This is a genomic window from Curtobacterium sp. Curtsp57, assembly GCF_047324335.1.
Taxonomy (GTDB): Bacteria; Actinomycetota; Actinomycetes; order Actinomycetales; family Microbacteriaceae; genus Curtobacterium.
In genome coordinates this window covers 288,358-346,028 of sequence record NZ_CP168511.1, presented here as the reverse complement: position 1 = coordinate 346,028, position 57,671 = coordinate 288,358, and the positions used below count along the sequence as shown (strand labels likewise).

The 57,671-nt window shown below is 70.1% G+C and carries 48 protein-coding genes, 1 tRNA gene and 1 pseudogene (2 of these 50 only partly in view); 9 read left to right on the top strand and 41 right to left on the bottom strand.

The annotated features are described in order from the left end of the window. The 4 genes from ACEN9V_RS01525 to pgl all read left to right on the top strand — a co-directional run. Nucleotides 1–923, top strand: the 3' portion of a protein-coding gene (locus tag ACEN9V_RS01525; RefSeq protein ID WP_413601848.1) for a glucose-6-phosphate isomerase. Its footprint begins 685 nt before the window's first position; only the last 923 of its 1,608 coding nucleotides appear in the window; its start codon lies beyond the left edge, outside the window; it ends in the stop codon at nucleotides 921–923. Between the two features lie 23 nt (nucleotides 924–946). Continuing rightward, entirely contained in the window at nucleotides 947–2,485 is a 1,539-nt protein-coding gene (gene zwf, locus ACEN9V_RS01520) for a glucose-6-phosphate dehydrogenase (protein ID WP_281264648.1), read from the top strand. After that, entirely contained in the window at nucleotides 2,482–3,426 is a 945-nt protein-coding gene (locus tag ACEN9V_RS01515; protein ID WP_281264649.1) for a glucose-6-phosphate dehydrogenase assembly protein OpcA, read from the top strand. The genes zwf and ACEN9V_RS01515 overlap by 4 nt, the downstream gene beginning before the upstream one ends. 83 nt (nucleotides 3,427–3,509) lie before the next feature. Beyond that, nucleotides 3,510–4,280 (top strand): 6-phosphogluconolactonase, encoded by a 771-nt coding sequence (pgl, locus tag ACEN9V_RS01510; RefSeq protein WP_281264650.1) that lies wholly within the window; start codon nucleotides 3,510–3,512, stop codon nucleotides 4,278–4,280. A 385-nt stretch (nucleotides 4,281–4,665) separates the two neighbouring features. Here the strand turns inward: pgl and ACEN9V_RS01505 are convergent, their stop codons facing one another. The 11 genes from ACEN9V_RS01505 to uvrB all read right to left on the bottom strand — a co-directional run bounded on the left by ACEN9V_RS01505 (nucleotide 4,666) and on the right by uvrB (nucleotide 18,825). Then, the gene (locus tag ACEN9V_RS01505; protein WP_281264651.1) at nucleotides 4,666–5,025 is read right to left on the bottom strand and encodes an RNA polymerase-binding protein RbpA; all 360 of its coding nucleotides are present in this window, start codon (nucleotides 5,023–5,025) and stop codon (nucleotides 4,666–4,668) included. Nucleotides 5,026–5,028: 3 nt separating this feature from the next. Further along, nucleotides 5,029–5,280 carry a preprotein translocase subunit SecG gene (gene secG, locus ACEN9V_RS01500; RefSeq protein WP_056124375.1) on the bottom strand — a complete coding sequence of 84 codons (252 nt, stop codon included), beginning with the start codon at nucleotides 5,278–5,280 and terminating at the stop codon, nucleotides 5,029–5,031. Nucleotides 5,281–5,360: 80 nt separating this feature from the next. Continuing rightward, nucleotides 5,361–6,140, bottom strand: a complete 780-nt coding sequence (gene tpiA / locus ACEN9V_RS01495; RefSeq protein WP_413601847.1) for a triose-phosphate isomerase — start codon at nucleotides 6,138–6,140, stop codon at nucleotides 5,361–5,363. A 40-nt stretch (nucleotides 6,141–6,180) separates the two neighbouring features. After that, the gene (locus tag ACEN9V_RS01490) at nucleotides 6,181–7,398 is read right to left on the bottom strand and encodes a phosphoglycerate kinase (protein WP_413601846.1); all 1,218 of its coding nucleotides are present in this window, start codon (nucleotides 7,396–7,398) and stop codon (nucleotides 6,181–6,183) included. Between the two features lie 2 nt (nucleotides 7,399–7,400). Next, entirely contained in the window at nucleotides 7,401–8,405 is a 1,005-nt protein-coding gene (gene gap, locus ACEN9V_RS01485) for a type I glyceraldehyde-3-phosphate dehydrogenase (protein WP_413601845.1), read from the bottom strand. Between the two features lie 188 nt (nucleotides 8,406–8,593). Continuing rightward, nucleotides 8,594–9,574, bottom strand: a complete 981-nt coding sequence (gene whiA / locus ACEN9V_RS01480) for a DNA-binding protein WhiA (RefSeq protein ID WP_281264655.1) — start codon at nucleotides 9,572–9,574, stop codon at nucleotides 8,594–8,596. Between the two features lie 78 nt (nucleotides 9,575–9,652). Next, a complete protein-coding gene (gene rapZ, locus ACEN9V_RS01475) occupies nucleotides 9,653–10,540 on the bottom strand; it encodes an RNase adapter RapZ (protein ID WP_413601844.1) in 888 nt (295 codons plus the stop codon). A gap of 151 nt (nucleotides 10,541–10,691) precedes the next feature. Beyond that, entirely contained in the window at nucleotides 10,692–12,734 is a 2,043-nt protein-coding gene (gene uvrC / locus ACEN9V_RS01470; RefSeq protein WP_413601843.1) for an excinuclease ABC subunit UvrC, read from the bottom strand. After that, entirely contained in the window at nucleotides 12,735–15,794 is a 3,060-nt protein-coding gene (gene uvrA, locus ACEN9V_RS01465) for an excinuclease ABC subunit UvrA (protein WP_413601842.1), read from the bottom strand. 48 nt (nucleotides 15,795–15,842) lie between these two features. Continuing rightward, complete coding sequence (locus tag ACEN9V_RS01460) at nucleotides 15,843–16,757, bottom strand: SDR family NAD(P)-dependent oxidoreductase (RefSeq protein WP_413601841.1); 915 nt, start codon at nucleotides 16,755–16,757, stop codon at nucleotides 15,843–15,845. Next, the gene (gene uvrB / locus ACEN9V_RS01455) at nucleotides 16,747–18,825 is read right to left on the bottom strand and encodes an excinuclease ABC subunit UvrB (protein WP_281267583.1); all 2,079 of its coding nucleotides are present in this window, start codon (nucleotides 18,823–18,825) and stop codon (nucleotides 16,747–16,749) included. Before uvrB ends, ACEN9V_RS01460 begins: the two co-directional genes overlap by 11 nt. A gap of 215 nt (nucleotides 18,826–19,040) precedes the next feature. Here uvrB and ACEN9V_RS01450 point away from each other — a divergent pair, with 215 nt between their 5' ends. Beyond that, on the top strand, nucleotides 19,041–20,369 hold the full coding sequence (locus ACEN9V_RS01450; protein ID WP_281264660.1) for an MFS transporter: 1,329 nt from the start codon (nucleotides 19,041–19,043) through the stop codon (nucleotides 20,367–20,369). A 78-nt stretch (nucleotides 20,370–20,447) separates the two neighbouring features. On the opposite strand, the gene ACEN9V_RS01445 is transcribed toward ACEN9V_RS01450, so the two are convergent. The 7 genes from ACEN9V_RS01445 to polA form a co-directional block, all read right to left on the bottom strand. After that, nucleotides 20,448–21,674, bottom strand: a complete 1,227-nt coding sequence (locus ACEN9V_RS01445) for an acyltransferase (protein ID WP_413601840.1) — start codon at nucleotides 21,672–21,674, stop codon at nucleotides 20,448–20,450. After that, a complete protein-coding gene (locus ACEN9V_RS01440; RefSeq protein ID WP_413601839.1) occupies nucleotides 21,671–23,182 on the bottom strand; it encodes a class I adenylate-forming enzyme family protein in 1,512 nt (503 codons plus the stop codon). The genes ACEN9V_RS01445 and ACEN9V_RS01440 overlap by 4 nt, the downstream gene beginning before the upstream one ends. Nucleotides 23,183–23,204: 22 nt before the next feature. After that, nucleotides 23,205–24,317 (bottom strand): BPSS1187 family protein, encoded by a 1,113-nt coding sequence (locus tag ACEN9V_RS01435; protein WP_413601838.1) that lies wholly within the window; start codon nucleotides 24,315–24,317, stop codon nucleotides 23,205–23,207. Beyond that, the gene (gene coaE / locus ACEN9V_RS01430) at nucleotides 24,314–24,916 is read right to left on the bottom strand and encodes a dephospho-CoA kinase (RefSeq protein ID WP_413601837.1); all 603 of its coding nucleotides are present in this window, start codon (nucleotides 24,914–24,916) and stop codon (nucleotides 24,314–24,316) included. Before coaE ends, ACEN9V_RS01435 begins: the two co-directional genes overlap by 4 nt. Nucleotides 24,917–25,024: 108 nt before the next feature. Then, entirely contained in the window at nucleotides 25,025–26,482 is a 1,458-nt protein-coding gene (gene rpsA, locus ACEN9V_RS01425; protein WP_402728815.1) for a 30S ribosomal protein S1, read from the bottom strand. 186 nt (nucleotides 26,483–26,668) lie between these two features. Then, complete coding sequence (locus tag ACEN9V_RS01420; protein ID WP_413601836.1) at nucleotides 26,669–28,348, bottom strand: DUF885 domain-containing protein; 1,680 nt, start codon at nucleotides 28,346–28,348, stop codon at nucleotides 26,669–26,671. Between the two features lie 460 nt (nucleotides 28,349–28,808). Beyond that, nucleotides 28,809–31,454: a DNA polymerase I gene (polA, locus tag ACEN9V_RS01415; protein WP_413601835.1), complete on the bottom strand. Its 2,646-nt coding sequence runs from the start codon at nucleotides 31,452–31,454 to the stop codon at nucleotides 28,809–28,811. A 127-nt stretch (nucleotides 31,455–31,581) separates the two neighbouring features. Here polA and ACEN9V_RS01410 point away from each other — a divergent pair, with 127 nt between their 5' ends. Together ACEN9V_RS01410 and ACEN9V_RS01405 are read left to right on the top strand one after the other, a co-directional pair. Next, the gene (locus ACEN9V_RS01410; protein WP_402728986.1) at nucleotides 31,582–31,950 is read left to right on the top strand and encodes a PaaI family thioesterase; all 369 of its coding nucleotides are present in this window, start codon (nucleotides 31,582–31,584) and stop codon (nucleotides 31,948–31,950) included. Between the two features lie 28 nt (nucleotides 31,951–31,978). After that, the gene (locus tag ACEN9V_RS01405) at nucleotides 31,979–32,353 is read left to right on the top strand and encodes a VOC family protein (protein WP_413601834.1); all 375 of its coding nucleotides are present in this window, start codon (nucleotides 31,979–31,981) and stop codon (nucleotides 32,351–32,353) included. 14 nt (nucleotides 32,354–32,367) lie between these two features. On the opposite strand, the gene ACEN9V_RS01400 is transcribed toward ACEN9V_RS01405, so the two are convergent. The 6 genes and pseudogenes from ACEN9V_RS01400 to ACEN9V_RS01375 form a co-directional block, all read right to left on the bottom strand. Next, a complete protein-coding gene (locus ACEN9V_RS01400; RefSeq protein ID WP_413601833.1) occupies nucleotides 32,368–32,838 on the bottom strand; it encodes an N-acetyltransferase family protein in 471 nt (156 codons plus the stop codon). A 105-nt stretch (nucleotides 32,839–32,943) separates the two neighbouring features. Beyond that, a complete protein-coding gene (locus tag ACEN9V_RS01395; RefSeq protein ID WP_144758275.1) occupies nucleotides 32,944–33,549 on the bottom strand; it encodes an ANTAR domain-containing response regulator in 606 nt (201 codons plus the stop codon). A gap of 63 nt (nucleotides 33,550–33,612) precedes the next feature. After that, nucleotides 33,613–33,694: transfer RNA gene (locus ACEN9V_RS01390), tRNA-Leu, on the bottom strand. A gap of 52 nt (nucleotides 33,695–33,746) precedes the next feature. Then, nucleotides 33,747–34,925: a GAF domain-containing protein gene (locus ACEN9V_RS01385; RefSeq protein WP_413601832.1), complete on the bottom strand. Its 1,179-nt coding sequence runs from the start codon at nucleotides 34,923–34,925 to the stop codon at nucleotides 33,747–33,749. Nucleotides 34,926–34,979: 54 nt separating this feature from the next. Continuing rightward, nucleotides 34,980–35,375, bottom strand: coding sequence for a DUF779 domain-containing protein (locus ACEN9V_RS01380; RefSeq protein WP_402728821.1), 396 nt, complete (start codon nucleotides 35,373–35,375; stop codon nucleotides 34,980–34,982). Then, nucleotides 35,375–36,915 (bottom strand): annotated as a pseudogene (locus tag ACEN9V_RS01375) (aldehyde dehydrogenase family protein). The gene ACEN9V_RS01380 and the pseudogene ACEN9V_RS01375 overlap by 1 nt, the downstream one beginning before the upstream one ends. A gap of 157 nt (nucleotides 36,916–37,072) precedes the next feature. Here ACEN9V_RS01375 and ACEN9V_RS01370 point away from each other — a divergent pair. Next, nucleotides 37,073–37,612: an HdeD family acid-resistance protein gene (locus ACEN9V_RS01370; protein WP_413601831.1), complete on the top strand. Its 540-nt coding sequence runs from the start codon at nucleotides 37,073–37,075 to the stop codon at nucleotides 37,610–37,612. 10 nt (nucleotides 37,613–37,622) lie between these two features. Here the strand turns inward: ACEN9V_RS01370 and ACEN9V_RS01365 are convergent, their stop codons facing one another. The 16 genes from ACEN9V_RS01365 to rpe form a co-directional block, all read right to left on the bottom strand. Continuing rightward, on the bottom strand, nucleotides 37,623–38,717 hold the full coding sequence (locus ACEN9V_RS01365; RefSeq protein WP_413601830.1) for a VIT1/CCC1 transporter family protein: 1,095 nt from the start codon (nucleotides 38,715–38,717) through the stop codon (nucleotides 37,623–37,625). Nucleotides 38,718–38,832: 115 nt separating this feature from the next. Further along, entirely contained in the window at nucleotides 38,833–40,278 is a 1,446-nt protein-coding gene (gene pyk / locus ACEN9V_RS01360) for a pyruvate kinase (RefSeq protein ID WP_402728824.1), read from the bottom strand. A gap of 135 nt (nucleotides 40,279–40,413) precedes the next feature. Next, nucleotides 40,414–41,871, bottom strand: a complete 1,458-nt coding sequence (locus tag ACEN9V_RS01355) for a glutamate synthase subunit beta (protein WP_413601829.1) — start codon at nucleotides 41,869–41,871, stop codon at nucleotides 40,414–40,416. Nucleotides 41,872–41,924: 53 nt separating this feature from the next. After that, nucleotides 41,925–46,442 (bottom strand): glutamate synthase large subunit, encoded by a 4,518-nt coding sequence (gene gltB, locus ACEN9V_RS01350; RefSeq protein WP_413601828.1) that lies wholly within the window; start codon nucleotides 46,440–46,442, stop codon nucleotides 41,925–41,927. 316 nt (nucleotides 46,443–46,758) lie between these two features. Continuing rightward, a complete protein-coding gene (lgt, locus tag ACEN9V_RS01345; RefSeq protein WP_413601827.1) occupies nucleotides 46,759–47,751 on the bottom strand; it encodes a prolipoprotein diacylglyceryl transferase in 993 nt (330 codons plus the stop codon). A 191-nt stretch (nucleotides 47,752–47,942) separates the two neighbouring features. After that, nucleotides 47,943–48,743 (bottom strand): tryptophan synthase subunit alpha, encoded by an 801-nt coding sequence (gene trpA / locus ACEN9V_RS01340; protein WP_413601826.1) that lies wholly within the window; start codon nucleotides 48,741–48,743, stop codon nucleotides 47,943–47,945. Further along, the gene (gene trpB, locus ACEN9V_RS01335) at nucleotides 48,740–49,954 is read right to left on the bottom strand and encodes a tryptophan synthase subunit beta (protein WP_413601825.1); all 1,215 of its coding nucleotides are present in this window, start codon (nucleotides 49,952–49,954) and stop codon (nucleotides 48,740–48,742) included. The genes trpA and trpB overlap by 4 nt, the downstream gene beginning before the upstream one ends. A 44-nt stretch (nucleotides 49,955–49,998) precedes the next feature. Then, on the bottom strand, nucleotides 49,999–50,772 hold the full coding sequence (gene trpC / locus ACEN9V_RS01330) for an indole-3-glycerol phosphate synthase TrpC (RefSeq protein ID WP_413603024.1): 774 nt from the start codon (nucleotides 50,770–50,772) through the stop codon (nucleotides 49,999–50,001). Between the two features lie 16 nt (nucleotides 50,773–50,788). Then, nucleotides 50,789–51,028 carry a DUF6704 family protein gene (locus tag ACEN9V_RS01325; RefSeq protein ID WP_413601824.1) on the bottom strand — a complete coding sequence of 80 codons (240 nt, stop codon included), beginning with the start codon at nucleotides 51,026–51,028 and terminating at the stop codon, nucleotides 50,789–50,791. Then, nucleotides 51,015–51,725, bottom strand: coding sequence for a Trp biosynthesis-associated membrane protein (locus tag ACEN9V_RS01320; RefSeq protein WP_413601823.1), 711 nt, complete (start codon nucleotides 51,723–51,725; stop codon nucleotides 51,015–51,017). The genes ACEN9V_RS01325 and ACEN9V_RS01320 overlap by 14 nt, the downstream gene beginning before the upstream one ends. Then, on the bottom strand, nucleotides 51,722–53,269 hold the full coding sequence (locus ACEN9V_RS01315; RefSeq protein WP_413601822.1) for an anthranilate synthase component I: 1,548 nt from the start codon (nucleotides 53,267–53,269) through the stop codon (nucleotides 51,722–51,724). Before ACEN9V_RS01315 ends, ACEN9V_RS01320 begins: the two co-directional genes overlap by 4 nt. Then, nucleotides 53,266–53,664, bottom strand: a complete 399-nt coding sequence (hisI, locus tag ACEN9V_RS01310) for a phosphoribosyl-AMP cyclohydrolase (RefSeq protein WP_281264683.1) — start codon at nucleotides 53,662–53,664, stop codon at nucleotides 53,266–53,268. Before hisI ends, ACEN9V_RS01315 begins: the two co-directional genes overlap by 4 nt. 7 nt (nucleotides 53,665–53,671) lie before the next feature. Then, the gene (gene hisF, locus ACEN9V_RS01305) at nucleotides 53,672–54,469 is read right to left on the bottom strand and encodes an imidazole glycerol phosphate synthase subunit HisF (protein WP_413601821.1); all 798 of its coding nucleotides are present in this window, start codon (nucleotides 54,467–54,469) and stop codon (nucleotides 53,672–53,674) included. Then, nucleotides 54,466–55,305 (bottom strand): ATP phosphoribosyltransferase, encoded by an 840-nt coding sequence (gene hisG, locus ACEN9V_RS01300; protein ID WP_413601820.1) that lies wholly within the window; start codon nucleotides 55,303–55,305, stop codon nucleotides 54,466–54,468. Before hisG ends, hisF begins: the two co-directional genes overlap by 4 nt. Nucleotides 55,306–55,357: 52 nt before the next feature. Then, a complete protein-coding gene (locus ACEN9V_RS01295; protein ID WP_281264686.1) occupies nucleotides 55,358–55,621 on the bottom strand; it encodes a phosphoribosyl-ATP diphosphatase in 264 nt (87 codons plus the stop codon). Nucleotides 55,622–55,630: 9 nt separating this feature from the next. Then, nucleotides 55,631–56,296, bottom strand: coding sequence for a ribulose-phosphate 3-epimerase (rpe, locus tag ACEN9V_RS01290; protein ID WP_413601819.1), 666 nt, complete (start codon nucleotides 56,294–56,296; stop codon nucleotides 55,631–55,633). Nucleotides 56,297–56,331: 35 nt separating this feature from the next. On the opposite strand from rpe, the gene ACEN9V_RS01285 reads away from it, so the two are divergent. Further along, the gene (locus tag ACEN9V_RS01285) at nucleotides 56,332–56,895 is read left to right on the top strand and encodes a hypothetical protein (RefSeq protein WP_413601818.1); all 564 of its coding nucleotides are present in this window, start codon (nucleotides 56,332–56,334) and stop codon (nucleotides 56,893–56,895) included. An 8-nt stretch (nucleotides 56,896–56,903) separates the two neighbouring features. Here ACEN9V_RS01285 and ACEN9V_RS01280 read toward each other — a convergent pair whose 3' ends face one another. Beyond that, a protein-coding gene (locus tag ACEN9V_RS01280) for an RsmB/NOP family class I SAM-dependent RNA methyltransferase (RefSeq protein ID WP_413601817.1) crosses the window boundary here: on the bottom strand, nucleotides 56,904–57,671 show its 3' portion. The gene runs 732 nt beyond the window's last position; only the last 768 of its 1,500 coding nucleotides appear in the window; its start codon lies beyond the right edge, outside the window — the gene reads right to left on this strand; its stop codon occupies nucleotides 56,904–56,906.

Genomic DNA, 57,671 nt, shown 5'->3' with positions numbered 1-57,671 from the left:
TCGACACCGACGAGAACCCCGGGCTCGTGCTCGGCGCGGTCCTCATGAGCGTCGATCCGACGGTGTCGAAGATCGGCATCGTCCCGGACGGCACCCACATCGTCGGGTTCGGCGACTGGATCGAACAGCTCCTCGCCGAGTCCACCGGCAAGGACGGGCTCGGGCTCCTGCCCGTCGTCCTCACCCCGGACTCCCCCGAGGTCACGAACGTCCCGGCGGACATGCAGATCATCCGCATCGTCGGGTCGCGCGGGGCCGAACGCCACGTGGCTCCGAACGAGGCCGAGATCGACGGCACGCTCGGCGGCCAGATCCTGGTCTGGGAGTACGCGGTCGCAGTGGCCGGTCGCCTCATGGGGATCAACCCCTTCGACCAGCCAGACGTCGAGGCCGCCAAGGCCGCCGCGCGAGCCCTGCTCGACGGCGGAGCCGGCGACGGCTCCCGACGACCGGAACCCGCCTTCGAGGAAGCGGGCACGGCGGTGACGGCGACCGGCTTCGAACCGGGCACCACCATCGCCCAGGCCGTGACGGGCCTCCTGTCCGGTCTCGGCGACCGCGGCTACGTCGCCGTCCAGGCGTACGTCGACCGCACGACGAGCCAGTCCCTCGAGCCGATCCGCGACCTGCTCGCGGCGCGCACCGGCCGTCCCGTCACCTTCGGGTACGGCCCCCGGTTCCTCCACTCGACCGGGCAGTACCACAAGGGCGGACCCGCGAACGGCGTGTTCCTGCAGATCGTCTCCGACGACCAGGCAGACCTCGACGTCCCCGGCCGCCCCTTCACCTTCGGCCAGCTCATCCGGGCGCAGGCAGCGGGGGACGCCAGCGTCCTCGCGCAGCACGGGCGCCCGGTCCTGACCCTGTCCACGCGGGACGTTCCCGCGCTCGCGCAGGCGCTCACGGCCGCAGTACGTTCCTGACACCAAAAGGAGTTCACCGACACATGTCACCGGTGGCGATCACCCCGGAGCACAACCCGCTCCGGCTGCCCACGGATCGTCGACTGAACCGCATCGCGGGTCCCAGTACCCTCATCATCTTCGGCGTGACGGGCGACCTGTCCCGCAAGAAGCTGATGCCCGCGGTGTACGACCTCGCGAACCGGGGGCTCCTGCCTCCTGGATTCGCGCTGGTCGGGTTCGCTCGACGTGACTGGGAGGACCAAGACTTCTCCCAGCTCGTCCACGACGCGGTCAAGGAGCACTCGCGTACTCCATTCGACGAGGACGTCTGGCGGCAGCTCGAACAGGGCATCCGCTTCGTCCAGGGGTCTTTCGACGACCCCGACGCGTTCGTCCAGCTCAAGGAGACGGTCGACGCACTCGACGCCGAACGCGGGACGCTCGGCAACCACGCGTTCTACCTCTCGATCCCCCCGAAGATGTTCCCGGTCGTCACCGAGCAGCTGAAGCTGTCCGGCCTGACCGAGAAGCGGGACGGTTCCTGGAGTCGCGTCGTGGTGGAGAAGCCGTTCGGCTCCGACCTCCGCACCGCGCGCGAGCTGAACGCGATCGTCGAGAGCGTCTTCGCTCCCGATGACGTGTTCCGCATCGACCACTACCTCGGCAAGGAGACGGTCCAGAACCTCCTGACGCTGCGGTTCGCGAACCAGATGTACGAACCCATCTGGAACTCGAACTACGTCGACCACGTGCAGATCACGATGGCCGAGGACATCGGCGTCGCCGGACGTGCCGCGTACTACGACGGCATCGGCGCGGCGCGCGACGTCATCCAGAACCACCTGCTCCAGCTCCTCGCGCTCACCGCGATGGAAGAGCCCGTCTCGTTCAAGGCCGGTCACCTCCGTGCCGAGAAGGAGAAGGTGCTGTCCGCGGTGGAGCTCCCGGACGACCTGTCGACCGCCACCGCACGCGGGCAGTACGCCGGCGGCTGGCAGGGCGGCGAGAAGGTCCTCGGCTTCCTCGAAGAAGCGGGGATGAACCCGGAGTCCGGCACGGAGACGTTCGCGGCCATCAAGCTGAACATCGCCACGCGACGGTGGCAGGGCGTCCCGTTCTACCTGCGCGCCGGCAAGCGCCTCGGCCGCCGTGTCACGGAGATCGCGATCGTGTTCAAGCGCGTCCCCGAGGACGTGTTCGGCATCCCGCAGTCCCCGCTCGGCCAGAACGCACTCGTCATCCGCGTCCAGCCCGACGAGGGCGTGACGCTGCGCTTCGGGTCGAAGGTCCCCGGCGTCGGCACCCAGGTGCGCGACGTGACGATGGACTTCGGCTACGGCCACGCGTTCACCGAGGCATCGCCAGAGGCGTACGAGCGACTCATCCTCGACGTGCTCCTCGGTGACCCGCCGCTCTTCCCGCGGCACCAGGAGGTCGAGCTGTCCTGGAAGATCCTCGACCCGATCGAGGAGTTCTGGGCCACGCAGGGCCAGCCCGAGCAGTACCGTCCCGGCACGTGGGGTCCGGCTTCGGCCGACGACCTGCTCGCCCGCGACGGCCGGACCTGGAGGCGTCCATGAAGATCGATCTGCCGAACACCACGGTCTCGAAGATCCAGAAGACCCTGGTCCACATCCGCGAAGAGGGCGGCGCCGTCGCACTCGGTCGTGTCCTGACCCTGATCATCTCGACGGCCCTCGGCCACGAGGAAGAGGCGATCGCGGCCGCGAACGAGGCATCGCGCGAGCACCCGATGCGCGTGATCATCGTGTCGAAGAACGACGGCGACATCCACTCGCCCGGTCGCCTCGACGCCCAGATCCGTGTGGGGAGCGACGCCGGCGCGAGCGAGGTCATCGTGCTCCGCGCCTACGGCGAGACGGCCACCGACGAGGAGAGCCTGGTCACGGGGCTCCTGCTGCCGGACGCGCCCGTCGTCGCCTGGTGGCCCGGCATCGCGCCGTCGAAGCCGTCCGAGTCCTCGCTCGGTCGCATCGCGCAGCGCCGGATCACGGACGCGGCTGCCCAGAAGGACCCGAGCATCGCGATCGCGGCGCTCGGAGCGTCCTACGTGCCGGGTGACACCGACTTCGCGTGGACCCGCCTGACCCTGTGGCGGAACCAGCTCGCCGCGGCGCTCGACCAGCCGCCGTACGAGCCGATCACCGGCGTCGAGGTCTCGGGGGCGAGCGACAGCCCGTCGACGATCCTCCTCGCCGCCTGGCTGCGGCTGCAGCTCCAGGTGCCCGTGTCCGTCGTCACGTCGCCGCGCGCGACCGGGTCGAGCGGCATCCACGGCGTCTCGCTGGTGCGCGAGAGCGGGACGATCGAGCTCGAGCGCTCCCTGGTCGACGTCGCGACCCTGTCGATGCCCGGCCAGCCGACGCACGATCTGTCGCTGCCACGCCGCAACCTGCGCGACTGCCTGGCCGAGGAACTCCGTAGACTCGACCCAGACGTCCTCTTCGGGGACGTCGTCAAGCACGGGGTGGCCCAGCTCCGCGATTCCGTCGCGGGCTGATCAAGCTCCACAGCGGTCCGGCCGGTCCCCGTCGTGACGACGGCGGTCACATCGGGTGGCCGCACCACGAACACGGGAGTCACGTGACCAACGAACGGCGGGTGCTGGTGCACCCGGACAAGCAGGCCCTCGGCGCCTCCGTCGCCGCACGGTTCATCACGAAGATCATCGACGTGCTCGACGAGCAGGAGCGTGCCGACATCGCGATCAGCGGTGGTTCGGTGTCGTCCCTGGTCCTCGCGGCCATCGGGCAGTCCCCGGCGCGCGAGAGCGTCGACTGGTCGAAGGTGCACGTGTGGTGGGTCGACGAGCGGTGGGTGCCGGAGGGTGACGCGGACCGCAACATCACCGGCACGCAGACGGACTTCTTCGACCACGTCGCGATCCCGGCGGAGAACATCCACCCGATGGCAGCGTCGGACGCCGGCCTGACCATCGACGAAGCGGCGACGCAGTACGAGCGCGAGCTCCAGGCTGCTGCGCCCGACTCGGCCGTCGCGCCGAAGTTCGACATCACGCTGCTCGGTGTCGGCCCGGACGGGCACACGGCGTCGCTCTTCCCGGAGTTCCCACAGCTCACCGTCACCGACCGCGTCGTGCTGTCGGTCGACGACTCCCCCAAGCCGCCGCCGCAGCGGCTCACCCTGACCTACCCGGCGATCAACGCGTCGCAGCGGGTCTGGGTGATCCTCTCCGGTGCCGAGAAGGCGTCCGTGCTCGGACTCGCCCTCGCCGGGGCCTCGGTGGACGAGGTCCCCGTCGGCGGCGTACAGGGCCGCAAGCGCACGGTGTTCTTCGTGGACCAGGACGCCGCGCGTGACGTCCCGGAGAACCTGATCGCGTCGACGTACTGACGCGCGCACTTCCGGACGGGAGGCACGGTGCCAGCTGGCACCGTGCCTCCCGTCTTCCGTGTGGTGCGGGTGCCGCGACGGGGGACGTGGCGGGTCGCACGCCCTGCCGGCGCGCGGGACGTGCCGGGTGCTACGCCCGCCGACCGGTCACAACACCCCGCTCACGTCCGCCGAGCGGTCACGAACAGTCGCTCGACGAAGCCTGGAGCGACAGGTTCCGACCGGTCGGTGGCGCGCGGGCGGGGTGTTGTGGCCACTCGCGGAGCCTCGCGGAGCCTCGCTGAGCCTCGCTGAGCCTCGCAGCGCCTCGCAGCGCCTCGCGAGTGTGCTGCGACACGACGAAGGCCCCCGCACCGGAGTGCGGGGGCCTTCGTGACGTCTGGTGCTACTTCGCGGTACCGCGACGCTGCCGGAGCTGCTGGAGCGCGTCCTCGAGGAGCTGCTCGGCTTCCTCTTCGGTGCGGCGTTCCTTCACGTACGCGAGGTGGGTCTTGTACGGCTCGGTCTTCGTGACCTGCGGCGGGTTCTCCTTGTCACGACCAGCCGGGAGCCCGGTGGACGGCGAGTCGACCGTCTCGGGGATCTCCTCGTCCGGCAGGGTGGCGGAGAAGTACCGCACGACCTCGTTGCCGAGGGCGTCCCAGTACGAGATCGCCACACGCTCTGCCTGGACCCCGCGGTCCTGCTCCCCCATGGGGCCCGCGCCGACGCGCGAACCTCGGATTGCACTGCCTCCGGTTGCCATGGATCAGCTCCCCGCCGTGAACTTGTTGATGAGCCCGAGCACGATGATCGACACGATCCAGAGGAGACCGAGGATCACCGTGATCCGGTTGAGGTTGCGCTCGGCCACGCCGGACGCCCCGAGGTTGCTCGTCACACCACCGCCGAACATGTCGGAGAGACCGCCACCGCGGCCCTTGTGCAGGAGGATGAGGAGCGTGAGCAGGAGACTCGTGATAGCGAGGAGCACCTGCAGCACGACGGAGAGAATCGCCACGACGTACCTTTCGTGTCAGTCAGCCGTACGAGTATACCGGCCGAGCAGGGCTCGGCCGGTACCCCGGACGGAACGGTGTGTCAGAGGCCGACGTGCTGGCGGAAGCGCGCGATGGCCGCGAACTCCTGGACGTCGAGCGACGCCCCACCGACGAGCGCGCCGTCGACGTCGGGCTCGCGCAGGAAGCCCGCGATGTTGCCCGACTTCACGGAGCCGCCGTAGAGCACGCGGGTCTCGGCAGCAGCCTCGTCGCCCCACGCCGCAGCGATCCCGCGACGGAGTGCTGCGCATTCGTCCTGCGCCTGCTCAGCCGTGGCCGCCTGGCCGGAGCCGATCGCCCAGACCGGCTCGTACGCGACGACGATCTCGGACGGCTTGACCGCGTCGAGCACGACCTGGAGCTGCTCGACCGGCACGACACCGGCTCCGCGGCTCTCGCGCTGCTCGCCGGTCTCCCCGACGCAGACGACCGGCACGAGTCCGTGCTTGACGGCGGCGGCGGTCTTCGCGGCGACGATCTCGTCGGTCTCACCGTGGACGGTGCGACGCTCGGAGTGCCCCACGATCACGTACGCCGCGTCGAGGGCAGCGAGGAACGCGCCCGAGACGTCGCCCGTGTGTGCCCCGGAGTCGTGCTGGGAGAGGTCCTGCGCACCGAACCGGATCGGGAGCTTGTCGGCGGAGATGAGCGTCTGCACGCTGCGGAGGTCCGTGAAGGGCGGGAACACCGCGACCTCGACGTCGTCGAAGTCGTGGCGCGCGTCCTTGAGGGTCCACGCGAGCTTCTGCACGGTGGCGATGGCCTGGAGATGATCGAGATTCATCTTCCAGTTGCCGGCGATGAGCGGAACGCGATTCATGCTGCGTCCTCCAGGATTCCGAAACGGAACGGAGTCCGCGTCATCGTGACCACCCCAGTGCTTCGAGACCGGGGAGCGACTTGCCCTCGAGGAACTCGAGGCTCGCGCCGCCACCGGTCGAGATGTGCCCGAACTGGTCGTCCGAGAACCCGAGGGACCGGACGGCAGCAGCGGAGTCGCCACCGCCGACGACCCCGAGCCCGTCGACCTCGGTGAGCGCCTGTGCGACGGTCTTCGTGCCCGCGGCGAAGGCCGGGAACTCGAACACGCCCATCGGGCCGTTCCAGAACACGGTCTTCGAACCGGACACGGCCGAGGCGAACCGCGCCGCCGTCTCCGGGCCGATGTCGAGACCGATGCCGTCGGCGCCGAACGAGGAGGACTCGATGGCGTCGGCGGCGACCGTCTCGTGGTCGGCGTCTGCGGAGAAGCCGGACGCCACGACGACGTCGGTCGGCAGGTCGATCGTCACGCCCAGCTCGTCGGCCTTGCTCAGGTAGGAGCGCACGACGTCGAGCTGGTCCTGCTCGAGCAGGGACTTGGCGACACCGTGGCCCTGCGCCGCGAGGAAGGTGAAGAGCATGCCGCCACCGATGCACAGCGTGTCCACCTGCGGGAGCAGGTGGTCGATCACGCCGAGCTTGTCGCTGACCTTCGAGCCGCCGAGCACCACCGTGTAGGGGCGCTCCGGGTTCGTGGTCAGACGCTCGAGCACGCGGAGCTCGGTCTCGATGAGCTCACCGGCTGCCGAGGGCAGCGCGGAGGCGAGCTCGTACACGGAGGCCTGCTTGCGGTGCACGACGCCGAAGCCGTCCGACACGAAGGCGTCGGCCAGAGCGGCGATGCGGTCCGCGAAGCCACCGCGCACGGCGGCGTCCTTCGAGGTCTCCTCCGGGTTGAAGCGGAGGTTCTCGAGCAGCAGGACGTCGCCGTCCCCGAGGGCCTCGGCGGCCGCGGTGGCGTCGTCGCCGACGGTCTCGCCGACGAACGTCACCTCTTTCCCGAGCAGCTCGGAGAGGCGCTGGGCCACCGGGGCCAGCGAGTACTCCGGCGCCGGCGACCCGTCGGGACGGCCGAGGTGGGAGATGACGATGACACGCGCGCCGGCGTTGATGAGCGTGTTGAGCGTCGCGAGCGACGCCCGCACGCGGCCGTCGTCCGTGATCACGCCGTCCTTGAGCGGGACGTTCAGGTCACAGCGGACGACGACACGCTTGCCGGCGAGGTCGCCGAGGTCCTCGAGGGTGCGGAGGGTCATGCTCAGAGTCGCTCGCCCACGAACTCGGTCAGGTCGACGAGGCGGTTCGAGTAGCCCCACTCGTTGTCGTACCACGACGTGATCTTCACGAGACCGCCGATGACCTTGGTCAGGCCGGAGTCGTAGATCGACGAGTGCGGGTCCGTGGTGATGTCGGTCGACACCAGCGGGTCCTCGCTGTAGAGCAGGATGCCCTTGAGGGGGCCCTCAGCGGCCTCCTTGTAGGCCGCGTTGATCTCGTCGACGGTGACCTCGGCCTTGGTCTCGAGCGTCAGGTCGGTGATCGACCCGGTCGGGACCGGCACGCGGAGGGCGAAACCGTCGAGCTTGCCGGCGAGCTCCGGCATGACCTGACCGATGGCCTTGGCGGCACCGGTCGAGGTCGGGACGATGTTGAGGGCAGCGGCGCGGGCGCGACGCGGGTCCTTGTGCGGGCCGTCCTGCAGGTTCTGGTCGGCGGTGTACGCGTGGACCGTGGTCATGAGACCGCGCTCGATGCCGAACTTGTCGTTGAACACCTTGGCGAGCGGCGCGAGGCTGTTCGTGGTGCACGAGGCGTTCGAGATGATGTTGTGGTTCGCCGGGTCGTACTGGTCCTCGTTCACACCGAGCACGATGGTGACGTCGTCACCCGTGGCCGGGGCGGAGATGATGACCTTCTTGGCGCCGGCGTCGATGTGCTTCTGCGCGTCGGCGGCCTTGGTGAAGAACCCGGTCGACTCGATGACGATGTCGACGCCCAGCTCGCCCCACGGGAGGTTGGCGGGGTCGCGCTCCGCGAGGACCTTGATCGGCTTGCCGTCGACGACGATGTTGTCGCCGTCGAGCTCGACGGAGACGCCGAGACGGCCCGTGATGGAGTCGAACTTCAGCAGGTTCGCCAGCGCGGCGTTGTCGGTGAGGTCGTTCACCGCCACGATCTCGAGGTCGCTGCCCTTGGCGAGGGCGGCCCGGAAGAAGTTACGGCCGATGCGGCCGAAGCCGTTGATGCCGATCTTGACGGTCAATGGATCTCCTGTTGGGTGTGGAGCGCCCAGGGGGCGCTGCTTTCGGAGTCGCGAGCCCTCGTCGGGCCCGCGTGTGGTGACGATACGCCCCGTAACGTCGCCGTAACGACCCTAGCAGTCGGAGCATCAGCGCCCGCCCGTGTGACGTCCAGGAAGCGCCACGCAGGGACGGGTCGGACGAGGGGGCCTCAGGCGCCCTCGAGCTCCTCGGGGACGCTGGCCTCGGTGCCCGGGATGTCGAGTTCCGCGGCACGCTTGTCGGCCATCGCGAGGAGGCGGCGGATGCGGCCGGCGATGGCGTCCTTGGTCATGGGCGGGTCGGCGTGCTGGCCGAGTTCGTCGAGCGACGCGTCCCGGTGTGCGAGCCGCAGGGACCCGGCGTACTGCAGGTGGTCGGGGACCTCGTCGCCGAGGATCTCGAGCGCGCGCTCGACCCGTGCGCACGCTGCGACCGCGGCCTGGGCCGAGCGGCGGAGGTTCGCGTCGTCGAAGTTCACCAGGCGGTTGGCGGTCGCGCGGACCTCCCGGCGCTGGCGCATCTCCTCCCACTCGGCGGTGGTGCGCGCTGCACCCATCACCGTGAGCATCTGCCCGATGGCCTCGCCGTCGCGGATGACGACGCGGTGCACCCCGCGGACCTCACGGCCCTTCGCGGCGATCCCGAGACGCGACGCGGCTCCCACCAGGGCCATCGCCGCCTCGTTGCCGGGGCAGGTCACCTCGAGCGCTGCGGCGCGACCCGGGTCGGTCAGGGTGCCGGCTGCGAGGAACGCACCGCGCCAGATCGCGGCGAGGTCCTCGCGGTTCCCGGTGGTCAGCCGGTTCGGCAGCCCGCGGACCGGACGACGGCGGGCGTCCATGAGCCCGGTCTGGCGTGCGAGGGTCTCCCCGGCCTCGAGCACGCGGACCAGGTAGCGGGTGCCACGCCGAGCGGACGCCGAGGAGCCGACAGAGGCCTCGCTGCGGACGCCGTAGAGCTCGGCGAGGTCCTTGCGGACACGGTGCACGATGATCCGGGTGTCGAGCTCGACCTCGACGGCGATGCGGCCGGAGATCACGTGCAGCCCGCCCGCGAAGCGCAGCACGGTCGCGAGCTCGGCGGCACGGACCGTGTTGCGGCCCACGACGACCCTGGCCAGTTCGTCCTTGACCTCGGCAGTCAACGGCACAGCATCATTCCTAACGTTTCTGGTGGTGGGGCTCGTCGGTCCCGGTGGCGCAGCCGTGTGGAGCGGCCGGTGGGACGGTCACTCCCGGCCGAGATCTCGGTTCTTCACACGCACGGCGACGTTGGGCATCCCACGGAGGAGACTCGCCAACTCGGCGACGATGGCGACCGAGCGGTGCTTCCCGCCGGTACAGCCGATGGCGATCGTAGCGTGTCTTTTGTTCTCGCGCTGGTAGCCGTCCAGCACGGGCTCCAGCACCGCGGCGTACCGGTCCACGAACGGACGGGCACCGGACTGGGCCAGGACGTAGTCCGAGACGGGCTTGTCGAGGCCCGTGTGCGGCCGGAGTTCCGGCACCCAGTACGGGTTCGGGAGGAACCGCACGTCGGCGACCATGTCCGCGTCCGGCGGCAGCCCGTACTTGAACCCGAAGCTCATCAGCGTCACCTGAACACCTGTGAAGCGGTCCTCGGCGAACTTCTCGATGACGGTGTTCGCGAGCTGGTGGATGTTGAGGTCCGAGGTGTCGATGATCACGTCCGACGCCTCTCGGAGACCGAGGAGTCGCTGGCGCTCACGGGCGATGCCGTCCAGCAGCGTGTCCTCGCCCTGCAGGGGGTGCGGTCGGCGGACCTGCTCGAACCGTCGGACGAGCACCTGGTCCGTCGCCTCGAGGAACAGCACGCGCACCCGTGCGGAGGTGCTCGCACGCAGCTGCTCGACGGCGGCTTCGGGGTCGGTGAAGTGCCGCCCACCACGCACGTCGACCACCGCGGCGAGCTTCGGGATCTTCTCCCCCGCCCGGTCGGCGAGATCGGTCAGCGGACCGAGCATCTGGGTCGGCAGGTTGTCGACGACGTACCAGTCGAGGTCCTCGAGGGCCTTGCCGACCGTCGACCTGCCCGCACCGGACATCCCGGTGACGATGAGGACGTCGTGCTGCGGCTTCGGTTCGGTGTCGGTCATCTGGGAGATATGCTCCGTCGTCGCTGCCCGGGCGCGTCGCCAGGGGTCTCCGGGACGGCCCGGCCGGGTGGTCTCGGGTCGGTTGGGCTCGCGGACAAGGCTATCCCCCGACACGCGCGGTCCGCAGGCCGGCCTGGAGGCTCGTCACGCGTCATGCAGGCAGGTGCGGACCGTCGGCTGTCGTCTCCGGGACCTGCACCGGGCCTCCTGAGCGGGTCGCGTCTGTGTCCTGTGCACCCGGCTCCGCCGGCTGGGGCGCGCTCGTCGGCGACTCGCCGGTCGGCGTGCTCGTCGGCACCGTCGTCAGCTTCCTGACCACCGCAGCGGCGGTCGCCGGACCCACCCCGTTGACCTCGGCGATCTCCTCCGCCGTGGCGGACCGCAGTCGCGCCACCGAACCGAAGTGCTTCAACAGCGCACTCACCCGGCTCGGCCCGAGACCCGGGATCTCCGAGAGCTGCGTGCGGACGTCGCGCTTGCGCCGTCCCCGCTGGTGGGTGATCGCGAACCGGTGCGCCTCGTCGCGGATGCGCTGGATGAGGAAGAGCGCCTCGGAGTTGCGCGGCAGGATCACCGGGAAGTCGTCGTCCGGCAGCCAGAGTTCCTCGAGCCGCTTGGCGATGCCGACCAGCGCGATGTCGGTGACACCGGCTTCGTCCATCGCCCGCTTCGCCGCCTGGACCTGGGGCTGGCCGCCGTCGACGATGAGCAGCTGCGGGCGGTACGCGAACCGCTTCGTGGGCTTCTCCACCGCGACCACGCCGTCGGCGTTCTGGTCCGGCTGCTCGGGCAGCTCGGCGTCCTCGTCGAGGCGCGCGAGCCGACGGGTCAGCACCTGGTGCATGCTGTCGGTGTCGTCGCGGGTCTCCGCGATCGAGTACCGCCGGTACTGGTCCTTGCGGGGCAGCCCGTCCTCGAACACCACCATCGACGCCACGACGTTCGTGCCCTGCAGGTGCGAGATGTCGTAGCACTCCATCCGCAACGGCGCCTCGGTCATGCCGAGCGCTTCCTGGATGTCGGCCAGGGCCGCGGCACGCGTCGTGTAGTCGGCCGAGCGCTTGGTCTTGTAGAGCATCAGCGCCTGCTGCGCGTTCTGCGACGCCGTCCGTGCGAGGCCGGCCCGGTCACCGCGCTGCGCGGTGCTGAGCTTCGTCCCCCGCCCGCCGCGACGGTCGCTGAGCCACTGCTGCAGCGCGTCAGCGTCGTCGGGGAGCTCCGGGACGACGACCTCTCGGGGCGGCTCGGACTCGGCCGTGCCGTCGGCGTAGTTGCCCTGAACGATCTGTTCGACCAGGTCGCCCGTCGAGATGTCGAGCTCCTTGTCCACGACCCAGCCGCGGACACCGCGGATGCGACCGCCGCGGACCGAGAACAGCTGCACGGCGGCGGCGAGCTCGTCCTCGGCGATGCCGAACAGGTCGAGGTCCACCGAGTCGCGGAGCACGACGGCCGACTTCTCGAGGACGGCCTCGAGCGCCTCGACCTGGTCGCGGTACTTCGCGGCCTGCTCGTACTGCATCGCGTCGGCGGAAGCGCCCATGCGCTGCCGGAGCTCGGTGATCACCCGGCGGTCGTAGCTCGCCATGAACCGGACGAACTCCTCGACCAGGGCACGGTGCTCCGCGATCGTGACCCGCTGCGAACACGGTCCGCCGCACTTGCCGATCTGCCCGGGGAAGCACGGCTTGCCGGTCTGCATCGCTCGCTTGTACGAGGAGTCGGAGCAGGTGCGGATCGGGAACACCTTGATCATCAGGTCGATCGTGTCGTGCACGGCCCAGATCTTCGGGTACGGCCCGAAGTACTTCGCGCCCTTGATCTTCCGGTTCCGCGTCACCATCACCCGTGGTGCTTCGTCCGCCATCGTGATCGCCATGTACGGGTACGACTTGTCGTCCCGGAACTTGACGTTGAACGGCGGATCGAACTCCTTGATCCAGGTGTACTCGAGCTGGAGCGCCTCGATCTCGGACCCGACGGTCGTCCACTCGACGCTCTTCGCCGTGAGGACCATCCGGCGGGTGCGCTCGTGCAGCGTCGGCAGCGGCGCGAAGTAGTTGCTGAGCCGCGCCCGGAGGTTCTTCGCCTTGCCGACGTAGAGCACCCGGCCGTTGCCGTCACGCCAGCGGTAGACGCCCGGGTCGGTCGGGATCTCCCCCGCCTTCGGACGCCACGGGACGGTGTCCGCCACCTACCGAGCACCCGCCTTCGTGCCGCGCTTCAGCGTGCCGGTCTCCGTGACCGTACGGGCGCCGACGGAGCGCTCCTTGCCCACGCGGGCGTCCTGCGCGTCGAAGATCTCGCGCAGGAAGACACCGGTGTGGCTCTCGGGGACGTCCGCGACGAACTCCGGGGTGCCCGTCGCCAGGACGGTGCCACCACCGGAACCACCTTCCGGACCCATGTCGATGAGCCAATCAGCCGACTTGATGACGTCGAGGTTGTGCTCGATCGTGATCACGGTGTTGCCCTTGTCGACGAGTCCTTGCAGCACGAGCAGCAGCTTCCGGACGTCCTCGAAGTGCAGGCCCGTCGTCGGCTCGTCGAGCACGTACACGGTGCGACCGTTGGACCGGCGCTGGAGTTCCGTCGCGAGCTTCACGCGCTGCGCCTCGCCGCCGGAGAGGGTCGTCGCGCTCTGCCCGAGGCGGACGTACCCGAGACCCACGTCGACGAGGGTCGCCATGTAGCGGTGGATCGCGGAGATCGGCTCGAAGAACTCGGCAGCTTCGCTGATCGGCATGTCGAGGACCTCGGAGATGTCCTTGCCCTTGTAGTGCACCTGCAGCGTCTCGCGGTTGTACCGCGCGCCACCACAGACTTCGCACGCGACGTAGACGTCGGGGAGGAAGTTCATCTCGATCTTGATCGTGCCGTCACCAGAGCAGTTCTCGCAGCGACCGCCCTTCACGTTGAAGCTGAAGCGACCGGGCTGGTAGCCGCGGGCCTTCGCTTCCGGGGTCTCGGCGAAGAGCTGCCGGATCCGGTCGAACACACCCGTGTAGGTCGCCGGGTTCGACCGCGGGGTGCGGCCGATCGGTGCCTGGTCGACGTGGACGACCTTGTCGAGCTGGTCGAGTCCCTTGACGCGGGTGTGCTTGCCGGCGATGTGCCGTGCGCCGTTGAGCTGGTTCGCGAGCACCTTGTAGAGGATGTCGTTCACGAGCGTCGACTTTCCGGAACCGCTGACGCCGGTCACCGCGGTGAACACCCCGAGCGGGAAGTCGACGTCGACTTCCTTGAGGTTGTTGGCGCGGGCGCCCTGCACGCTGATCACGCGCTTCTTGTTGATCTTCCGGCGCTCCGACGGCATCTCGATCATGCGACGCCCGGCGAGGTAGTCGCCCGTGATCGACTCGCGGTTCTCGATGATGCCCTCGTACGAGCCCGAGTGCACCACGTTGCCGCCGTTCACCCCGGCACCGGGACCGATGTCGACGACCCAGTCCGCCGTGCGGATCGTGTCCTCGTCGTGCTCGACGACGATGAGGGTGTTGCCGAGGTTCTTCAGCTTCACGAGCGTGTCGATCAGCCGGCGGTTGTCCCGCTGGTGCAGCCCGATGCTCGGCTCGTCGAGGACGTAGAGCACGCCCGTCAGCCCCGACCCGATCTGGGTCGCGAGCCGGATGCGCTGCGCTTCGCCGCCCGACAGCGAACCGGCGCCACGGGACAGCGTGAGGTAGTTGAGCCCGACCTCGAGCAGGAACTCGAGGCGCGCCCGGATCTCGCGCAGCACGGCCGCGGCGATGTGGGCTTCACGGTCGGTGAGGGTCAGGGTCTCCATGAACGCGTACGCGTTGTCGAGGCTGAGCTCGGTCACGTCCGCGATGCTGCGGTCCGCCACGGTCACGGCGAGGACCTCTGGCTTGAGCCGGGTGCCGTCGCACACCGGGCACGGGACCTCGCGCAGGTACCCCTGGAAGCGCTGCCGCTGGGAGTCGGACTCCGCCTCGGCGAACTTGCGCTCGATGTACGGCATCACGCCTTCGAAGCCGCTGGTGTAGCGCATCTCGCGGCCGAAGCGGTTGCGCCAGGACACCGAGACCTCGAAGTCCTTGCCCGTGAGGATCGCTGCCTGCACGGACGCGTCGAGCTGGTTCCAGGGGGTGTCGAGCCGGAAGCCGAGTTCCTTGCCGAGACCGGCGAGGAGCTTCTCGAAGTACGAGTACAGGCCGCTCGTGCCGGTCCAGGGCAGGAGGACACCGTCGGCGAGCGAGGCTTCCGGGTCGCCGAGCACCAGATCGGGGTCGACCGACATGCGCGTGCCGAGGCCGGAGCACTCCGGGCAGGCACCGAACGGGGCGTTGAACGAGAACGTCCGCGGCTCGATCTCGGTGAGCGCCAGCGGGTGGTTGTTCGGGCACGACAGGTTCTCGGAGTAGGTCCTGACCGCGCCGGGCCCCTCGTGGTCGACGAGGTCGATCGCGACCGTGCCGTTCGTCAGGCGCAGCGCCGTCTCGAGGGAGTCGGTGAGGCGGCCGAGGATGTCGTCGCTCGCCACCAGTCGGTCGACGATCACCGAGATGTCGTGCTTGACCTGCTTCTTGAGCGTGGGCGGGCTGCTCAGCTGGATCCGCTCGCCGTCGACGATCGCGCGCGAGTAGCCGGACGCCGCGAGCTCCTGGAAGAGGTCGACGAACTCGCCCTTCTTCTTGGAGACGATCGGGGCCAGGACCTGGAACCGGGTACCGGTCTCCTGGGTCATGAGCTGGTCCGCGATCTGCTGGACCGTCTGCTTGCTGATGACCTCACCACACGTCGGGCAGTGCGGGACACCGATGCGCGCCCAGAGCAGACGCATGTAGTCGTACACCTCGGTGATGGTGCCGACCGTCGACCGCGGGTTGCGGTTCGTCGACTTCTGGTCGATCGAGACCGCTGGCGAGAGCCCCTCGATGAAGTCGACGTCGGGGCGGTCCACCTGCCCGAGGAACTGGCGCGCGTACGCCGAGAGCGACTCGACGTAGCGCCGCTGTCCCTCGGCGAAGATCGTGTCGAACGCCAACGAGGACTTCCCCGAGCCGGACAGTCCGGTGAACACGACGAGCGAGTCGCGCGGGATCTCGAGGTCGACGTCGCGCAGGTTGTGCACGCGCGCACCACGGACGCTGAGCGTCGAGGTGTCGTGCGGTGCAGCCCCACCGGGGAGGTGCTGGTCTGCGGGCTCGAGGTCGGCCGGCTCGGTGGTGGCGGAGTCGCCGAAGGCGCTCCGGCCGGAGGTCGCGGTACCGCGGTCAGAGGTGATGGTCATCACCGTCGATTCTACGAAGGAGGTCCGACATTCGGTCCGGGAACGGCATCAGACGAGTGCGTCGAGAGCGAACGCGACCCCCGAAGCACGCTCGCTCGCCTGCCAGAGCCGTGCCGCTTCGCCGCGGTCGTGCGCGCGCGGCTCGGCCGGGACGACCGCCGCCGGACCGCGGAGCTGCATGAAGCCGCCTGGCCCCCAGTACTGCCCGGACCGGACGTCGTCGCCCACCGCGGCGTGGACGAGCGGGTGTGCCCCGGCGTCCTTGCCCTGTGCGTACAGCCGTTGCCCCGGTCGGGTCCACGCCGGCTCGGTCCGTGCGGGAGCGATGGCGGGACGCGACGGTGCGAGGGAGTCCAACGAGAGGCCGGGGTGCGCGACCACGCTCGACACCGGGGAACCGGCGTCCGCGAGTCGCTCGGCGAGCTCGAAGCCGAAGAGCATCACCGCGAGCTTGCTGCGGGCGTACTGCCGGTAGCCGGAGTAGTGCCCGACCCGGAACGGATCCGACGGGTCGAGCGATGCCCATCGGTGCGCGATCGACCCGAGGTGGACCACGCGTCCCGCGGTCTCCTCGAGCAGTGGGAGCACGAGCGCGGTGAACGCGAAGTGTCCGAGGTGGTTCGTCCCCACCTGCAGCTCGGTCCCCTGCGCCGTGAACCGCTCCGTCCTCGATCCCACGACGCCGGCGTTGTTGACCACGGCGTCGATCGGGCCGAGTGCACCGAGCGCTGCCGCCGCTGTCCGGACGACATCGAGGTCGGCGAGGTCCACGTGCAGGTGCTCGAGCGCCGCGTCGGGAACGTGCCGGCGGATGCTGTCGGCGGCCGCCGTCGCACGCTCGGGGCTGCGGGTGGCGAGCACCACCCGGTGCCCGGCCGCGGCGAGCTGCTCCGCCGCGAAGTACCCCAGCCCGGCACTGGCGCCGGTGACCACGACGGTCTTCCGCGACCGCTCAGCGGACATGCCCGGCCGACTCCATCTGGCGCAACGCCTTCTTGAGGTCCTGGACCTCGTCACGCAGACGTGCCGCGAGCTCGAACTTCAGCTCGGTGGCCGCCTGGAGCATCTGGTCGTTGAGGTCCGCGATGGTCGCCTCGAGCTGCGTCGCGCCCTCTCCGGCGATGCCCCCGCGCTTGAGCGACGGCGTGGGTGCCCGACCGCGGTCCCGCGCCCCACCGCCCCGACGTTCGAGGAGTTCCTGCGTGTCGTCGTTCTCGCGGGCGAGCTGCTCGGTGATGTCGCCGATCTTCTTGCGGAGCGGCTGCGGGTCGATGCCGTGTTCCAGGTTGTACGCGACCTGCTTCTCGCGACGACGGTCGGTCTCCTCGATGGCCTGCTTCATCGAGTCGGTCATCTTGTCCGCGTACATCAGCACCTGGCCGGACACGTTGCGCGCGGCACGACCGATCGTCTGGATGAGCGAGGTCGACGAGCGGAGGAAGCCTTCCTTGTCGGCATCGAGGATCGCCACGAGCGAGACCTCCGGCAGGTCGAGGCCCTCTCGCAGCAGGTTGATGCCGACGAGGACGTCGTAGACACCCTGTCGCAGCTCGGTCAGGAGCTCCACGCGCTTGAGCGTGTCGACGTCGGAGTGCAGGTAGCGGACTCGGACGCCCGCGTTCCCGAGGAAGTCCGTGAGTTCCTCGGCCATGCGCTTGGTGAGGGTCGTGACGAGCACCCGCTCGTTCTTCTCGACGCGCTGCTGGATCTCCTCGAGCAGGTCGTCGATCTGCCCGTCGGAGGGCTTGATGACGATCTCTGGGTCCACGAGGCCCGTCGGTCGGATGATCTGCTCGACGACGCTGTCGGTGACGCCGAGCTCGTACCGACCGGGCGTGGCCGACAGGTAGACCTTCTGACCGGCGCGCTCGAGGAACTCCTCCCACGTCAGTGGACGGTTGTCGAGGGCACTCGGCAGGCGGAACCCGTGGTCGACGAGGGTGCGCTTGCGCGAGGCGTCGCCTTCGTACATCGCGCCGATCTGCGGCACCGTGACGTGCGACTCGTCGATCACGATGAGGAAGTCGTCCGGGAAGTAGTCGAGCAGGCAGTGCGGCGCTTCACCCGGCATGCGGGCGTCGACGTGCCGCGAGTAGTTCTCGATGCCGGAGCAGAAGCCGATCTGCTCCATCATCTCGATGTCGAACGTGGTGCGCATCCGGAGGCGCTGCGCTTCGAGGAGCTTGCCCTGCCCTTCGAGCTCGGCGAGGCGCTCGGCGAGTTCTTCCTTGATGGTGCCGATCGCCCGGTGCATGACGTCGGTGTCGGCGACGTAGTGCGACGCCGGGAAGATCGACACGGCGTCGAGGTCTTCGATCACGGAGCCGGTGAGCGGGTGCAGGGAGCTGAGCGCTTCGACCTCGTCGCCGAACATCTCGATGCGGATCGCGTGCTCTTCGTACATCGGGATGATCTCGATGGTGTCACCACGGACGCGGAACGTCCCGCGGGCGAAGTCGACGTCGTTGCGCTGGTACTGCATGGCGACGAACCGGCGGACGAGCTGGTCGCGGGAGATCGTCTGCCCGCGGTGCAGCGCCACCGAGGCGTTCATGTACTGCTCCGGCGTCCCGAGGCCGTAGATGCAGGACACCGTCGAGACGACGACGACGTCCCGTCGGCTGAGCAGCGAGTTCGTCGTGGAGTGCCGGAGGCGCTCGACCTCGGCGTTGACCGAGGAGTCCTTCTCGATGAAGGTGTCCGTCTGCGGCACGTACGCTTCCGGCTGGTAGTAGTCGTAGTACGAGACGAAGTACTCGACGGCGTTGTTCGGCAGCAGTCCACGGAACTCGGTGGCCAGCTGGGCGGCGAGCGTCTTGTTGTGGGCGAGCACGAGCGTCGGCCGCTGGACCTGCTCGATGAGCCATGCCGTGGTCGCCGACTTGCCGGTCCCGGTCGCGCCGAGGAGCACCACGTCGGTCTCACCGGCGTTGATCCGACCGGCGAGTTCCGCGATGGCCGCCGGCTGGTCACCGCTCGGCGAGTACTCGCTGATCACCTCGAACGGACGGACCGCGCGGGTGGGTTCGATCGCAACTCCCATGCCGTCAACACTAGGCGCGACCACCGACACCGAAGGGTCCCGCTCGCCCACGGCGTACCCCGTCCGCGCGCGGGCCGTCCATCGGTCCGCGCAACGAACCACAAAGGACGCTGATAGAAATCAGGTCTAGCGTCCCATCCGTTCAGCACGCGCAGCGATCTCCCCGCAACGCCCCGAAGACCCGAAGACCCGAAGAGGCTCCCATGACGACGGCGACTCCCACCGCACCGGCGAAGGGCACACCGTTCCGCGGACGCATCCGTGGGCGCGTGCTCATCCTGCTGTGCTTCATGTACGCGATTTCGTACATCGACCGCACCAACATCTCCACCGCACTCCCCCACATCACCGAGGAGTTCGGCTTCAACGAGGCCACCGCCGGTCTCATCGTCTCCGCCTTCTCGCTCCCCTACGCCCTGTTGCAGGTGTTCGGCGGCACGATCAGCGAGAAGTTCGGGCCCCGAAAGGCGCTGTTCGTCATCACCGTGATCTGGGGCGTCGCGACGCTCTGGACGGGGTTCGCCGTCGGCTTCTGGACCCTCTTCGCCGCACGCGCACTCCTCGGGCTCAGCGAGGCCGCGGCGTTCCCGACAGCGACGCAGGCCATGAGCCGCTGGATCCCGCGCGACCGGAACGGCTTCGCCCAGGGCGTGGTGCACTCGGCTGCTCGACTCGGCAACGCGCTGGCGCCACTCGTCGTCGCCTACTTCATCGCGATCAGCGGCTGGCGACTCGCGTTCTTCGCCACCGCAGTGCTCTCCTTCGCGTGGGCCGTCGTGTGGTGGTTCTTCTTCCGCGACAAGCCGGAGTCGGCGAAGGGCATCAAGCAGGTCGAGCTCGACGAGCTGCCGCCCGTCGAGACCCGCGCGACGCGTCCCCCGGTGCCGTGGGGCCAGATGGCGAAGCAGATCCTGCCGGTCACCTTCGTCGACTTCGGGTACGGCTGGACGCTCTGGGTGTTCCTCACCTGGCTGCCGACGTTCCTGAGCTCGACCTACGGCCTGGAGATCGGCGACTTCGCCCTCTTCACCACGCTGATCCTGCTCGCCGGCGTCGTCGGGGACACCGTCGGCGGCATGCTCAGCGACCGGATCATCCACCGTGGGGGAAACACCCGCAACGCGCGACGCAGCATCCTCGTCGTCGGGCTCGGCGGGTCGCTCGTGTGTCTGATCCCCCTCGTCATCGGCCAGGGACTCCTCGTCGCCACGATCTCACTGGCGCTGTCGTTCTTCTTCCTCGAGCTCTGCAACGCGAACCTCTGGGCCATCCCGATGGACGTGGCACCGCAGTGGTCCGGGACCGCGTCCGGGTTCATGAACACCGGGTTCGGGATCGCCGGCGTTGTCTCGCCGATCGTCTTCGGACTGCTCATCGACGCGTCCGGGTGGCAGCTGCCCTTCGCCCTGTCCTGCGCGCTCCTCGGCGCCGCCGCCGTCGTCGCGTGGTTCATGAAGCCGCAGCGGCTCACGATGACCGACGGTGTCCTCGAGGTCGGCACCCCGAAGGCGGAGCAGCAGCAGGCGTCCTGACCGGACCATCTGACGGACGGGAGGCTCGTGGCCGCGCCGCCACGAGCCTCCCGTCCGTTGCGTGGTCGGCCCGATCCGCTACGCGGCCGCGGCCTGCCGCTTCGCGGCGCGTGCGGCACGCGCCTTCCTGGACGACAGTGACGGACGACCCGTGAGCGGCACGCTGAGGGGCGTCCAGCGGAACACCTCGGTGATCGCGACGGCGAGCACCACCACCAGCAGGTACGTGACGAGCGTCAGCCACGGCTTCGGGACGAGGCCCTCGAGCCAGCTGTCGCCGTACAGGAGCAGCCAGATGACGAGCGGGTGGCTCAGGAAGATGCCGAACGAGCGGTCCGAGGCGTAGTCGACCGCCTTGGCGAGGCGACTGCCGGGGACGCGCTTGTCCGCCCACGCGGCACCGATCGCCAGGAACGCGACGAAGACGATCGTGCTCCAGACGACCTCGATCGGCTGCAGCGGCGTCCCGGCGGCGTACGGGGAGTTGCCCGCGAGCAGGTGGATCGCGAACACGACGAGTGTCAGCAGCGCACCGCCGGCGAACGACCACATGATCGCGCGCCGGTACCTCCGGATGAAGCCGAGGAACCCGTCCGCGTGGTCGGCGGCGATGGCCCCGGAGATGATGAAGAACACGTACGAGAAGAAGAACTGCTTCTGGTACCCGTGCATCCACGCGTCCGTCGACGGGAAGTACTTGTAGCAGGCGAAGATGCCGAGCTGCACGACGAACGCGACGACGAGCACTGTCACGTGGTGCCGCCGGGTCCTGCGGACGACCCACATGATGGCGGGCAGCAGGAGGTACACCTGCATCGTGACGAGGAGGAAGTACAGGTGGTACTTCGCGGTGCCGGTGACGATGCCCTCGGCGTACGTCGTGACGAGCGCGGGGACGTCGCCGCGTTGCCCGGAGTCGAGCAGCCAGGCCGACGCCACGTAGACGAACGACCACGCCAGGTAGGGCACGCCGACGAGCAGGAAGCGCTTCGGCCAGAACACCGACATGGGTTTCGGGCGGATCGTGTAGCTGTACACGAGCACGAACGCCGTCAGGGTGAAGAAGACCAGGCGGGTGAAGTGCAGCAGCGACAGCAGCCCGGCGAGGCCGATGTCGTCCGACGCCATCGTGTGGCTCGTGGTGTGCACACCGAGCACGCACGCGAACGTCAGGATGCGGAGGACGTCGATCTCGTACAGGTGCCGCGGCCGCCCGGCGGCGGTCCTGGTCGGGGTCCGTACGCCGGTCGGGGCGACGCGCAGCGCGGCGTCCGCCGTTCCCGTGCCGGTTCCCGTCGCGGTCACGAGCGCTCCGCCATGCTCCGTACCCGGGCGCGCTGGATCTTGCCGGTGGGTGCCCGCGGCAGGTCGGGCACCACGACGATCTCCACCGGCCGCCGGAAGCGGGTGAGCTCCGCGGTGGTCCGCTCGGTCAGGTCGGCCACGAGGGCGTCGGCGTCGACGGGCTCGTCCGGTTGCGGGATCACGTAGGCGATCGGCACGCTCCCGAGCACGTCGTGCGGACGTCCGACCACGACGGCCTCGAGCACGCGGGCGTCGCCGAGGAGGACGTCCTCGACCTCGGAGGGGTAGACCTTCTCGCCGCCGCGGTTGATCACGTCGTCCGACCGTCCGGCCAGCGACACCCAGCCGTCCTCCGACACCGACCCGACGTCGCCCGTCGAGAGCCAACCGTCGGCGTCGAAGCGTTCCGCCGCGCGGCCGAACAGGTACGAGTGCACGATGCCGGGACCGCGGACCCAGAGCGCGCCGACCTCGCCGGCGGGCAGCAGCGTGCCGTCCTCGCCGCGGACCTGCACCTCGGAGCCGACGGGCACGCCGACCGTGCCGAGTCGCGCCGGAGCGTCGAGCGGCGTCGCGGTGATCTGGCTCGCGCCCTCGGTCATCCCCCAGCTCACGACGAGCGGGGTGTCGCCGAGCGCCGTGCGGACCGGGTCGGGCAGCGGTGCCGACGCGCTGCGGACGAAGCGCAGGCTCGGCGGGAAGTCGAGGGGGCCGGTCTTCGCGAGCACCGCGAGGATCGCCGGGACCGCGTTCAGCCAGGTGATGCGTCGTTCGGCGAGCAACTCCCAGAACCCGGTGCGACGGAAGCGCCGGTCGAGCACGAGCGTCGCGCCCGCCACCAGCGTCGCGAGCAGTCCGACGACCTCGGCGTTGACGTGGAAGAGCGGCAGGGAGTTGAACCCGCGGTCGTCCGAGTCGAGCTGGTTGTGCTGCGCGACTGCTCGGGCGACGAAGAGCAGCTGCGACTCCGGGAGTTCGACGCCCTTCGGCGTGCCCGTCGAGCCCGAGGTGAACAGGACCACGGAGCCCTCGCCGGGAGCGTCCGGTGAGTCGCCCGGCAGGTCGCCGTCGTGGACGTCGGTCGGGAGGCCCGTGGCCGGGTCGACGCGCGCGGCGGGCGTCCCGGGGATGGTCGAGTCCACCTCGCGGTCCGACACCACGATGGAGGCCCCACCGAGCAGGCCGGCGAGCCGGGCCGGCTCGGTGACCGGCTGTCCGGTGTCGACCGGGACCGCTCGACGACCGGTGGCGACCGCGGCGAGGTGCACCACCGCGAACGCGAGCGGGTCGCCGACGTCGATCAGGACCGCGCCGGACGACGGGATGCCGATCACGTCGAACGTCGACGCCCAGGCGCTGACCGCGGCATCGAGGGCGCCGTAGCGCAGGACCCGGTCGGACCGGGCGTCCTCGAGGAAGACACGATCCGTGTCCGTGGAGGCGCGCTCCCGGATCAACGAGCGGAGATCGGCGGGTGCGGGTTCGGGTGATCGACCATCGTGCTGCACCACCCAATGGTAGTTCTCGTTCCTATGACGTCCCGGAGGACGTCGTCGGGGCCGCCTGTGGGGCGTCGGTGGCACCCGCATCCGGTCCGGGCTCGACGGGGAGCGGGAACCGCCTGAGCAGCCACTGCCACAGCCCGAGCATCCGCGGCTGTCCGTCGGCCGCGAGCGGTGTGGTGTCCTTGATGATGCGCGAGTGCGACTCGTCCGGCGTCCCCACCTCGATGTCGGTGAGGATCGCGTGCGGATCCCAGCCGTCCGGCGGCGCTGCGGTGTCCGTGCGCCACGGGCCGTCCGGTCCACCCGACGTCGCGGGTGCGTCGAGTCCGAGGACCCGCCACGACCCGCGGATGCGCGGACCGAAGACGTCACGGACGTCGTCGATCGCGTACATCTTCGACGCAGGGGTCCGACCGGGTCGGTCCATCCACGCCGCGTGTGCCGGCCCGAGTGACTCCACCGGCGACGAGAACATCAGCGCGCCGAGGACCGGACGGATGTGCGCGATGTAGGCCGCCTCTCCCCCGCCCTGCGAGTGCCCGGCGACGACGATGTCCTGCCAGGCGATGTCCTCGTTCGCGGCGACGAACCGCCCCCAGCCGCCCTTCGGGTCGACGTCGTCGAGGTGCGCGATCGCGTCGCGGAACCGGGAGACGATCGATCCGGCCGGCGACACCTTGCTGAACTCGGACTGCCTGGTGCCGTCGAACCGGTTCCGCTGCACCTGTCCGTAGCACTGCGGATCGGCCTCGCACGTGCCGGACAGGGTCTTCCCGAGGTTCCAGTAGTCGAGCCCGAGCACGTGGTAGCCGTCACCGAGCGCCGTGGTGAGGAAGCGCTGGTACTGGGCGGGCTTCGCCCGGGTGGCGGGGAGGAACAGGAGCAGCGGGCCGTCCGACGCCGTCCTGGCCGCGAAGTCGTCACGGTTCGGCTCCAGCCGCTCGCCGTCGATCGCGCCGAGCCGGAAGCGGTGGAACTCGTCCTGCGGACCGTGTGTGTTGCGTGGCTGGGCGTTCGCGGGCCGCCGTCCGTGGTCCTCGACGCGCTGCTCGCCCATCACGTTCGCCGCGACGAGTGCCGCGGCGCCGATCGCCACCAGGACGACCAGCGCGATGACGATCAGCAGACGGTGCCTCATCGGCCGACCCGGCACCACACCTCGTCCGCGGACCGGATCGTGTCGGCCACGGAGCCCGTGGCGTCGACGACGTGATCCGCGAGTGCGAGGCGCTCCGCGTCGGAGGCCTGTGCACCGACGCGCCGTTCGGCCTCGGCACGGGACATCCCACGGTGCGCCACGAGTCGTTCGATGCGGTCGGCCGCCGGGGCGTCGACGACCACGACGGCGTCGAACTGCAGCGGGCGGTCCGCCTTCGCCTCGGCGAGGAGCGGCACGTCGTACACCACGACCGCGTCGGGGTCCGCTGCAGCGGCGGCGTCGAACGCGAGTTGGGCGAGGCGCCACACCTCCGGATGCGTGATCGCTTCGAGGTCCTTTCGTGCCGCGGGATCAGCGAACACGACGGTGCCGAGCGCCGGGCGGTCGAGCGAGCCGTCGGCAGCGATCACATCGGGACCGAACCGCTCCGCGACGCGTGCAAGCCCCCGGCTGCCGGGAGCGACGGCGTCCCGCGCCAGCCGGTCCGCATCGACGACGACCGCGCCGTGCTCGGCCCACCGACGCGACACGGTCGACTTCCCCGCGGCGATGCCGCCCGTCAATCCGATGATGCGCACGGCAAAAGCGTACGGGTCGCACCCTCCCGAAACGCCGGAGACCCGGCACCCTCTCGGGGTGCCGGGTCTCCGGTGCACGCAGTGCTGCGGACGGCAGCACTGGCTCGATCAGTTGGTCGAGCTGAGCTTCTCGCGGAGCGCCGCGAGCGAAGCGTCGTCGGCCAGGGTGCCCTGACCGGCCTGCTCGCTCGTGAACGACGAGGAAGCGCTGGCCGGGAGGTCGAAACCACCCTGCGCCTCTTCGGTGAGCGACTTGGCGACCTGCGCCTTGTGCGCCTCCCAGCGACCCTGAGCGGCGGCGTACTGACGCTCCCACTCTTCGCGCTGGGTGTCGTAGCCCTCGAGCCACTCGTTGGTCTCCGGGTCGAAGCCGTCCGGGTACTTGTAGTCACCCTTGTCGTCGTACTCCGTCGGCATGCCGTAGAGCGCCGGGTCGAACTCGCTGCCCTCGGGGTCGACGCCCTCGTTCGCCTGCTTCAGGCTGAGCGAGATGCGGCGACGGTCGAGGTCGATGTCGATGATCTTCACGAAGACCTCGTCGCCGACCGAGACGACCTGCTCGGCGAGCTCGACGTGCTTGTTCGAGAGCTCCGAGATGTGGACGAGGCCCTCGATGCCGTCCGCGACGCGGACGAAGGCACCGAACGGGACGAGCTTCGTGACCTTGCCCGGTGCGATCTGACCGATCGCGTGGGTGCGGGCGAAGACCTGCCACGGGTCTTCCTGGGTGGCCTTGAGCGAGAGCGACACGCGCTCGCGGTCCAGGTCCACCTCGAGGATCTCGACGGTGACTTCCTGACCGACCTCGACGACCTCGCTGGCGTGCTCGATGTGCTTCCAGCTGAGCTCCGAGACGTGGACGAGACCGTCGACGCCGCCGAGGTCGACGAACGCACCGAAGTTGACGATCGACGAGACGACGCCCTTGCGGACCTGGCCCTTGTGGAGGTTGTTGAGGAACGTGGTGCGCGACTCGGACTGCGTCTGCTCGAGCAGGGCGCGGCGCGAGAGGACCACGTTGTTGCGGTTCTTGTCGAGCTCGAGGATCTTCGCCTCGATCTCCTGGCCGAGGTACGGCGTCAGGTCACGGACGCGACGCAGCTCGATGAGCGAAGCCGGGAGGAAGCCACGGAGACCGATGTCCACGATGAGGCCACCCTTGACGACCTCGATGACGGTGCCGGTGACGACCCCGTCGGACTCCTTGATCTTCTCGACGTCGCCCCACGCACGCTCGTACTGCGCACGCTTCTTCGACAGGATGAGGCGGCCTTCCTTGTCCTCCTTCTGGAGAACCAGGGCCTCGACCTCGTCACCGACGTTGACGACCTCGTTGGGGTCGACGTCGTGCTTGATCGAGAGCTCGCGCGAGGGGATGACGCCCTCGGTCTTGTAACCGACGTCGAGGAGGACCTCGTCGCGGTCGATCTTCACGACGGTGCCGGAGATGAGATCGCCGTCGTTGAAGAACTTCAGGGTCTTCTCGACCTCGGCCAGGAAGTCATCAGCCGAACCGATGTCGTTGATGGCGACCTGCTTAGGAGCCTTGGTCGTAGTGGTTGTCATGTAGAGATTGCTCCGAACGGACATGAGTCGGGCCAGGGCGACGCGGGAGACTGACTCCCACATGCTGTCGCGGTGGCGGTTGATTGTGGTGACGCGGATTGCGCCGCACAAGTCTAACCGGTGCGCGCGACCCCCCACAAGCGGGTGTGTCGCCCGTGTCGCGGGGCGTCACACGCACCGGATCGGTCAGTCGAGCAGCGCCGACCGAAGCGTGTCGAGGCCGATGCTGCCGAGCGCCAGCGCGCGGTGGTGGAAGGACTTCAGGTCGAACGCGGCGCCCTCCCGCGCCGCGACCTCGTCACGGATCGACTCCCAGACGCGCTGTCCGACCTTGTAGGACGGCGCCTGCCCCGGCCACCCGAAGTACCTGGCGACCTCGAACCGGATGAACGCGTCGTCCATGTTCACGTTCTCGCGCATGAAGTCGAGCGCGTACTCCCACGTCCAGCCGCCGCCGTCCGGGTTGGTCTTCTGCAGGTGGACGCCGATGTCGAGGACGACGCGGGCTGCCCGCATGCGCTGCCCGTCGAGCATCCCGAGCCGGTCGCCCTCGTCGTCGAGGAACCCGAGCTGCTCCATCAGCCGCTCCGCGTAGAGCGCCCAGCCCTCGACGTGGCCGGACGACCCGGAGAGCTGCCGGCGCCAGGTGTTCAGCTCGCCGCGGTTGTAGACGCCCTGGCTGATCTGCAGGTGGTGTCCGGGAACGCCCTCGTGGTAGACGGTCGTCTTCTCGCGCCAGGTCTGGAACTCGGTCACACCCTGCGGCACGGACCACCACATCCGGCCGGGCCGCGAGAAGTCGTCCGACGGACCGGAGTAGTAGATCCCGCCCTCCTGCGTCGGGGCGATGCGGCACTCGAGGCGCTTGATCGGGTCGGCGATGTCGAAGTACACGCCGTCCATCGCCCGGATCGAGGCGTCGCTCGTCTCCTGCATCCACCGCTGCAGGGCGTCGGTGCCGTGCAGCATCCTGGACGGGTCGGCGTCGAGCACCTCGACCGCGCGGGCGACCGAAGCACCGGGTTCGATGCGGTCCGCGATGCGCTCCTGCTCCGACCGCATGCGTGCGAGCTCCTCGAGCCCCCACTCGTACGTCTCGTCGAGGTCGACGACGGCACCGAGGAAGTGCCGGGAGTGCAGTTCGTAGGCATCACGGCCGACGGCGTCCACCGGGGTCGCCAGTGGCATCAGCTCGTGTTCGAGGAAGCGCCCGAGCGACCGGAAGGACGCCGCGGCGATCTCACCACGCCGAGCGAGCTCCGCGCGCACCGAGTCCGGGACGGGCGACCCGTCGTCGAGCGCCGCGCTCTCGGCGAGCTGCCGGAAGAAGCCGTCCTCGGCACCGCTCCGAGCAGCCTGCTCGGCGACGAGCTCGACCTGGCGCCTGGCCGGGGTGACGTCCTCGCGCGTGCCCTCGAGCAGGGTCTCGCGGAACCCCTCCAGCGCGTCCGGCAACGCGCCGACACGGTTGGCGATGTCGTCCCAGTCCGATGCCGTGGCGGTCGGCATCAGGTCGATGATCTCGCGGAGCGACTGCGCCGGGCTGGCGATGACGTTGAGGTCACGCAGGTGGAGCTTCCGGTCGTACGACTCGACGACGAGGGCGAGCTCGGCGCCGAGGTCCGTCTTCGTCACGCGGTCGACGGCGTCCACCGGCTCCGCAGCGGCCAGGGAACGAGCGGCCGCCTTCGCCGCGTCCGCCATCGCGGCCGCACCGGCGGGCGAGGTGTCGCCGTACTCCCCCGTGCGCCCGGGGACGCCGATGTAGGTGGCGACCGTCGGGTCGAGGTCGACGAGGGTGGTCACCCACTCCTCGGCCACGCGGTCGACGGCGGAGGGCTGGCGGGCGGGACGGTCTTCGGTCATGCCTCGACCCTATCGACGTGCGCCGACGCCGTGCTCGCGCCCGCCACCCGCCTGCGCGACCGGTCACGACACCCCGCGTGGACACCCCCGACCGGTCGAAGAACGTCGCGCAGCGGGCGTCCGAACGACCCTTCGCGACCGCCCGGCGAACCTGAGCGGGGTGTTGTGACCGGTCGCGGGCGGGGGGCCAGGCGTGTGTCCGTGCGAGGTGCAGGCGTGCGCGGCGCAGGCGCGCGAGGTACCGGCGTGCGAGGTACCGGCGTGCGAGGTGCAGGCTCGCGCGGAACAGGTGTGCGGGTGCGGGTGCGGCCCGGGATGGGGGGACGTGGCACCAGGCGACCGGTCACAACACCCCGCGCGCACGCCCTCGGCCGGTCGAAGAACGTGGCTCCGACGCCGCCGAACCGACGGGCAGCGACCACCCGGCGAACCCGTGCGGGGTGTCGTGACCAGACGCGGGTCAGTGCGCGGCGGCCTCCCAGTTGGGGCCGGAGCCGACGGACACGTCGAGCGGGACGGTGAGGTCGGCCGCGCCGCCCATCCGGGTCCGCAGGATCTCCTCGACGCGGTCCTGCTCCCCAGGGGCGACCTCGAGGATGAGTTCGTCGTGCACCTGGAGCAGCAGCCGCGTGCCCATCTCGCCGCCGCGCAGGTCGGCCGCGACGCCGAGCATGGCGATCTTCATGATGTCGGCGGCCGAGCCCTGGATCGGTGCGTTCAGCGCAGCACGCTCGGCGTTCTCGCGGAGGACGCGGTTCGGGCTCTTGAGGTCGGGGAACGGGCGGCGACGACCGAAGATCGTCTCGGTGTAGCCGTCCTCACGAGCCTGCTCGACCACGTTGCGGAGGTAGTCCCGCACCGCGCCGAAGCGGGCGAAGTACTCGGTCATCAGGGTGCGCGCTTCGCTCTGCTCGATCCGGAGCTGCTTGGACAGACCGAACGCGCTGAGCCCGTACGCGAGGCCGTACGACATCGCCTTGACCTTCGTGCGCATCTCCGGCGAGACGTCCGCCGGCTCGACACCGAACACCCGGGCGCCGACGAAGCGGTGCAGGTCCTCGCCCTCGTTGAATGCCTGGATCAGCCCGGGGTCACCGGAGAGGTGCGCCATGATGCGCATCTCGATCTGCGAGTAGTCCGCGGTGAGGAGCGTCGTGTACGGCTCGGCCACGGCGAACGCGGAACGGACCCGACGACCGACCGCGGTCTTCACCGGGATGTTCTGCAGGTTCGGGTCGGTCGAGGAGATGCGGCCGGTGCTGCTGCCGGTCTGCTCGTACCGGGTGTGGATGCGGCCGTCGACGACCGCAGCGTCGAGCGTGTCCACGATCTGCCGGAGCTTCGTGGCATCACGGTGCTGGAGCAGGAGGCCCAGGAACGGGTGCGGGTGCTGCTCCTGCAGGTCGGCCAGGCTCGCGGCGTCGGTCGAGAAGCCCGTCTTGGTCTTGCGGGTCTTCGGCATCGCGAGCTCGGTGAAGAGCACTTCCTGCAGCTGCTTCGGCGAGCCGAGGTTGACCTCGTGCCCGATCTCGGCGAACGCCTGCTGCGCGAGGTCGGCCGCGCGTTCCCCGAGCTCCTTCGAGAGGTTCGTGAGCACCGGTCGGTCGATGCCGACACCGGTGGTCTCCATGTCGGCGAGGACCGACACGAGCGGGAGCTCGATGTCGTCGAGGACCCGCAGCGACCCGGCGTCGATGCGAGCCCGGAGCGCCGTCGTCACGCGGAGGACGTACCAGGCGTGCACGCCGACGTTCACGGGGTCGGTCTCCGGGACGAGCTGGTTCGGGTCCGCCGTCGGGAGCTCTTCACCGAGCTCCTGGTAGACGAGGTCGCTGAGCGGCTGGCCCTGCTTGCCGGGGTTCGCCAGCCAGCCCATGATGCGGGCGTCACCGGCGATGCCGTTCACCGCGATGCCGGCGGTGCCGAGCGCCTTCACCGCGGCCTTGGCGTCGTGGAAGTGCTTCGGGGCGTCGGACGCGAACCACGCGGTCAGCTGCTCGTAGTCCTTCGCACCGCTGCCGCCCGGGACCAGGACGGCGTCGTCGTGGGTGGCGATCCCGATGGCGCTGAGGCGGCCGTCGATGACCTCCACCGCGACGCCGTACCCGTTCTCGGCTGCTGCGGCGTTCTTCCGCTCGAGCCAGTAGCCGAGCTCTTCGTCGATCAGGGTCTTCACCGTCGGCGAGGCTGGTCCACCGTCGTCGACGCCGCCCTCGACCGCTGGGGCCTCACCGGTCTCGCCGTTCCCAGCGACCTTGAACACGCGGTCGAGCAGCGTGCGGAACTGCAGCTTGGCGAACAGCTCGCGGACGGCGGTCTCGTCGAGGGGTCGGAGTGCGACGTCCCCCGGACCGACAGGCAGCTCGACGTCGGTGACGAGGCGGTTCAGCTTGCGGTTCCGGATCGCCCGGTCCTTCTGCTCGCGCAGGTTGTTGCCCACGACGCCCTTGATCTCGTCCGCGTGCTCGAGCACGCCGTCGAGCGAGCCGTACTGGGTGATCCACTTGACGGCGGTCTTCTCGCCGACCTTGTCGATGCCGATCAGGTTGTCGCTGGTCTCGCCCACGAGTGCGGCGATGTCGGGGTACTGGTGCGGCTCGATGCCGTAGCGCTCGTACACCTTGTCGCGGTCGTACCGCGTCAGCTCGGAGACGCCGCGGACGGACGGGTACAGCAGCGTGACGTCGTCGTTCACGAGCTGGATGGAGTCGCGGTCGCCGGACACCACGTAGACCTGGTAGCCCTGCGCTGCACCCTGCGAGGAGAGGGTCGCGAGGATGTCGTCCGCCTCGTAGTCCTCCTTCGTGACGGTGGTGATGCCCATCGCCTCGAGCGCCTGCTGCAGGAGCGGGATCTGCCCCTTGAACTCCGCAGGGGTCTCGGAACGGGTGCCCTTGTAGTCCTCGTACTCACGGGTGCGGAACGAGAACCGCGAGATGTCGAACGCGACCGCCAGGTGGGTCGGCTTCTCGCGCTGGAGGAGCATGAGCAGCATCGAGATGAAGCCGTGGATGGCGTTCGTGTGCTGCCCGTCGCGGTTCACGAAGCTGTCCACCGGGAGCGCGTAGAAGGCCCGGAAGGCGAGCGAGTGGCCGTCGATGACCATGAGGGTAGGCTTTGCGGAGTCCGACACCCGGACAGCCTACCGACGCCATCCGACACGGGAGTCCCAGCGCGTGACCGACGAAGCGACCACCACCGGCCCCGTCGACGAACGCCTCGCGGACCGCGGGATGGGCGAGCTCGCCGACAAGATGGGCATGGTCATCACGGAGCTGTCCGCGGAGCGCGCCGTCGGCACCATCCCGGTCGAGGGCAACCGGCAGCCGGTCGGGCTCCTGCACGGCGGGGCGTACGTCGTCCTGGCGGAGAGCCTCGGCTCGATGGCCGCGAACGTGCACGCCGGACCCGGTCGGTACGCGGTCGGCATCGAGCTGAACGCCTCGCACTCGCGGAGTGCCACCAGCGGCATCGTCACCGGCACGTGCACCGCGATCCACCTCGGCAACACGCTGACGACCCACGAGATCGTCCTCACCGACGAGCAGGGGCGACGCTGCTCCACGGTGCGCATCACGAACATGATCCGCGAGCGGCGCTGACCGACCGCTCCGACGCAGGGAGTCCGGCATGGACTGGAAGATCGAACTCATCATGGTCCCCGTCAGCGACGTCGACCGTTCCCGAGCGTTCTACGAACGCATCGGCTTCACCATCGACCACGACCAGCGTGTCTCGGACGAGCTCCGGTTCGTGCAGGCAACCCCTCCCGGGTCCGCGTGCTCGATCGCGTTCGGCCAGGGCATCATGTCGCCCGACGTGCTGCCAGGGTCGCTGAAGTCGATCCAGGTCGTCGTCCCGGATGCCGACGAGGCCCTCGCACACCTGCAGGGCCTCGGGGTGGACGCCGTCGGCGTGGACGAGATGGCTTGGGGTCGGTTCGTGTTCTTCACCGACCCGGACGAGAACGCCTGGACGCTGCAGCAGATCCCCGCACGCGGCTGAACGACGGCGGGCGGTCAGTCCTCCGGCGGCCGCTGCAGCAGCAGCCGGGCGTCGCCGAAGCCGAGCCGCCGGTAGAGCCGTTCGCCGTCCACGCTCGAATGGACGCTGATCCGTTCGGCCCCGAGCTCGTCCGCGATCTCGACCAACCGCGAGACGAGCCGCCCCGCGACCCCGAGCCCACGCAGGTCCGGGTGGACGTAGACGGTCTGCAGCTCAGCGGCGATCCGGCCTCCCGGCACGTGCGGCGCCGGTGGCCGTGGATGCAGCGCCAGCCACGCCATCCCGAGCACGACGCCGTCGCGCTCGGCGACGACGCACCGGTGCGACTCCGGGTGGGCGACGGCGAAGTCCGTCATGGCGTCGCGGTACGACTCGGGTGTCTGCGCGGCCTGTCGGCCGTCCTCCTCGATGCTCCACCGCCACCGCAGGTCGGCAACCGCCGGCATGTCGGACGGGCGGGAGGCACGGATCACGACGTCGTTCACGGCTCCACCTTCGCAGATGGACACCACCGGAGACGCGGAACGCCGCCGGAACCGCGAAACGCCGCCGAGAACGGCGGCGTTTCGGGAAGGAGACGGTGTGAGCGACTACTTCTTCGCGCTGAGCTGCTCGATGATCGCCTTGGCGACGTCGTGCATGGTCAGGCGGCGGTCCATGGAGGCCTTCTGGATCCAGCGGAACGCCTCGGGCTCGGTGAGTCCCATCTTCTCGTTGAGCAGGCCCTTGGCGCGGTCGACGAGCTTGCGGGTCTCGAAGCGCTCGACCAGGTCGGCGACCTCGGCTTCGAGGGTGATGATCTGCTGGTGCCGCGAGAGGGCGATCTCGATCGCGGGGAGCAGGTCGTTCGGCGTGAAGGGCTTCACGACGTACGCGAGCGCTCCGGCCTCGGTCGCACGCTCGACGAGCTCCTTCTGGCTGAACGCCGTGAGGAGGACGACCGGGGCGATGTGGTTCTTCGAGAGCTTCTCGGCCGCGGAGATGCCGTCGAGCTGGGGCATCTTGACGTCCATGATGACGAGGTCCGGGCGGAGGTCGGTCGCGAGCTGCACGGCGGTCTCGCCGTCGCCCGCTTCGCCGACGACGTCGAACCCGTTGTCGCGGAGGATCTCGACGATGTCGAGACGGATGAGCGACTCGTCCTCGGCGACGACGACACGACGGGGTGCTGTTGCAGTTGCTTCTGAGTCACTCACGTCCGAAAGCCTACTAGACGCAAGAAGCACGCCGTTCCAGATCACGAGTCAACGGACAACTTGTACGAGTGGCGGGACTTGAACCCGCACGCCGTGAGGCAGAGCATTTTGAGTGCCCCGTGTCTGCCGATTCCACCACACTCGCGAGGTGACTCACGATACCAGCCCGACCCGGGCCTCCAGGCCGGTGCGTCCGGTCACGGACCTTCGAGCGCTTCCACCGCGGCCACCAGCCCGGCACGGCGGGGCGACCGCGGCGGCAGCGTCGCGAGCAGCGCTCGCAGCACGCGCGCATCCGCGGAACCATCAGGGGTACGGGACCAGGCGAGCAACGCGTCGGATGACCCGTCGGACACGACCGCCTCGCGGAACCGACCGCGCACCAGGTCGCGGAGCGCGTCCACGCCGGGCGCTGCGGAGCCGGGCAGGACGGGTCCCGGGTACCGGCTGACGGCCTGGAGGCGCGCCCCGCGGTCGAGCGCGCACAGCACGCCGTCGACGTCGGTCCGGACACCGCCGACCCGGTACGGGCGGGAGGCGAGCGTCACCGACGGTGCGGCCGACGACAGCACGCGGCGGAGCCGCACCACCTCGGCGCGGAGCGTGACGACCGCATCGGGGTCGCCGTAGACGGCGTCGGCGAGGTCAGCAGCGGCCATCCCCGCCGGGGCGGTCGCGAGCACCGCGAGGATCTCCGAGTGCCTGGCCGACAGGGCCACCGCGCGGCCGTCGACGTGCAGTGTCGCGGTGTCGGCACCGAGCAGGACGAGTTCGGCCTCGGCGGGCAGGACCACCGAGGGAGTCGGGATCCGGAGCGTGGCGAGGGCGAGTTCCGCTTCGACCGCCGCGACCGTGGCACGCACGAGCGGCAGCGTGTGCCGTTCGACCGCACGGTCGTCGCCGGTGATGTCGAGCACACCGACCGCGCGTCCGGACGGGTCGTGCACCGGGACCGCCGTGCAGGACCAGGGCTTCACCGCGGTCGCGTAGTGCTCGTCGCTGCGGATCTGCACGGCACGGTCGATGCGGAGTGCGGTGCCTGGTGCGCTCGTGCCGACGTGTTCCTCTGCCCAGTCGGCGCCGGGGACGAACCCCATGTCCTCCGCTGCCCGTCGAGCCGTCCGGGCACCGTCCACCCAGACGAGCCGGCCGGACGCGTCACCGACGGCCACGACACAGCCGGCCGACCGCGTGTCGTCGACGAGCAGGCGGCGGACGATCGGCAGCAGCGTGGCGAGCGGCCCGTCGCGCCGGGCGGCGTCGAGTTCGTCGGCGCCGAGGGCGACCCGTGGGACACCATCGGGGTCGACCCCAGCGGAGCGGCGCCAGGAGTCGGCGACGAGGGGACGAACGGATCCCGGTCGGGGTGCGCGCATGCGTCCTCCGTCCTCGGGTCCGCCCGTCGCGCCGTCGCGCCGGGTGCGGCCAGCCTACGTCCGGTGGGTGGCCGGGACCAGACCGAGATCCTCCAGTTCCGGGTCGGTGAACATCCGGGACCTGGTGAGGAACCGCTTGCCCTCGGGTACCTCGAGCGAGAAGCCGCCGCCGCGCCCGTCGACGACGTCGATCGTGAGGTGGGTGTACTTCCAGTACTCGAACTGGGCCTTCGACATGTAGACCTCGACGGGGTCGATACCGTCGACCTCGAGCGCCCCGAGCAGCACGTCACCCGGCCCGGTCATGAACATGCCGACGGGGTAGCACATCGGGCTCGAGCCGTCGCAGCAGCCGCCGGACTGGTGGAACATGAGCGGGCCGTGCCGGGCGGCGAGTGACCTGAGCAGGTCACTCGCCGCCGGCGTCACCGCGACGCGGTCGGTGCTCATCAGAAGAACCCCATCGGCCCCTCGGCGTAGGAGACCAGCAGGTTCTTCGTCTGCTGGTAGTGGTCGAGCATCATCTTGTGGTTCTCGCGCCCGACCCCGGACTGCTTGTACCCGCCGAAGGCCGCTCCCGCCGGGTACTGGTGGTAGGTGTTCTCCCACACGCGTCCGGCCTGGATGTCACGACCTGCCCGGTAGAGGGTGGTGGCCTCGCGGCTCCACACACCGGCGCCCAGACCGTACAGGGTGTCGTTGGCGATCGAGATGGCGTCGTCGTAGCCGCTGAAGGACGTGAGCGCCAGGACCGGCCCGAAGATCTCCTCCTGGAAGATGCGCATCGCGTTGTCGCCCTCGAAGACGGTCGGGGTGACGTAGTACCCGCCGGACAGCTCGCCGCCGAGGTCGGCTCGCTCGCCACCGGTCAGGAGCTTCGCCCCCTCCTGCTTGCCGATGTCGATGTAGCTCAGGATCTTCTCGAGCTGGTCGTTCGACGCCTGGGCGCCGATCATCGTCGACATGTCGAGCGGGTGCCCCTGCTGCACTGCACGCACGCGGTCGAGACCGTCGGCGACGAACTCGTCGTAGATCTCCTTCGCGACGAGCGCGCGGGACGGGCAGGTACACACCTCGCCCTGGTTGAGGTTGAAGAACGCGAACCCCTCGAGTGCCTTGTCGTAGAACGCGTCGTGCTCCTGGGCCACATCGGCGAAGAACACGTTCGGGCTCTTGCCGCCGAGCTCGAGCGTCACGGGGATGAGGTTCTGCGACGCGTACTGCATGATGAGCCGGCCCGTGGTCGTCTCCCCCGTGAACGCCACCTTCCGGACGTCAGGGTGCTGCGCGAGCGGGGCACCGACCTCGAACCCGAAGCCGTTCACGACGTTGAGCACGCCGGCGGGGATGAGGTCCTGGATCAGCTCGACGAGCACGTGGATCGACGCCGGCGTCTGCTCTGCCGGCTTCAGGACGACGCAGTTGCCGGCGGCGAGGGCCGGCGCGAGCTTCCACACCGCCATCAGGATCGGGAAGTTCCACGGGATGATCTGGGCGACGACGCCGAGCGGCCGTGGAAGTGGTACGCCACGGTGTCGTGGTCGATCTCCCCCGTCGAGCCCTCCTGCGCGCGGATGGCCCCAGCGAAGTAGCGGAAGTGGTCGATCGCGAGCGGGATGTCCGCACCGAGGGTCTCGCGGATCGGTTTGCCGTTCTCCCACGTCTCCGCGACCGCGAGGAGCTCGAGGTTCTGCTCCATCCGGTCGGCGATCCTGTTGAGGATGTTCGCCCGTTCGGTGACGCTGGTCTTCCCCCACGCGGGGAACGCCCTCCACGCGGCCTGCACGGCGCGGTCCACGTCGGTGGAGTCGCCGCGGGCGACCTCGGTGAAGACCCGCCCGGTGACCGGTGTCGGGTTCTCGAAGTACTGGCCGCCGGTGGGGGCGACGTACTCGCCCCCGATGAAGTGGTCGTACCTCGGTCGGAACGAGACGAGTGATCCTGGCTCGCCGGGTGCGGCGTAGGTGGTGGGCGATGCTGCGATGGTCATGGTGGTGCCCTTTCGACGACGCTGTCGGGGCGCACGATCCGCGCGCCTGTCCGCGACGCTACGTGGACAGGGGTTGCATCCGGTTGCACGGGCGGGCAGGCCGGTCGCGCTCCGGGTACTGTCCAGGTCGTCCAGCTCCGATCAGGGAGGAGTGCTCGTGGATTCCCGTGCAGTCCGGACGTTCCGGGTGTTCGTCATCGTGACGTCCGTCGTCGCCATCGCGCTCGGCATCGTCGCGATCGTCTGGCCCCGGCCGTCCCTCGTCGTCGTCGCACTGCTCTTCGGCGTCTACCTCGTCGTCGCCGGCGTGATGCGTGTGTTCGCAGCGGTCCGCGGCCACGGGACGCCGTCCGTGTGGCGGTGGACGTCCGGCGTGGTCGGGGCGCTCGTCGCGGTCGCCGGCCTGGTCACGCTCCTCGACCCTGCCGTCCCGCTCGTGGTCTACGCCGTGCTCGCGGGGATCGGGTTCGTCATCGAGGGCATCGCGTCACTCGTCGGCGGGTTCGCCGGACACCCCGGTTCGTCCCGCATCCCGACGGTCGTCAGCGGGGTGCTGTCGATCCTCGGCGGCATCGTGGTGCTGTTCGCGCCTGGCCTCGCCCTGACCGTGTTCATGGTCTTCGCCGGGATCGCGTTGATCGTGGTCGGGGCGGCGGCCTTGCTGCTCCTGCCCCCGCGAGCCGCCGTCCGCCGGTAGCCGGCGGTCGCTACGCCGATCCGGTCCCGAAGAGCAGCCCGAGCAGGTACGTGACCACGGCGGCGCCGAAGCCGATCGCGAGCTGCCGCAGTGCCCGACGGAGCGGCGAGGCACCGCTGAGCACGCCCACAACGGCGCCGGTGCCGAGCAGGGCGATCCCGACCAGGAACCCGGCCACGGCGACCGCGGTCCAGCCGTCGAGCCCGAACAGGTAGGGCAGCACCGGGATGATCGCTCCCGACGCGAAGAACAGGAAGCTCGAGATCGCCGCGCTCATGCCGTTGCCGACCGCCTCGTGGTCGTCGACCGGCCGGGTGGACCGGGTGTCCGGCCCGGTTCCGAGCCCGGCGAGCACGTCGGTCGCGTGGGCCTCGGCCTCGTGCTCGGGCATCCCCCGCGCCCGGTAGACCAGGGCGAGCTCGTTCGCGTCGACGTCGAGGTCCGCGACGGCCCGGTTCGCGTCTGGATGCGGTGACGACGCCTCGAGCAGCTCGCGCTGGGACCGAACCGACACGTACTCCCCCGCGCCCATCGACAGGGCACCCGCGAGCAGCCCCGCGATCCCGCTCAGGAGCACGAAGTGCCGATCCGCTCCCGAGGCGCTGATGCCGATGATGAGTGCGAGGTTCGAGACCAGCCCGTCGTTCGCGCCGAAGACCGCCGCCCGGAACGTGCCGGACAGCCGCATCCGGCCGCGGTTCGCCAGCCCGCGGACAACCTCGCCGTGGATCCGTTCGTCTGCGGCCATGCTCGCGGTCGCGTCCGCGTCGTCGGCGTACGGCGAGCGGTCCTCGGCGCGTTGCATGAGCGCGAGCACGAACACCGACCCGAACCGCTTCGCCAGTCCGGCGAGGACCCGCGTCCGCAGGCTGCCGCGCAACGGTCGGCCGATGTCGTTGCCGAGCAGCTCGATCCAGTGCTGCTCGTGCCGGCCCTCGGCCTCCGCGAGGGCGCTCAGGATCTCCCGCTCCTCACCCTCGCGACGGGCCGCGAGGTTGCGGTAGACGGCGCCTTCCGCGCGTTCGTCGGCCAGGTACCGTCGCCATCGGCGTACGTCCGTGGGCCGTCGGCCCACCGTCTCGGACCGGAGGCTCCGCTCACTCATCGCGATCGTCTCCTGTCGACGGGATGGGGGCTCTGGACGCGAGCGGGCGCGGACCGGAGGTGGTGCAGTCAGCTACACCGGGCCTCCCGTCCGCGCCCTCGCGCGATCCGCGGGACTAGTCCCGAACGTACGCCGGTGCGGCCTCGGCGTGCGCGTCGCCCACGCGGTGCACGCGGAGGTCGTTCGTCGAGCCCTCGAGTCCGGGAGGCGAGCCGGCCGTCACGATGACGCGGTCACCGGGTGCGGCGAGGCCGTTGTGGATCAGGACGTCGTCGACCTGACCGAACAGCTCGTCGGTGTGCTTCATGCGCGGCACCAGGAACGAGCGGACGCCCCAGGTGAGCGCCATGCGGCGACGTGTGGCCTCGTTCGGGGTGAACGCGATGATCGGCAGCCCGTGGCGGAGACGCGACATGCGGCGGGCGGAGTCGCCGGACTCGGTGAAGACGCAGAGGTACGACGCCTCGGTGAACTCGGCGATCTCGACCGCGGCGAGCGTGATCGCACCACCGAGGGTGCGCGGCTTGGTGCCGAGCGGCGCGATGCGCTCGAGGCCGTGGTCCTCGGTCGACTCGACGATGCGGGCCATGGTGCGGACGGTCTGCACGGGGTACTCGCCCACGCTGGTCTCGCCGGAGAGCATCACGGCGTCGGCACCGTCGAGCACCGCGTTCGCGACGTCGGACGTCTCGGCGCGGGTCGGGATCGGCGACGAGATCATCGACTCGAGCATCTGCGTCGCGACGATCACCGGCTTCGCCATGCGGCGGGAGAGCTCGACGGCGCGCTTCTGCACGATCGGGACCGCCTCGAGCGGGAGCTCGACGCCGAGGTCGCCGCGGGCGACCATGATCGAGTCGAAGGCGTCGATGATCTCCTCGAGCGCGTCGACGGCCTGCGGCTTCTCGATCTTCGCGATGACGGGGAGGCGCTTGCCCTCTTCGTCCATGATCTCGTGGGCGCGGTCGACGTCGGCGGCGTTCCGCACGAACGACAACGCGATGAGGTCGGCGCCCTGCCGGATCCCCCAGCGGAGGTCCGCTTCGTCCTTCTCGCTCAGCGCGGGGACGTTCACGGCGACGCCGGGGAGGTTGATGCCCTTGTTGTTCGACACGGTGCCGCCGACGACGACCTCGGTGCGGACGCGCACCCCGTCGGTGTCGAGCACGCGGAGGCGCACGCGGCCGTCGTCGATGAGGAGCGGGTCGCCGGGCTGCACGTCGTCGGGGAGACCCTTGAACGTGGTGCCGCAGATCTCCTTCGAGCCGGGCACGTCCTCGGTCGTGATCGTGAAGACGTCGCCGACGGCGAGTTCGTGCGGACCGTCGGCGAACTTCGCGAGACGGATCTTCGGACCCTGGAGGTCGACGAGGATCGCGACCGGCTTGCCGAGTTCCTCGGCGGCGCGACGGACGTTCTCGTAGTTGGCCTCGTGGACGCTGTAGTCACCGTGGCTGAGGTTGAGTCGGGCGACGTCCACGCCTGCCTCGATGATCTCCTTGACGGTCTCGTAGTCCGACGTGGCCGGGCCGAGGGTCGAAACGATCTTTGCGCGTCTCAATGGATTCCTTCGTGTGGTGTCTTGTGGGGCTTGCGGCTGCTGCTTGCTTGCTGGCGTGGGGCTTCGCAGTACGAAGAAGAGGCCACCAGCACCCTATCGAGTGCTGGTGGCCTCCCGCTCACCGAGTGGTGGCCATCAGATGGAGATCGCCCGGTCGGTCGCCTTCACCGGCGCCGGCAGCATCGTGGTGCCCTCGAGGTACTCGTCGACCTTCGCGGCGGCCGCACGGCCCTCCGCGATGGCCCAGACGATCAGGGACTGACCGCGACCGGCGTCACCGGCGACGAACACGCCGGCCTCGTTCGTGGTGTAGTCGGCCTGCCGCGCGACCGCGCCGGACACCGTCACCGGGAGCCCGAGCTGCGGCTCGAGCGTGTCGGTCTCGGGACCGGTGAAGCCCATCGCGATGAGGACCAGGTCGGCGGGGATCTCCCGCTCGGTGCCGGCCTTCGGGACCCGGCGGCCGTCGAGGTACTCGGTCTCGGCGACACGGAGCGCCCGGACCTCGCCAGCGTCGTTCGAGAGGAACTCGACCGTCGAGGCCAGGAAGGTGCGCTCCCCGCCCTCCTCGTGGGCGCTGGTGACCTCGAACACGGTCGGGAACATCGGCCACGGCTGGTTCTCCGGGCGCTCCAGCGGCGGCTGCTTGCCGATCGCGAGGTTCGTCACGCTCAGCGCACCCTGACGGTGGGCGGTCCCGATGCAGTCCGCACCCGTGTCACCGCCGCCGATCACGACGACGTGCTTGCCCTCCGCCGTGATCTGGTTGTCGACGACGGTGCCGGCACCCGCGCGGTTCTGCTGCACGAGGTACTCCATCGCGAAGTGCACGCCGGCGAGGTCGCGACCGGGGATGGGCAGGTCGCGCGGGACCGTCGCACCGGTGGCGACGACGACCGCGTCGTAGCGCGACTTCAGGTCGTCCCAGGTGATGTCCCGGCCGATCTCGACACCGGCGCGGAAGCGCGTGCCCTCCGCCTGCATCTGAGCGAGTCGCGCGTCGATCTGGCGCTTCTCCATCTTGAAGTCCGGGATGCCGTAGCGGAGCAGGCCACCGATGCGGTCGTCACGCTCGTAGACGGCGACGGTGTGGCCGGCGCGGGTCAGCTGCTGCGCGGCCGCGAGCCCGGCGGGACCGGAGCCGACGACGGCGACGGTCTTGCCGGTCAGGCGCTCCGGCGGGTGCGGGGTGACCCACCCGTTCTGGAACGCCTCGTCGATGATCGAGACCTCGACCTGCTTGATGGTCACGGGCGGCTGGTTGATGCCGAGCACGCACGACGACTCGCACGGAGCCGGGCAGAGCCGACCCGTGAACTCCGGGAAGTTGTTCGTCGCGTGGAGCCGCTCGATCGCCTGGCGGCCCTCGCCGCGCCACGTGAGGTCGTTCCACTCCGGGATGAGGTTGCCGAGTGGGCAGCCCTGGTGACAGAACGGCACACCGCAGTCCATGCAGCGGCCGGCCTGGCGCTTCAGCTGGCCGGACTCCTGCTGCTCGTAGACCTCTTTCCAGTCCATGAGCCGGACGGGGACGGGCCGACGCTCGGGCAGTTCGCGTTCCTGGACCTTCAGGAATCCCTTGGGGTCAGCCACCGGTTACCTCCGGGATGTTGGTGGGCTCTGTCGATTCCAGACGCGTCGGGTCCTCAGCCACCTGTTACCTCCATGATCCGATTCCAAACGATGTCGCCGTCGGGGTCGAGCCCCTCATCGACGGCCTGCTTGCGGGTCTCGAGCACTGCGGCGTAGTCGCGCGGCAGCACCTTGACGAACTCGGACAGGTCACCCGACGCCAGCAGGTCGGCGGCGACCGTCGAGCCCGTCTCGCCAGCGTGCCGCTCGAGCAGGTCGGTGACGATCTCCACGTCGGCGCTGTCGAGTTCCTCGAGCCGGAGCTCGCCGCTGCCCAGGGAGTCCTGGTTGACGTGCTCCGTCCGCAGGCCCCTGACGTACGCGGTGCCACCGGACATGCCGGCGCCGAGGTTCCGACCGGTCTCACCGAGGATGAGCGCGAGGCCACCCGTCATGTACTCGAGCGCGTGGTCACCGACGCCCTCGACGACCGCGGTCGCGCCGGAGTTCCTGACCAGGAAGCGCTCCCCCACGATGCCGCGGATGAACATGCTGCCCTGGGTGGCGCCGTAGCCGATGACGTTGCCGGCGATGACGTTCTCCGACGGCTCGAAGCCGCTCGACTCGGCCGGGCGCACGACGATGTCGCCACCGGAGAGACCCTTGCCGACGTAGTCGTTGCTGTCGCCGATGAGCCGCAGGGTGATGCCGGACGGCATGAACGCGCCGAGCGACTGCCCGGCGGACCCGCGCAGCGTGACGTCGATCGACCCGGCCGGCAGCCCGTTCTCACCGTGGCGCAGCGTGACCTCGTGGCCGAGCATGGTACCGACGGCGCGCTCGGTGTTGCGGATCGGGAGGTCGAGCGTGACGGACCCACCGTGCTCGAGCACGTCGGACGCCTTCTGGATGAGCTGCACGTCGAAGTGCTGCTCGAGCTCGTGGTCCTGCTCGCGGTGGTGCCGACGGGGTTCCTCCGCCTGGAACTCCGGCCCCTTGAGGACGGGTTCGAGGTCGAGGCCTGACGCCTTCCAGTGCTCGACGGCGCGGTCGACGTCGAGGACGTCGGTGTGCCCGATCGCCTCGTCGAGGCTGCGGAAGCCGAGTTCGGCGAGGAGCTCGCGGACTTCCTGGGCGATGAACTCGAAGAAGTTCACCACGAACTCTGGCTTGCCCGAGAACCGTTTGCGGAGCTCCGGGTTCTGCGTCGCGACGCCGACCGGGCACGTGTCGAGGTGGCAGACGCGCATCAGGATGCATCCCTCGACGACGAGCGGCGCGGTGGCGAAGCCGTACTCCTCCGCGCCGAGCAGCGCTGCGACGACGACGTCACGGCCGGTCTTCATCTGGCCGTCGACCTGCACCACCACGCGGTCGCGCATGCCGTTGAGCATGAGCGTCTGCTGGGTCTCGGCGAGACCGATCTCCCACGGGGTGCCTGCGTGCTTCAACGAGTTCAGCGGCGACGCACCGGTGCCACCGTCGTGGCCGGAGACGAGCACGACGTCGGCGAGGGCCTTCGTCACGCCGGCGGCCACCGCACCGATGCCGGACTGGCTCACGAGCTTGACGTGCACGCGTGCCGAGGGGTTGGCGCGCTTGACGTCGAAGATCAGCTGTTTGAGGTCCTCGATGGAGTAGATGTCGTGGTGCGGCGGCGGCGAGATGAGGCCGACACCGGCGGTGGCGTGCCGGGTGCGCGCCACCCACGGGTAGACCTTCTGCGGCGGCAGCTGCCCGCCCTCGCCGGGCTTCGCACCCTGGGCCATCTTCAGCTGGATGTCCGTGGCGTGCGTCAGGTACATGCTCGTGACGCCGAAGCGACCGGAGGCGACCTGCTTGATCGCGCTGCGGCGCTCGGGGTCGAGGAGCCGGTCGACGTCCTCGCCGCCCTCACCCGTGTTCGACCGGCCGCCGAGACGGTTCATCGCGATGGCGAGCGTCTCGTGGGCTTCCTTCGAGATGGAGCCGTAGGACATCGCGCCGGTGTTGAACCGCTTGACGATGGACTCGATCGACTCGACCTCTTCCAGCGGGACGGGCTTCCGCTCGCCGTGCTTGAAGCGGAACAGACCGCGGAGCGTCATGAGCTCCTCGGACTGGTCGTCGACCGCGCTCGAGTACTCCTTGAAGATGTCGTACCGCCGGGCACGGGTGGCGTGCTGCAGGCGGAACACCGTGTCCGGGTTGAACAGGTGCGGCGGGCCTTCGCGGCGCCACTGGTACTCGCCACCGGTCTGCAGGCGCTCGTGTGCGAGCACCGCGCCGTCCTGCGGGTACGCCTGACCGTGCCGCTCGGCGTTCTCCTTCGCGATCACGTCGATGTCGACGCCGCCGAGGATCGACGAGGTACCGGTGAAGTACTTGTCGACGAACTCCTGCGACAGCCCGACCGCCTCGAACGCCTGGGCGCCCGCGTAGCTCGACACCGTCGAGATGCCCATCTTCGACATGATCTTCAGGACGCCCTTACCGAGCGCCTTGATCACGTTCTTGACGGCCTGCTCGGGGGTGATCCCGCTGATCATGCCCTGGCGGACCAGGTTCTCGCATGTCTCCATCGCGAGGTACGGGTTGATCGCGGAGGCACCGTAGCCGATCAGGGTCGCGACGTGGTGGACCTCACGCACGTCGCCCGCCTCGACGATCAGGCCGACCTTCATGCGCTGCTCGGTGCGGATCAGGTGGTGGTGCACGGCCGCGAGCAGCAGCAGGCTCGGGATCGGCGCGCTCTCGGCGTTGCCGTCGCGGTCGGACAGCACGATGAACTGCTTGCCGGACTCGATGGCCTCGTCCACCTCGTCGCAGACGGCCTGGATGCGCTGCTCCATGGCCTGTTTGCCCGCGTCGACACGGTAGAGGCCCTTGATCGTCACGGTGAGGTGCCGACCGGACGCCGTCTCGAAGTGCTGGACCTTCGCGAGCTGGTCGTTGTCGATCACCGGGAAGTCGAGGACGATCTGCTTCGCGTGCTCCGGGCCGGCGTCGAGCAGGTTGCGCTCCGGGCCGAGGCCCATGCCCATCGAGGTGATGACCTGCTCGCGGATGGAGTCGAGCGGCGGGTTCGTCACCTGGGCGAACTGCTGGGTGAAGTAGTCGAAGAGGAGCCGCGGGCGCTGGGACAGCACGGCGATCGGTGTGTCGGAGCCCATCGCGCCGAGCGGTTCCGCACCGGCCTGCGCCATCGGACGCAGCAGGATCCGGACCTCTTCCTCGGTGTACCCGAAGGCGCGCTGTCGACGCGTGACGGAGGCAGGGGTGTGCACGATGTGCTCCCGCTCGGGCAGGTCGCGGAGGTTGATCCGGCCGGCCTCCAGCCACTCGCCCCACGGCCCTGAGGACGCCAGGCCCTGCTTGACCTCGTCGTCCTCGATGATGCGACCGGCCTCGGTGTCGACGAGGAACATCCGGCCGGGGCGCAGACGGCCCTTGCGGACGACCTTCGACGCGGGGACGTCGATCACGCCGGTCTCCGACCCCATCACGATGAGGCCGTCGTCGGTGACCAGGAACCGACCCGGACGCAGGCCGTTGCGGTCGAGCGTGGCGCCGACGAGCGAGCCGTCGGTGAACGTGATCGCGGCGGGGCCGTCCCACGGCTCCATGAGCATCGAGTGGTACTCGTAGAACGCCCGGAGCTCCGGGTCCATGTCGGCCTGGTTCTCCCACGCTTCTGGGACCATCATCGACACCGCGTGCGGGAGCGTCCGCCCGGTCAGGGTGAGCAGCTCGAGGGTCTCGTCGAAGGACGCGGAGTCGCTCGCGCCGGGGCTGACGATCGGCAGCAGCGGCGCCATGTCGCCGAGCAGCTCGCTCTCGAGCTGCGACTGGCGGGCGCGCATCCAGTTGCGGTTGCCGCGGACGGTGTTGATCTCGCCGTTGTGCGCCAGCGTGCGGAACGGTTGGGCGAGCGGCCAGGACGGGAACGTGTTCGTGGAGTACCGGGAGTGCACGATCGCGAGCTTCGACGCGAAGCGCTCGTCACTGAGGTCCGGGTAGAACGGCTCGAGCTGGAGCGTCGTGACCATGCCCTTGTAGACCATGGTCCGGCTCGACAGGGACATGAAGTAGACCTCCTGCTCGCGCTCGACGCGCTTGCGGAGACGGAAGGTCTGGCGGTCGAGGGCGATGCCGCTCCAGGCGGCGCCCTGCTCGTCGTGCCGCTCGGACGCCACGAACAGCTGCTCGAAGGCCGGCATCGCGGCTCGTGCGAGCGTCCCGAGGACGTCCGGACGCACCGGCACCACACGCCAGCCGAGGACCCGGAGGCCCTCCTCGGCAGCGTACGACTCGACGGCGGCCTTCACCGCGGCACGGTCGGCCTCGTCCACCGGCAGGTAGGCGGTACCGACGGCGTACTCGCCCGCGGCGGGCAGCTCGAACGGCGCCTCGTCGCGGAAGAACGCGTCGGGCACCTGGCAGAGGATGCCGGCGCCGTCTCCGGTGCCGGCGTCCGAACCGACGGCACCGCGGTGCTCGAGGTTGCGGAGCGCGCCGAGCGCGGCGTCCACGATGTCGTGTCCTGGCGTCCCGCGGAGCGTCGCGACCATCGCCAGGCCGCAGGCGTCCTTCTCGTTGGCGGGGTCGTACATCCCCGTTGCGTCCGGGATCGCGGAGAACCGCCGGTGCGCAGGGAGGAGCGCCGTGGCCCGGCCCGTTGCGGCCGGACGAGACGTGGACTGTGGTGGCAGGAGCGCCATGGGGAACCGTCCTCACGAGGAAGTGGAACAGGGACAGCGGTGGCCCGGCGGTGCGTGCCGCCCGTGTGGGCGGGACTGGTGCCCGTGCACGCCGTCAGCGAGTTGCCCTGCGGCGTGCGGAGGTGTTCTGGCCCGCTTGTGGTGGACCTGTTGCTGTGGTGGTGCGCGGCTTGTGTGGTGCGCCGAGCGGGTCGCTGCAGCGGACCCCTCAGGAACGGTCGGCTGCTGTGGCGACCGGTTCGGAGTCGGCGGCGAGGGGTGCGTCGTCCCCGTGCTCCGAGTAGGTGTCGTCCGAGTCTACATCCGAGTTCGCACGGGGCCCGCGACCGGGCAGGTACGGGCTCGGCTCCTTGCCGGTGTGCCGCTTCGACTGGATCCAGAAGATGATGAGGCCCAGCAGGATCGCCGCGAACGACGCCCAGACGTTCGTCCGGATGCCGAAGAAGGTCTCGGAGGTGTCGACGCGGATCGACTCGAGGAACGACCGGCCGAGGCCGTACCAGATCAGGTACAGCGCGAGCACGCGGCCCCACTGGAGGCTGAACCTGCGGTCGATCAGGATGATCACGACGAAGCCGAGGACGTTCCAGATGATCTCGTAGAGGAAGGTCGGGTGGAACAGCGTGCCCTCCGGCAGCCCGGTCGGGTAGGCCGCGTTGGACGACTCGATCTGCAGACCCCACGGCAGGCTTGTCGGCATGCCGAACAGCTCGTGGTTGAAGTAGTTGCCGAGCCGGCCGAACGCCTGTGCGAGCAGCATCGCGGGCGCGACGGCGTCGAGGAAGGCCGTGAACCGGAGCCCCACCTGACGGCAACCGATCCAGGCGCCGACCGAACCCAGGATGAGCGCCCCGAAGATCGCGAGGCCGCCTTCCCAGATGTAGAGGAAGGAGAGCGGATCGCGTCCGGGCCCGAAGTAGTCGCTGACGTGGGTGAACACGTGGAACAGGCGCCCGCCGATGATGCCGGCCGGCACCGCCCAGATCGCGATGTCGATGATGATCCAGCGCTCCACGCCGCGGGCGTTGAGCCGTCGGTTCGTGACGACGACGGCGGCGACGATGCCGAGCAGGATGCAGATCGCGTAGGCGTGGATCCGGAAGTCGAGGGGCAGCGACCACCCGAACGCGTCGCGCAGCCAAGCGGTCAGATCGAAGTACTGCCAGGCGGTGCTGGGGCTCGGGATGCTCAGGAGGGGCATGGAGGTGCTGTCGCCTTTCGGTGTGCGCCGCGGGCGTCGCAGTCGCGACGATCCCGGATCACTGTAGCGCGGGTGGCACGGTGGTCAGGACCCGGCGGCGGCTGTCTGTGGAAACCGTGATGCGGGTGGACGGGAGGCTCGGCGGACGTGAGCCGATCGGCTGACGTCCGCCGGGCCTCCCGTCCCGGTTCTCAGCGGCGCTGCGCGCCCGCTGTCAGCTCCGCGGCGCGCTGGCCGGCACCGGTGACACCGAGGTCGGCGAGGGCACGGACGAAGGCCGAGCCGACGATCGCACCGTCCGCGTAGTCGAGGACCTCGGCGACCTGGTCGGCCGTCGAGATGCCGAGCCCGACACACGTCCGGTCGACGCCGGCGTCGCGGAGTCGGGACACGACGGTGCGTGCCGCGGCGTCGACGCCGAGTCGTGCCCCGGTGACCCCCATTGTCGAGACGGCGTAGACGAACCCGCGGCTCGACTCGACGGCCTGGCGCATGCGCGCATCCGTCGACGACGGCGCGGCGAGGAACACCCGGTCGAGCCCGGTCCGCTCGGAAGCGGTGAGCCACTCGGTGCCCTCGTCGGGGATGAGGTCAGGGGTGATGAGTCCCGAGGCGCCGGCGGCCACCAGGTCGTCGGCGAACCGGTCCACCCCGTAGCGGAGCACCGGGTTCCAATACGTCATCACGAGCACGGGGATCCCGGCGCGCTCGGTGATCTCGTGCACGGCGTCGAACACCTGCGCCACGCGGAACCCGTTCGCGAGCGACTCCTCGGCCGCGCGCTGGATGACCGGGCCGTCCATCACCGGGTCGGAGTACGGCAGCCCGAGCTCGATGACGTCCACGCCGTTCTCGGCGAGGGCGACGGCGGCGTCGATGCTCGTCCGGACGTCCGGGAACCCGGCGGGCAGGTACCCGATCACGGCTCCTGCGCGGTCCGCGTTCGCCTGGTCGATCGTCGTCGCGACCGTGTTCGTGTTCGTCGTGCTCACAGCTGCACCGCGTTCTCGTCGAGGATGCCGAAGTACCGGCTGGCCGACGCGACGTCCTTGTCGCCGCGTCCGGACAGGTTCACCAGGATGACGCCCTCCGGGCCGAGCTCCTTGCCGAGCTTGATCGTCCCCGCCAGCGCGTGCGACGACTCGATCGCCGGGATGATGCCCTCGGTGCGGCTGAGCAGCCGGAAGGCCTCCATGGCCTCGGCGTCCGTGATCGGCTCGTACCGGGCACGGCCGATCGACGCCAGGTAGGCGTGCTCCGGGCCGACGCTCGGGTAGTCGAGGCCGGCGGAGATGCTGTGGCTCTCGATGGTCTGGCCGTCCTCGTCCTGCATGAGGTAGGACTTCGTCCCCTGCAGCACGCCCTCGCGGCCCAGGGTGATGCTGGCCGCGTGCCGACCGGTCTCGACGCCGTCGCCACCGGCCTCGAAGCCGTGCAGGCGGACCGACTCGTCGTCGAGGAACGCCTCGAAGATCCCCATCGCGTTCGACCCGCCACCGACGCACGCGGCGACGGCGTCGGGCAGGCGGCCGACCAGGTCGAGCACCTGCTGGCGTGCCTCGACACCGATCACCTTGTGGAACTCGCGCACCATCTCGGGGAACGGGTGCGGACCCGCGACCGTGCCGAGCAGGTAGTGCGTCGAGTCGACGTTCGCCACCCAGTCGCGGAGCGCGTCGTTGATCGCGTCCTTCAGCGTCTTCGAGCCGGTCTCGACCGGGATGACCTCGGCGCCGAGGAGCCGCATGCGGGCGACGTTGAGCGCCTGCCGGTCGGTGTCGACCGCGCCCATGTACACGACGCAGTCCATACCGAAGAGCGCGGCGGCCGTCGCCGTGGCGACACCGTGCTGACCGGCGCCGGTCTCGGCGATCAGGCGCGTCTTGCCGAGCCGCTTCGCGACGAGGGCCTGGCCGAGGACGTTGTTGATCTTGTGCGAACCGGTGTGGTTGAGGTCCTCGCGCTTGAGGATCACCCGGGCACCACCGGCGTGCTTCGCGAACCGCGGCACCTCGGTGATGATCGACGGGCGTCCGGTGTAGTCGCGCTGCAGGGCGTCGAGCTCCTCGTGGAAGGCCGGGTCCGCCCAGGCTTCGCGGAAGGCGGCTTCGAGTTCGTCGAGGGCCAGCACCAGGGACTCGGGGACGAAGCGTCCGCCGAAGTCGCCGAAGTACGGGCCGTGGAGGTCACGGAGTGAGGTCACGATGGTGCTCCCGGAACGTGTCCGGCACCTGGCCGGACGAAGGGTCAGGCGTCGATGAACGACGCGAGTGCAGCAGCGGGGTCGGTGCCCGTCACGAGCGCCTCCCCCACCAGGACGACGTCGGCACCCGCAGCGCGGTAGTGGGCGACGTCGGCGGGACCGGCGACGGCGGACTCGGCGACACGGACGACCCCGTCCGGGATCGCGCCGGCGAGGGAGCCGAACAGGTCGCGGTCCAGCGAGAAGTCCGTCAGGTCGCGGGCGTTCACCCCGAGGATGCGCGCGCCGGCGTCGAGCCCGCGCGCGACCTCGTCGGCGGAGTGGGCCTCCACCAGGACACGCATGCCGAGCTGCTCCGCGAGGTCGTGGAGCTCGACCAGCTGCTGCTGCTCGAGCGCCGCGACGATGAGCAGCACGATGTCCGCTCCGGAGGCACGGGCCTCGATCACCTGGTACGGATCGGCGATGAAGTCCTTGCGCAGGACCGGTACCGAGACGCGTGCCTTGACGGCTTCGAGGTCGGCCAGGCTGCCGAGGAACTTCCGCCCCTCGGTCAGGACGCTGATCGCCGAGGCGCCGCCACGCTCGTACTCGGCGGCGAGGGCAGCCGGGTCCGCGATGGGCGCCATCGAACCGCGCGACGGGCTCGCGCGCTTGACCTCGGCGAGGATCTTCACGCGGTCACCCGGTGCGAGGAACTCGAGCGCGTCGAGCGGCGATGCGACCCGGTCCAGGTCGCGTTCGACGTCCGCGAGGGGACGGTCGACGCGACGGGCCGCAGCGTCTTCGAGCGCGCCCGCGACGAGGGTCTCGAGCACGTTCGGCATGCCGGACCTACTCGTTGTGGTGCTTGGGGACGAACTTCGGACCGTTCACGCCGTAGCCGGCCTTGCCCATGACCCAGCCGACGATGAGGCCGACGACGAGCAGCGCGGCGGAGGCCCAGACACCCCACACGATGCTGAACCAGAAGCAGATCGTGCCGATCGCGAACGCCACCAGCATGATGATGACGGACGTCCAGGCTGCCGGCGAGTGGCCTTCGCCGAGTTCTGCGGGCTCAGTGGTGCTCACGGTGCTCCTCGTGGTCGGTGGCGCCGTCGGTCGAGCGGCGCGGTTCCCAGCCTACCGTGTCGGCGGTGTCCGTCCCGTCGCTCGGCGCAGAGCCGGACGTCGCGTCGACGGAGGTCGGGTCGACGCCTGCGCTCAGGTCGTCCCAGTCGACGACGGCGTCCCGTTCCACGGGCGCGGCCTTCGGTGTTGCGGAGGGCGTCGCGGCGTACTTCCGGCTCGGCCCCGGCCACGACCGCTGCACGACCAGGACCACCACGCCGAGCAGGACCGCGAGGACTCCCCCGACGATGCCGACGGCGGGCCACGCGGAGACGTCGACGCTCGTGACGACCCGGCGGACGGCTGACAGGTCACTCACGCCGGCGACCTCACCGATGGCCCCCCTCGCGGCGGCGACCGGATCGGCCAGCGCGTTGATGCCGGCGACGACGATCGCGACGCCGAGCAGGACCTCGATCACCGCGAGGACGACGCGGACGACGCGTCCGGCGATCGTCATGGCCAGGAACAGCGCGAGCGACGCGATCGCCAGCGCGGTGTACTGCGGCACCGCCTTCGAGCCGTCGGCGTCCACGGTGGTGGTCACGGCCGAGGCGGCGTCGAGGTGCACCGTGAACCACGTCTGGGTCCACGAGAGCATCACGATGCCGGCGACGGCCAACCCGATGACGACGACGAGCGGACGGGAGCGCTTCACGAGCGGACCTCCCGCATCTTGTTGGCGGTCGCGACGGCTCGGAGCGGTGCCGCTGCCTTGTTCACGGCCTCGGTGTGCTCGGTCTCGGGGTCGGAGTCGGCGACGAGCCCCGCTCCCGCCTGCACCCGGGCGACGCCGTCCTGGATCAGGGCGGTACGGATCGCGATGGCCAGGTCCGCGTCACCGGCGAAGTCGAAGTACCCGACGACCCCCGCGTACGCACCGCGCTTGGCCGGTTCGAGCTCGTCGATGATCTCGAGCGCGCGCGGCTTCGGGGCACCGGACAGCGTGCCGGCCGGGAACGTCGCACGGAACACGTCGATCGCCGACGCCTCCGGACGGACCGAGCCCTCGACGCTCGACACGAGGTGCATGATGTGGCTGAAGCGCTCCACGGTCATGAACTCGGTGACGGCGACGGTGCCCGGTTCGCAGACCTTCTGCAGGTCGTTGCGGGAGAGGTCGACGAGCATCAGGTGCTCCGCGCGCTCCTTCGGGTCCTCGAGCAGGTCCTCGCCGAAGCGCACGTCCTCTTCCGGGGTGGCGCCCCTCGGACGGGACCCGGCGATCGGGTGCGTGATGGCCCGGCCGCCCTGCACCTTGACCAGCGCCTCGGGCGAGGCGCCGACGATCCAGAACGGCTTGCCCGCGGTGTCCTCCATCGACAGGAAGTACATGTACGGGCTGGGGTTCAGCGTCCGGAGCACCCGGTAGACGTCGAGCGGCTCGGCCGTGACGTCGTGGTCGAACCGCTGCGAGATGACGACCTGGAACACGTCGCCGTCGCGGATGAAGTCCTTCGACCGGGTCACCGCAGCCATGTACTCGTCCGGCGTCGACCGGTGCCTGGGCGTCGGCTCGGCGATGTCGAACGCCTCGGCCACGGTCGCGACGGTCGGCTGGACCAGGTCGGCCTGCATCCGGTCGAGGCGCTCCTGCGCCGCGGCCCACAGCACGTCGGCGCCGTCGGTGCCGTCGTTGAGCGCGCTCGCGACCAGCAGGACGAGTCCGGTGCGGTGGTCGAGCGCCGCGAGCTCTGAGACGAAGGCGAGCGACTGCCCCGGGACGTCGAAGTCGGCCTGCGGGACGTTCGGCAGGTGCTCGAGCTGCCGCACGGCCTCCCAACCGATGAACCCGACCGTGCCGCCGACGAGCGGCGGCGTGCCGGGGACGCGCGGGGTCGCCCAGCGCTCGTGGAGCCGTGCGAGCACGTCGAGCGGCGCACCGTCGAGGGACCCCACGGCGCGTTCGGCGCTCATGCCGGTGTCGATCCACGCCGCACGGTCGCCGTCCTGGGTCAGGACGCCGAAGCTCCGCACGCCGACGAACGACCACCGCGACCACAGGCCGCCCTGGCCGGCCGACTCGAGCAGGAACGACCCGGGACGGCCGTCCGCGAGCTTCCGGTAGACACCGACCGGCGTCTCGCTGTCGCCGTAGAGCGCGCGCACCACGGGGACGACGCGGTGGCCGTCCGCCACCAGGCCGTCGAACTCCGGACGGGAGGTCGTGTGCGGCTGCTCGGCGAGCGTCGCGGTGGTCATCGGGTCTCCTCCACTGCCGTGGTCACCGGAGCGGACGCCGTCACCGGCTCCAGGGGGTCGACGTCGAAGCACCGGTGCGCACCGGTGTGGCATGCGGCACCGACCTGCTGCACGGTGACGAGGAGCGTGTCGGCGTCGCAGTCGAACGCCGCCGCCCGGACGTACTGGGCGTGACCGGAGGTGTCTCCCTTGCGCCAGTACTCCTGCCGCGAGCGGGACCAGAAGGTCACCCGCCCCTCGGTCAGGGTGCGGCGGAGGGCTTCCCGGTCCATGTAGCCGAGCATGAGGACGTCCTTGCTGGATTCCTCTTGCACGACTGCCGGGAGCAGCCCGTCCGCACCGAAGCGTGCGCGGTCGAGGACCGCGTCCGTGCTGGTGCTGGTGCTGTCGGTCATGAGGCTCCTAGCGTACGGCGTGCCCGGTCCCCCGCAGCGCGTCCTTGACGTCCCCGATGGTCATCTCCCCGCGGTGGAACACACTCGCGGCGAGGACCGCGTCCGCGCCGGCGTCGACGGCCGGGGCGAAGTGGTCGAGGCTGCCGGCTCCGCCGGAGGCGATCACGGGCACCGACGACACTGCACGGACCGCGGCGGTCAGCTCGAGGTCGAACCCGTTCTTCGTGCCGTCGGCGTCGATCGAGTTGACGAGCAGCTCTCCCGCGCCACGCTCGACGGCTTCCCGCGCCCAGTCGATCGCATCGAGGTCCGACTCGGTGCGGCCGCCGTGGGTCGTCACGACGAACCCGGAGGGCATCCGGTCCGACCGCTTCACGTCGAGCGACAGGACGACGGCCTGCGCGCCGAACCGGTCCGCGATCTCGCCGACGAGGTCGGGCCGGGCGATGGCGGCGCTGTTCACGCCGATCTTGTCCGCGCCGCACTGCTGGAGTCGTGACACGTCGTCGACGCTCCGGACGCCACCGCCGACCGTGAGCGGGATGAAGACCTGCTCGGCGGTGCGCGTGACGGTCTCGTACATCGTGGACCGGTTCTCGATGGTCGCGCCGACGTCCAGGAACGTCAGCTCGTCCGCACCCTGCTCGTAGTAGCGCGCCGCGAGCTCGACGGGGTCGCCGGCGTCCTGCAGGTCGAGGAAGTTCACGCCCTTCACGACGCGTCCACCGGACACGTCGAGGCACGGGATCACGCGGACCGCGACCCCGCCGCGGGGGCCGCCCACGCCTCCGGTCGCCGCGGTCACAGTCGTGCCGCGTGGATCGGGCTGACCAGGATGGCGCGTGCGCCGAGGTCGTAGAGGGCGTCCATGATCAGGTTCGCGTCGTCGCGCGGGATCATCACGCGGACGGCAGCCCAGTCGCGTCCGTGCAGCGGCGAGACCGTCGGCGACTCGATGCCCGACGCGATCGCCGTCGCCTGCTCGAGCAGTTCGGTGGGGATGTCGTAGTCGAGCATCACGTAGCCGCGGGCGACGAGGACGCCCTGCAGCCGACGGCGGAGCACGTCGATGCCCGCGATCGTCTCGTCCGTGGTGATGAGGAGCGCGGTCGACTCGAGGATCACCGGTCCGAAGATCTCGAGCCCGGCCTGCCGGAGGGTGCTGCCGGTCGAGACGACGTCCGCGACGGCATCGGCCACACCGAGGCGCACGGCGCTCTCCACGGCACCGTCCAGCTTGACGAGGGTCGCGGTGACGCCGTGCTTCGCGAGGAACTCCCCGACGAGCCCCGGGTAGCTCGTGGCGACCCGGACGCCGTCGAGGTCCTGCAGGGCCGCGAACCGACCGGGCGTGCCGGCGAAGCGGAACGTGGAGTCGGCGAAGCCGAGCGCATCGACCTCGTGCGCGGTCGACCCGGAGTCGAGGAGCAGGTCGCGGCCGGTGATCCCGACGTCGAGCGCGCCGGACCCGACGTACGTGGCGATGTCCCGCGGCCGCAGGAAGAAGAACTCCACCCCGTTGCGGTCGTCGACGAGGTGGAGCGCCTTCGGGTCACGGCGACCGGCGTACCCGGCCTCCCGCAGCATCTCGGAGGCGGTCTCGGAGAGTGAGCCCTTGTTGGGCACGGCGATGCGGAGCATCAGGGGGTCTGCTTTCTGGTGGAGGGTCTGATGACGGTTCTGGAGGCGAGGCCTACAGATGTCGCCAGACGTCCGCCGGGGTGAGGCCCTTCGCGACCATCAGCACCTGCAGGTGGTAGACGAGCTGGGAGATCTCCTCGGCCGTGCGGACGTCGCCCTCGTACTCGGCGGCCATCCAGACCTCTGCGGCCTCTTCCACGATCTTCTTGCCGATCTGGTGCACTCCGGCGTCCAGTTCGGCGACGGTGCCGGAGCCCTCGGGGCGCGTGGCGGCCTTCTCGGTCAGCTCCGCGAACAGGTCGTCGAACGTCTTCACGCTCCCAGGCTACCGTCCTGCGAGCGCACGTTGCGCCGCGTCGCGGAGGTCGGCGATGCGCGATGCGGGCTCGCCGCCGTAGACGGCCGAGCCGGCGACGAGGGTGTCCGCGCCGCTCTGCACCGCCTGGGGCACGGTGTCGACGGCGATGCCGCCGTCGACCTCGAGCCAGACGTCGAGCCCGGAGGCGTCGACCGCTGCCCGTGCGTCGGCGAGCTTCGGCATGACCTCCGGCATGAACGACTGCCCACCAAACCCGGGCTCCACCGTCATGAGCAGGATCATGTCGTACGCGTCGAGGTGTTCCAGCACGGGCGCGATCGGGGTCCCCGGCTTCACCGCGACCGCCGCGCGGGCGCCGTTCGACCGGATGGCCGCCGCGGTCGCGACCGGGTCGGTGGCCGCCTCGAAGTGGAACGTGACGCTCGCGGCACCCGTCTCGGCGTACTGCGGGGCCTGAGTGTCGGCGTCGGTGATCATCAGGTGCACGTCCAGCGGCACCGGCGACACCTGCTGCAGGCGCTGCACGATCGGCAGCCCGAGCGTCAGGTTCGGCACGAAGTGGTTGTCCATCACGTCGACGTGCACCATGTCGGCGGTCGCGATGCGGTGGAGCTCACGCTCGAGGTTCGCGAAGTCGGCGGACAGGATGCTCGGCGAGATACGGATCGTCACCCCACGAGCCTACCGGCGCACGTAGGCTGCAGATCGTGACCGATGATCAGATCCGCACGGACGCGGAGTCGATCCGCGTGCGGGTCGAGTTCGCCGAGGACCGTGGCGTGCCGTTGCGCGAGACGATCGCTGCGCTCGAGGACGTGCACGAGGCGGTCGACCTCGCATTCTTCCTCGCGCACGGCGATGCCCGCCGGTGGGAGCGCGGCGGAGGCCGGGGGCAGGTGCGGCTCGACGAGCTGGACCACGGCACGCCGGTCTCGATGGACCTCCGCTTGGTCATGTCCGGCGGCCTCGGGCTGACCCACCCCGAGGTCCAAGAAGGGGTGACCGCCGTCGAGGCGGTGCTGCGCGCGGCATGGTCGAGCACGGCCGCGGCCGGCGCAACGACCGTCGACGACGCCGAGAAGCACGTCCTGGAGGCGATGGAGCGAGTCGCGTACGAGGCTCGTGGAACCGACCTGGCCTGGCGCATCCGCGAGGCGGAGGACCACCGCGCTCCGACCTCCGACGGCGACCAGGGCAAGGGCGCCCGATTCGTGCGAGCCGCGGCCCGACTGGTGACGAAGCCGGCCTTCGTCTTCCGCGTCGACCGCTGACCGCGTCGTCAGGACGCTCGTCGGAACAGCGCGATGAACATCGCGTCCGTACCGATGCGGTGCGGCCAGAGCTGCGCCGTCATGCCGTCGGGGACCTGCGGGTCACGCGCGGCCACCGACCGCACGACCGACGCCGTGTCGACCTGCTCGAGCACCCCGCCGTGCCGTGCCATCAGCGCGTCGACCTGCCCACGGGTCTCCGCCAGGTGCGGCGAGCACGTCACGTACGCCAGGGTCCCGCCGGGTGCCAGCACCCGGACCGCCGCGTCGAGCAGCTCGGCCTGCAGCGCCGCGAGCTCCTGCACGTCCTCCGGCACCTTGCGCCAGCGCGCCTCCGGCCGCCGCCGCAACGCGCCGAGTCCGGTGCACGGCGCATCGAGGAGCACGCGGTCGAACATCACGCCGGAGCCGTCGAGCCCGTACCGCCGGCCGTCTCCCTCGACGACGGCGACCGTGTCCCCGAACCCCGCGAGGGCCTGTTTCACGAGTCCGACACGCGCCGGCACGAGTTCGTTGGCCACGAGCGTCGCGCCGCCCTGCGCGGCCTCGGCGGCGAGCAGCGCGGCCTTGCCGCCTGGGCCGGCGCACAGGTCGAGCCAGCGCTCCCCCGCGCGGACCGCCGACGCTCGGCTCAGTGCCAGCGCGGCGAGCTGCGAGCCCTCGTCCTGCACCCGCAGTCGCCCGGCCGCGACCCCTGGCACGCGGGCGGGATCGCCGGTGACGCCACGGATCCCGACGGGCGACACCGGCAGGGCGTCCGCGTCCGTCACGACCTC

Coding starts and splice junctions, on each gene's coding strand:
- zwf (WP_281264648.1), top strand. CDS start 947: ATGTCACCGGTGGCGATCACCCCGGAGCACAACCCGCTCCGGCTGCCC.
- ACEN9V_RS01515 (WP_281264649.1), top strand. CDS start 2,482: ATGAAGATCGATCTGCCGAACACCACGGTCTCGAAGATCCAGAAGACC.
- ACEN9V_RS01505 (WP_281264651.1), bottom strand. CDS start 5,025: ATGGCAACCGGAGGCAGTGCAATCCGAGGTTCGCGCGTCGGCGCGGGC.
- tpiA (WP_413601847.1), bottom strand. CDS start 6,140: ATGAATCGCGTTCCGCTCATCGCCGGCAACTGGAAGATGAATCTCGAT.
- ACEN9V_RS01490 (WP_413601846.1), bottom strand. CDS start 7,398: ATGACCCTCCGCACCCTCGAGGACCTCGGCGACCTCGCCGGCAAGCGT.
- rapZ (WP_413601844.1), bottom strand. CDS start 10,540: ATGACCGACACCGAACCGAAGCCGCAGCACGACGTCCTCATCGTCACC.
- uvrA (WP_413601842.1), bottom strand. CDS start 15,794: ATGACCATCACCTCTGACCGCGGTACCGCGACCTCCGGCCGGAGCGCC.
- ACEN9V_RS01460 (WP_413601841.1), bottom strand. CDS start 16,757: ATGTCCGCTGAGCGGTCGCGGAAGACCGTCGTGGTCACCGGCGCCAGT.
- ACEN9V_RS01450 (WP_281264660.1), top strand. CDS start 19,041: ATGACGACGGCGACTCCCACCGCACCGGCGAAGGGCACACCGTTCCGC.
- ACEN9V_RS01435 (WP_413601838.1), bottom strand. CDS start 24,317: ATGAGGCACCGTCTGCTGATCGTCATCGCGCTGGTCGTCCTGGTGGCG.
- rpsA (WP_402728815.1), bottom strand. CDS start 26,482: ATGACAACCACTACGACCAAGGCTCCTAAGCAGGTCGCCATCAACGAC.
- ACEN9V_RS01420 (WP_413601836.1), bottom strand. CDS start 28,348: ATGACCGAAGACCGTCCCGCCCGCCAGCCCTCCGCCGTCGACCGCGTG.
- polA (WP_413601835.1), bottom strand. CDS start 31,454: ATGGTCATCGACGGCCACTCGCTCGCCTTCCGGGCCTTCTACGCGCTC.
- ACEN9V_RS01410 (WP_402728986.1), top strand. CDS start 31,582: ATGGGCGAGCTCGCCGACAAGATGGGCATGGTCATCACGGAGCTGTCC.
- ACEN9V_RS01405 (WP_413601834.1), top strand. CDS start 31,979: ATGGACTGGAAGATCGAACTCATCATGGTCCCCGTCAGCGACGTCGAC.
- ACEN9V_RS01385 (WP_413601832.1), bottom strand. CDS start 34,925: ATGCGCGCACCCCGACCGGGATCCGTTCGTCCCCTCGTCGCCGACTCC.
- ACEN9V_RS01380 (WP_402728821.1), bottom strand. CDS start 35,375: ATGAGCACCGACCGCGTCGCGGTGACGCCGGCGGCGAGTGACCTGCTC.
- ACEN9V_RS01365 (WP_413601830.1), bottom strand. CDS start 38,717: ATGAGTGAGCGGAGCCTCCGGTCCGAGACGGTGGGCCGACGGCCCACG.
- gltB (WP_413601828.1), bottom strand. CDS start 46,442: ATGTACGACCCCGCCAACGAGAAGGACGCCTGCGGCCTGGCGATGGTC.
- lgt (WP_413601827.1), bottom strand. CDS start 47,751: ATGCCCCTCCTGAGCATCCCGAGCCCCAGCACCGCCTGGCAGTACTTC.
- ACEN9V_RS01315 (WP_413601822.1), bottom strand. CDS start 53,269: ATGACCACCGCGACGCTCGCCGAGCAGCCGCACACGACCTCCCGTCCG.
- hisI (WP_281264683.1), bottom strand. CDS start 53,664: ATGACCGACAGCACCAGCACCAGCACGGACGCGGTCCTCGACCGCGCA.
- hisG (WP_413601820.1), bottom strand. CDS start 55,305: ATGCTCCGCATCGCCGTGCCCAACAAGGGCTCACTCTCCGAGACCGCC.